Genomic DNA, 57,671 nt, shown 5'->3' on the forward strand with positions numbered 1-57,671 from the left:
GGGTATTAAATTCTATTGCTGGTGGCGGTAAAGTAGGGGCCATGTTAGTTGAAAGTAAAGACGTAGATAAAATAATGTTTACAGGCTCTACCAGTACAGCACGAAAAATCATTGAGGCATCAGGAAATAACATGGCCAGATTGACTCTGGAATGTGGAGGTAACGACCCAGCTATTATTTTGCCAGGAACAGATATGACTTCTAAAGCTGGAGATTTATTCTGGGGAGCTTTCATAAATCAAGGACAAACTTGTGCATGCGCTAAAAGACTTTACGTACATGAAAATGACTATGAAAACGTAATCAATATACTTAATGATGTCAGTGGGCAAATGGCTATGGGTAATGGTATGGATGAAGGTGTGTTGTTAGGACCTATTCAGAATAAAATGCAATTTGACAAAGTAGTTGATTTGGTGGAAGATGCCAAGGCAAATGGAGCACGTGTTATTCGTGGCGGAAAAGCCACAGGTGGCGCAGGCTATTTTTATCCTATTACGCTAATAGCTGATGTAGATAATGGTTCTCGTATTGTTGATGAAGAACAATTTGGACCAGTGTTACCAATTATTAAATATAAAACTGTTGAGGAAGCTATACAAAAAGCTAACGATACTCGAACTGGTTTGGGTGCCTCTGTATGGAGCGATAATATAGACGAAGCCACCAAAGTAGCCCAGCAAATAGAATCTGGTACGGTATGGATCAACCAACATGGTGCAATACACCCAATGGTTCCATTTGGAGGAGTTAAAGATTCTGGTTATGGAGTTGAGTTTGGTATTGAGGGTTTAAAATCGGTAACACAACCAAGGGTTATCAGCATTAAAAAATAATACAATCAATCTAACAGAAATATCTTTTAAATGTATAATCCAAAATTAGAGACCTTACCTCTAGAAGAATTACGAAAATTACAGAATCAGCGGCTGGCTGTGATGCTCAAGAGAATTTACGATAAAGTCCCTTTTTATAAGAATAAGTTCGATGCTATAGGGTTGAAACCAGAAGACATAAAAGGAGTTGAAGATTTACATAAACTACCTTTTACCAAAAAGAGTGATTTACGTGATCACTATCCTTTCGGTCTTTTTACCTGTAAAGAAGACCAATTAAGAAGAATACATTGCTCTAGTGGTACAACAGGAAAACCTATTGTAGTGGGATATACTAAAAACGACTTGGATGTTTTTGATGAAGTGGTGGCGCGATCTTTGGCTTGTGCTGGTGCTAAACCAGGAATGAAATTGCACAATGCGTATGGGTACGGTCTTTTTACTGGAGGTTTGGGTATGCACTCTGGTGCAACCAAATTTGGTATGTCTGTTATTCCTATTTCAGGAGGAATGACAGACAGGCAATTAGACCTTCTAGAAGATTTCAAATCTGAGGTCATTTGCTGTACACCGTCATATGCACAAACAATTGCCAATGAATGTGTAAAAAGAGGTATTGATGTTGCCTCAAGGTTTAACCTTAAATATGCTATTCTTGGTGCAGAACCTTGGACAGAAGCTATCCGTCAGGAAATAGAGCAAAAGCTACACTTAAAAGCAACTAACATCTATGGTTTAAGTGAAATTATAGGGCCCGGAGTTTCTCAAGAAGATTTTGAAGAACAGGGTACAGGAAGTTATATCTGGGAAGATCATTTTTTTCCAGAAATTGTAGATAAAGACACGGGCAAACCACTGCCTTATGGTGAGGAAGGTGTTTTAGTATTCACAACCCTTACTAAGGAAGCTTTCCCTGTTTTGCGTTATTGGACCAACGATATTTGCAGTCTCACGTATGACCATAGCCACAAAAGAACCCACATAAAAATGGGGGCTTTAAAAGGAAGGTCAGACGATATGTTGATTATTAGAGGTGTTAACCTATTCCACACTCAAGTAGAGAGTATCATAGAAAATATACCGCAACTCACACCAAATTATCAACTTATCGTAACCAAGCAGAATGCAATGGATTGCGTTGAAGTTAAAGTGGAAACTTCAAATTCCAATGACATTAATAACGTTGATTTATCAAAAGGTTTTATCAAAAAAATCAAAGATAATATAGGAATTTCAATGAAAGTCACCTTGGTAGCACCAGGTGGTGTTCCAAGAAGTGAAGGAGGAAAGCTCAAAAGAATTTTAGATTTAAGAACTAAATAATCACTAACAACTAAATCAATAATTATGAAGAACTTTTTAGTAACGGCCCTGATTTTCGTTTTCAGTATGGGAATGGTATCAGCGCAAAAAACGGTTGATGGCACCGTAAAAGACAATTTAGGAGAACCGCTACCGGGAGTTAGTGTGTTGATAAAGAACACAACAACAGGTACTACTACAGACTTTGATGGAAATTATGCCATTGAAGTAACTGAGGGCAATGTTCTTGAATTTTCTTATATAGGATATACAAGTAAGTCTATTACAGTAGGCGCTAATAACACCTACAATATATCTTTAGCAGAGAATGTACAGGTTCTGAATGAAATTGTATTAACCTCAAGGAAAAAGGCCGAGTACGCCAAAGACATTCCTATTAGTATCACTGCTATTGGTGGCGTTGAGCTTCAAAAAAGTGGTTCTTTTGAATTCACAGATTACGCGTCTAAAGTACCCAACCTCTCTTTTGGTAAAGGTGGGGGTGGTGGTGATCTTGCTGATGGCAGAACATCAAACTCCATTACCATTAGGGGTATCACGGGTAATGCAACAACAGCTTTTTATTTAGATGAGATTCCGTTACCAGAAACTATTGACCCTAAATTAGTAGACATCAAACAAGTTGAAGTTTTACGTGGTCCTCAAGGAACTTTATATGGCTCAAGTGCCATGGGAGGTGCATTGAAGGTACTAACAAACGAACCGAATACTAAGGGTTTTTATGCTAATGTAGGTACCGAACTGAGCACAGTAAAAGAAGGTGGAGTGAATTATGGTGGAGACGTTGTGTTTAATGTACCTCTAAAAGAAAATAAAGCAGCTTTAAGATTGGTAGGGTTTTACAATTTAAAGAGCGGTATATTCGATAAGACACCTAATAACTATACTCCTTTGAATGGTAATCATCCAGTACTAACTGACGTAAAGGAAGATGTTGATGAGGAAAGAAGTTATGGTTTTCATGCGAGTTTAAAGTTTACTCCGAATGAAAAATGGACTATTCTTCCAAAATTAATCTATCAGAAAACAGAAGCTGACGGTTATAACCTTGCCGATATTCAGCCAGGGAATTTTACTGCTATTAGGTCTGCCGATATCGATGAGGATTTTGAGGATTCCTTTACCTCTACATCGCTTACCATTAAGCACGACACAGGAAAAGGTGAGTTTGTTTCAGCAACATCTTATTTTGATAGATTTTTTAGTGAGACCGAAGATATTACAGAATTTTTCAACTTTGCTTTCGAGATTGATGGAGATGACCTGTCTTATCCTGTAGCCATAAAAAGAGATGGTGACTACAATAAGTTTATTCAGGAATTACGTTATATTTCTGATACGGAGTCTAAAGTTAATTTTGCTGCTGGTGTGTTTTACGCGAATGAGACCCTTGATGAGATAAGTATAAGCGAATCTCCTGGCTTAGGTCAGTTTATTGAAGCCGCCGAGGAGGGTGATACATCGTTAGATGATATTTATCGTACTGAAAATAAATCTACTATAACCGAAATTGCCATATTCTCTGAATTGTACATAGACTTAACAGATAAATTAATAGGTACGTTAGGCGTGCGTTATTTTAATGCAAAAAGTGAGAGAGAGCGAACCGCATTTCCTTCCTTGGTATCAAATTATGAGCTTTTAGATGGTGAATTGCCAGACATAAATAACGATGGTTTTAATCCAAAATTTGGGTTGAGCTATAAAATCGATGATAATAACTTAATTTATACCACAGTATCAAAAGGGTTTAGAATTGGCGGTGTGAATGCTAATTTGCCCTCATTTAGTGTTGATGAGGCTATTGAACTTTTTGGTACAACCGAAGTTCCGCAAACCTATAAGTCAGATAACTTATGGAGTTATGAACTAGGGGGTAAATTAGCCTCAAAGAACAGAAAGTTCGTATTGAATACCGCAGTATTCTATAACAACTGGAACGACTTGCAGCTTAGAAGTCTATTACCAGCATCAGGATACAGTTTCCTTACCAATGTAGGTGCTGCTAGAAGTGCAGGCTTTGAGTTCGATGCAACTGTATATCCGACAAAAGGACTTTCATTGGGTGCCAGTTTTGGTTATATAGATTCTAAAATAACAGATTTGGGTGAAAATGAAATTTTTAGTCAAGCTGAAGAAGGAGCCGAAATTTTACTAGTACCCTCTGTAACAGCAGCTGGTAATGCTGAATACTCTTGGGATGCATTTGGAGGCAATATGTTTATAAGAGCTGATATTCAACATTCAGGCGAGCGTTTTAGTAGTTTTGATAGAACGCCTGAACGTACCTTGGGTGCATACACAATCGTCAATTCCAGACTAGGTTTGCAATTAAACAAAGCAGATATATCACTGTTTGTCAATAACTTAACCAATGAAAATGCTAACTTTGGCGATGTTATTTCCTTAGGTGCTGAAGTACCTGGTCGAGTTCGTTATGCACAGAGTAGACCAATCACAATTGGCACCTCTTTTAGGGTTAAATTTTGATAGTTAATTATTACTAACCATTAAGTTTAAGTGTCAATCACATCCGTCAATTTTGATGGATGTGATTTTCTAAATAATACATAGCATGAAAAAAACAATCTTACCATTTCTATTTTTGTTCACTTTAATAGGGTGCGAACAAGAAAATAATGAAGCGATAAAAACTTCTACAGATACGACTACTACTGCTAAGATAGTGCAACACCCCCTTGATGCACTCACCGAAGCTGAAATCTTAGAAGTCAAGGAGATTTTAATGACTTCAAAGAAAATTTCAGAAACCACTCGATTTCCTGAAATAACTCTGTTAGAGCCTTCTAAAGAATCAGTTTATGCTTGGGGTCGTGGTAATGATATAACCAGAAAAGCTGCATTGATTATAAGAGATGATAAAAAAACATATGAAGCTATTGTTGATATTTCTAAAGAAGAGGTTCTGCAATGGGAAGAAATTAAAGATGTTCAACCTTCTTTAATGCTCGAAGAATGGATGCAAGCCGGAGAAATATGGAAGACTGACAAACGTGTAACAGACGCTTTAAAAGAGCGTGGTTATAAGATTGAAGATGTTGCTGGAGCACCTTTAACTACAGGTTTTTTTGGCACAGAAACTAGAGATCAAAGACTGTTAAAAGTTTGGTTGTTAGATATAAAGGACATTAAAAGGAATTTATTCGCAAAACCAATTAACGGCATCACTCCCGTAGTTGATATCAACAAAGGTGAAGTCATTGATGTACTTATCGATGATAATGTTGGTCGAAATGATACAACTTATGACTATGATGAAGCATCGGTCAATGCGTATAAATTAAAACCCGTAACCTTAAATTCACCAGAAGGTGATAATTTTTCATTTACGGATGATGGAAAAATTACTTGGGATAAATGGAAATTTCATTTGAGAATGGATAAACGATTTGGGGCGGTAGTTTCTCTTGCAGAATTTGATGGGCAATCTGTAGCCTATCAAATATCCGCCAACGAGATGTTCGTCCCTTATCAAGATGCTTCGGAAGATTGGAAATATCGCTCTTACATGGATATAGGTGAATATGGCTTTGGCTTGTTGTCTTCCGCATTACAGGAAGGAACGGATGTGCCAGATAATGCCACATTACTGAATGCTGTTATCCCTATGGATGATGGTACACCCTTGCTGTATGAAAAGATTATAGGCATTTTTGAACGGAACACGGGTAGACCATTATGGAGGCATGCTGAATTTTTAAATGAGACTCATGAAAGTAGGGCGGAAATAGAATTAGTTGTGCGTACCATTCCTGTTGTAGGAAACTATGATTATGTGGTGGACTATGTTTTTAGCTCAAAGGGAATATTAAACATTGAGGTTGGTGCAACCGGTATGGATGCTGTTAAGGCAGCCAAAGCGAAAACAATGAGTGACCCGACTGCGATGTCCGAAACAAGAGTGGGTAATCTTGTAGCACCGAATCTAATCGGAGTGTACCATGACCATTTTTTATCCTTCAGAATTGATTTGGATGTTGATGGCATTCAAAATTCTTTTGCTACCGATGAAATTGTTCCTGTAAAATACCCTAATAACACTCGAAAAAGTGGTTGGGAAGTTGTAGAGCATCCAGAATTAAAAGAAGGAGCCATTACAGAAAACAAAGAAGGTCATGATGGTTTCTGGAAAGTGGTAAATAAAAATTCGAAAAACAGTCTGGGTCAACATAAAAGCTATCAGATTTTAGGGCATAGCTATCTTTCGGTTCTAGACGATGAAGACTATCCGCAGAAAAGGGCAGCTTGGTCTAAACAGCAATTATGGGTAACTCCCTATGATAAATCTGAACTATATCCGTCCGGTAAATACCCTAATCAAAGTGATGGTTCTGATGGTATTTTAAAGTGGATAGCCCAAGATAGGTCTATTGATAATACCGATATTGTTTGTTGGTACACCATGGGCTTTCATCATATTACCTTGCCTGAAGATTGGCCGGTCTTGCCTACTTTTTGGCACTCGGTAACGCTAAGGCCCGCTAAGAGTTTTGACCGTAATCCCGCCATAGAAATTGGAAAGTAAGTTTAAGTATATAATCTTTGTTAGTTTGGCTTTTGTTTGTACGAGTTGCTCTTTTTTTTCAACTCGTTCAGACAAGAGTATTGCCTTATTGGATGAACCAGAACTACCTATTTTGTCGCCAAAGGTGGCAGGGGTGTATTTGCCTATTGACTCCTTTCAATTTACCAATCAGTATGCTGATACTATTTCACAAGAAGATGTGAAAGGTAAAGTATACGTCGCTGAATTCTTTTTTTCGAGCTGCCCATCTATTTGTCCGGTAGTTTCCAAACAATTAAAACGTGTTTTCAAAACCTATGAGATTGAATCGAATTTTATGATTCTTTCGCATACCATAGACCCCGAACATGACACAATTTTAAAACTAAAGGATTACTATGAGAATACATTAGAAATTGAAAGTGTCTCAAACTGGCACTTGCTAACCGGAAACCGAGATGCAATTTATAACCTAGCGAATTTTAGCTATGGCGCGGTTGTTTATAATGACGACAATAAGCTTAAGAACAACATAATGCATAGTGGCGCATTATTACTGGTAGACCGTGAAGGTTTCGTGCGAGGTATGTATGATGGAAAGGATAAAGAATCGGTTGACAGATTGATAGCCGATATTCGAAAGTTACTTTAATTCGCTATGGGTAAATAAATAGAAATATTTAAAAATATAAAGCTTGTAATTTTGTTTTCATATTGGACTGTTATCTGGCTGCAACCTAATAACGGTCCAAAAAACAATCAATAGAGAAAACTAATAATTTTCATCCACTCCACTAAATACAATATCCAATAGGGTTTTTTCTAGTTCGTCAAGACTAACATTACTAGTGTCCGCATAAATTTCCGAGTTATAAATCCAACGAAGAGAAGAAAGAATAGCGTTCAGGGTAATTTCTATATTAGCGGTTTTGAGCTCACCTGCTTTCATACCTCCTAAAATTACCTCTTTTAGTTTTTTCCGATAATCCAATCGAATCTTTACAAATTTAGACAGCGATGGTTCCTCTAAATGCTTCCAGTCATGTGTAATTAGCGCCGTAATATGCTGATTTTCTGTAGCGACTCTAATATGCATTTTAATAATTTCCTTGAGTTTAAAACGATAAGAATCTTCTGTACTTGTAACCTCTTGAATACCCTTATAAAACTTGTTCGCAATAGATAGCAATAAGATGCTAAGTATTTCTTGTTTCGATTTAATATGATTGTACAGACTTGGTGCTTTAACACCCAATTTTCTGGCTATGTCGTTCATGGAAGTGGCACTATAGCCCATCTCATTAAAAAGAACAGCAGCTTCTTCTACAATGATTTGTTTCTTACTTTTTCTATTCAAAATGGTTTCCGCGTTAAGGGTGCAAATTTACAGAAAATATTAAGCTAATACCTAATATAAAAATGCTGCAATACACTTTTTTCTATACCTTGACCAAGTAAATACTTTATAATTATTCCCAATTAATAAGCTAGGGTATTCTGCTATCATACTGGTAACATCTAAATAATAAATTTTATCGGTAGAAAAGCTAATGGTCCAGTTATATGAACTTTTTTCGGGACTACATTTGTCCTGATATCTTTTAAGCAGACCTATATTTACCAAACTTAACTTTACTATTATCTAGACTTTGGTAAACTTGACGCACCCTTTTAACGGATTGAAAATAAGAGTTTACCCTCAGCACATTCCCTTCCATTTCGCAGAAAAAGCTCAATTATAGGAAAAGAGCTTCACTACAATAAGTCTTGAACACAATCCTCAATTTTGACTTTTCATTTCGTTTCTTCTTTCCGCTGCGCTGGAAAGAAACACTACACTCCCAAGTAAAAATTCAGTTTTACGTTCGTTAACCACTGTGCAAGCTTTCTACTTTCTTGCTCAAAGGTTTAAAATTTAGCTTGAGACGGACTGCATAACCATTCGCATGCTCATTTTTATAAGCCCTTACGCAATCGAAATTTTAGATACAGTTACAGAAAAGGTAACAGCGAAGGCTCTATGGGAAGTAATTGGAATAGCTCAAAACCAACCTATATATTAGCTAGTAATAAAGATCTTTCTGCCAGATAAATACAATCTACCATCAAAAGAAAGAAAAGGAAAACGCTCTGGATATAATAAGTAGTTGGATAAATGCCATTTTGGCAACTAATTGACACCAAAGAGAACTATTAAATATGGCTTCGATTTTGTGGTAGTTCAATAAGAACGGGGTTAAATAAATATCATCGTTTTCTTTTGAACACTAAGGATTCATTAAAAAACAGGTATATGTCATGCTAAAAAAAGCGGTCGGATTATATTTTTTAATTCGCTTTTTAGTTTCAGGTAAAAAGTTCGAAATCCCAAAATGAAATGAAGGGATGGAGTAGCAAGAGGGTAACACGCTGGCGCGATGTTTCGTTTTGTTATTTTTCTCCATTAGCAATGAGAATAGGGGTTTCGGGAGTATTATCTCTTATGGGGATTTTAGCATTTGAGCCCGATTTTCAGAAAAAACGCTTACAGCCCAATAAAAAAGCATAAAATTTCAGAAAAAATGGATGAAGAATTAAAAAAAGAGCGATTTGAGAAGCTAGGAATAAAGACTTCGGTAGCGCTACGGTTTCGAAAATTCTGCAAGAAAATGTCAAAATCACAATCCATGACTTTGATGCTCATGTTGGACTTTTTTGAGGAGAATGGAATTTCTCCTGCAGAATCTATGGGATCGCGAATGGAAACCTTAGAAACAAGAATGGCAACGCTCATCAAAAAATGGATGAACGGAATGATCGCCATACTAAAGGATATCGAAAAATCTCAGACCAAGCCTACAGCTGCAATGTTGTATTCGCTTTTCGAACAAGCAGAACCAACAAAGAAGCCATTGCTTATAGAGAAAAAGTATAGCACGGAAAAAACGCAAGTGCGTTATCGGGAAAGAAATAGTTATAACGAAATGCCCGAGAACTGATGGAGAAAGTAAATTACATCATTCACCTAAATGCGGTCTTTGAAAAATTCAACGAGGACGATAGGGTCAAACAAGGGCACATTACCTTTTACCTGGCGTTCTTCCAGAAATGGAACAGGGAGTACTTTAAAAAGACCTTGACCATAAATAGGACAGCCATAATGGAAAGGGCAAAATTCAAATCAAAAACGACCTACCACAATTATCTGAAGGATTTGAACGACTGGGGATATCTAGTTTACTTTCCCTCCTTTCATCCGGCAAGGGGCTCAAGAATAAGGCTTCCCATTTTCGGGATAAGTAGTGGTACAACCTCTGGGACACTTTCACGTCAAAATTTGGCCAGCAGCGTACCGGAACCTGGCCAAAATCTGGTACCTTCTTATAAACATAAAACAAAAGAAAACTTAAATAAACAGGCCAAGCCAAAAAATGAATTATCTGTTTTAATTTTTTTTAAAGAAAATAATTGGTCTGAAATGGAGGGTAGAAAATTCTACGCCTATTATCATGCGAAAAAATGGAAATTACAAAGGGGTCTAGACAACAACAACTGGAAAGCGCAAGCCAAAAATTTCATTGAAAAGGGCAACGAACTCAAACAGAACCCGACCACGCCAATTTCTGGCTATCTGAAAAATCTTCAGAGTAGGGTAGAAAGAAATTTTGAAGACCCACTTTAGTTCATAGCTATGATTTTACAATTACAGATATTATTTACGGCATTTTACTGCGATTTGCTGGTTGAAAAATATAAAGTTATGTTAAAGGTTGCAAATTCGGTTGCACTCCAAATTCAATCTTTCGAAAGGCTTATAAATAGGCTGATGAACAAAAATAGCGACACTCCCGCCTCGAGTACTTGAAAAACCTAATAATCTTATAAATAGATTGTTAGGTTTTTTGTTTCCGTGTATCCTGTCTTTTTTCAAACATCTTCTTATTTAAACGAATTACGTACTTCCATCTTTATTGCATTGAGCCCATTGGAACAAATATTGATTTTACCAAGAATCCAACTTCTCAACCTTATGGTTAAGAGCGATCATTTTCTCATAATTACGTTCGGCTTTTTAGAAATGCAGGTTTTACTTTATAGTACGAATCTAAGGTGTCAGGTAAAATTCATGAAGATTATTTTGGAATTTTCGGCGCAATAAATACATGAATGTTATTTGTTGAAACAACATGAAAATTGGCGTTTAAACCTTAATTATAGCTCTTACAACTAAAACGAGTTGCAATAAAAAATGATAAAACTATATTCGCAAATATTTCTTTTATCAAGAGATTAGTTCAAGATAATAGATAGCAATTCCCAACTATAATTAGAAATTTACCGATGACCACAAAAATGATTGACTTTCTAAGAAAGTACGAAATATGGATTTTTTTAGCTCTCGCACCTTTACTTAATTTTGTAATCACTTACTTGAAAAGTAAAGGACTAATAGATTTCTTTCCTTATACCAATGGTCGCTTTTATGCACTGATGTTCTTATTGCTTTTTATTGTAAAAATCACAAAAGGAACAGAGGGAATAAAGAATTTGTTTAGACCTATGCTAATTTGGAAAGTGCACCCAAAATGGTATCTATTTGGACTACTATTCGCATTTACAATTGGTTTACTAACCTTATCAATTGTAGCTCTCTATAATGAAGATATGTCTATTCTTGATTTTGAGATCTATATACCTACCTTAAAATTTACTTTGTTTCTTTTGTCTTGGGCTTTTCTCGGTGAAGTAGTATGGATCGGATATGCATTTCGTGAACTTTCAAAAATTACTAAACCGTTTTACGCAACTCAGGTAATCGGCTTTGTTTGGTCTTTATGGTGGCTACCTTCCGTTCTTATTAATGTCGGAGTAATAGAAGATTTACCAGTATGGCCATTATTTTTAAATATGATGGGCGCTGCTGGTATGTGTGCTATTGTATACTCAAAAACCAAAAGTGGAATATGTGTATTGGTAATACAATCGATGTTAAATATGTCTCTTGTTTTGTTGCCGATTTCACCAGATGCGGGTGACAATACCTATACTACATTTGCGGTTCTTTATTTTGTGATCATGTTGATTTTCATGTATTTTATGCCGCCAAAAATAAATGAGGCAAGTAAAGAACTAAAAAGTGTGTACTAATTAGAATAGGTTTCTAACTATTCTACAGCGTTATAAGCACTTGCTTTTTTAGTCATTTTCACTGTAGCTTTTTTTAGTTTCGTTAGCCTTTAATTGCTTCATAATACTATTGGCTAAAAATTTCGCCAAGTTAACAGGAACGGCGTTGCCAATCATTTTGTAGCCTGCCGCTACTTTTTTGTAGTGGAAGGTGAAATCATTGGGGAATGTCTGTATTCTAGCACATTCTCGCACGCTTAGTCTTCTGTAAAGATTCTCCTTTCTTGGTACGAATACTCGAACATCTTTTTCAATAAGCTTCATTTTTGGTGCTTGCGGATGTATCGGCGCATGTCTACCACCTGCTTGTATGGTAAAAGATTGTTCGTCCCAATTGCGAACTCTATTTCTTGACATGTACATGGTCGAAAAGCCACCGATCATATATTCATGGTTAGCTATTTCGCACTTTTTACCATTAGTATTATTGAATTCTAGCGCAGGTATTGCCGTATCTTTTAAATCTGAAATAGCTGTTTCAAGTGTTATTTTAGGGAAGGTCTCTGTCGGGAATTCATATTTGAAATTCAGATCTTTTCTAATACCTATAAAGAACACGCGTTTTCGGTCTTGGGGTACATTATAGTCAGACGCATTCAGCATTTTAAATGAAAGGTCATACCCTATACCGGCATTTTTTAAAAGATTCTTAATGCCATCAAGTGCCTCGCTATGCTTGCCAATAAGCATTCCGCTTACGTTTTCGGCTAAGAAGAATTTGGGTTGTTTGGCTTCCAATATTCTAATAAAATCATAGAATAGCTGTCCTCTTTTATCTTGAATACCTCTAGCTGCACCGGCTGCACTCCAGCTTTGACATGGCGGTCCACCAATGATTCCGTCGCAATCGGGTACATCATCCGCAGGTACATCTACAATACTTCTATTGTCGAATGTGGTATTGGGGTGATTCTTTTTATACGTCTCCCAAATATCCTTATCATATTCGTTTGCCCATATCACATTGAATCCGGCTTGTTCAAAACCAAGATCAAGTCCGCCTGCTCCAGCAAAAAAGGATACTACATTCATTTTCTTATGCTATTCTTTAATTTAGTAGATGCTCTAAAAGGGTTTTTAGAAAACATCACATTAAGACAAAAATACATTTTAGAATTTCAAATTGCTTTTATAGCATAGTAAACTTATGAATCGATTTTCTAATGATGTAAGTCCGCTTCTACTTATTTCACCTGTATGGTTTCCTTCTTTTTAATAATTTCCTGTACATTTTTTTCGAATGCATTTACTGTATTTAGATCTTTAATGACAAGGTGCATAACTACTTCGCAATGAATTCCCTCATAACTTACATCGGGCATATTTTTAAATTTAGAAATGTTGACATTATCTAAAAAGATGAACTGTGTGGGTGTAAAATTATAAGAACAATAAATGAGCATGTCGTCTATAATAATAAATTTGGAATGCAGATGTTCATTGACAAAATACGATGTGTTTTTAGTAAGCATGAGCTCAATATAAAATTTTTGAAAATTGCCGATGTTCGCCGGTCTTCTAAATTTTACCGTTTCATATTTTTTCTTATCCTCAGTGCTTGGTGCAAATGTTTGTGACAAACAAGTAACAGATACACCCTTGTTGGCCATATCTAGCACAGCACCTAAAATACCACGTCTTGTTTCGTTTTTTTGAATTGTAGAATGATGTTTAGCATTGAATGTATAGTCGAAAGCGGCCAAATGTTGTGCGCAAATGATAATTCTAGTTCTAGCAGCTAAAATATATTCAGAGAGGGTAGTTTCTAATTGGTTAGCAGAATTATGATAAAACGGAGCAGTAATTTGTGTTTGATTCGAGCTGCTGAATTCTATTTTCTTATAGGTATTGCAAGTAGTATTCAATGCTCCTTTAAATGCTTTAATCGGTATGGCGTTGCGTATAAGGTCGATGAAAAATGCTTTGGCATTTGCTTCGTAATGTGGTTCGTTTTCAATACAGACCATAGATTCATATTTTACCAAATCTCTAACAGCCAAATTAGAAGAGCTTAAAACTAAAATATAACCATTCTTCTTTTTTAGATAGGCAGATTTTATGTGTAACGAATAGGGTAGCGACCCTCTAGAGAACTTATTTACAAAGGCACTGCGTACATAAAGATGGGAGAAGAAATACAAATTGAAATTTGGATATTTCTCTGTTCTGTACATCTCACCTAAGATTTCTCTTGCTAAAGCATATTTAGTGAATTTTTTAGTGCTTTGTTCTTTGGTATAAAGATGTTTTAGGTATTGTGGTTTTGAACCGTCATACCCTTCTAAGGGTATGGTAATGACATTTACAATAATACCGGTCTGCGATATTTCTTTAAGGTAATTATGTAAATGCTTATTGTTATATAGATACCAAGAAATGTTGATTTCTTCAATGTCATTTTTTTGCTCTTCTATCGTTTCTATAAATTTTTCAAGCAATAATGGAGAGCCGCCTTGCTCATAAAAATCAAATCGATTCTTATAATTATCAGGTTCATCAAAGAAAGTTTTAAATGGCATTTATGCTGATAATAATTAGGCTACCTAAATAGAGTTAGTTTTTTGACTGTGCTTAAAGATAGGCATCTGTTTGTTTTATGCGGCATACTTAAGAATAATTGAAATGGTTGAAATTATATTGTGAAATGGTTTTTACAGTATAAAAAGTGATTAATAAATTTTTAATAAAATAAAATGGGTGCATCAATTTTAATACTACTTTCGGCCTTTATTTTTCATAGGTTAATGCATTGATTGTTAGTGGTAAAAAAGGCTATACATCAAACTTATATATGGATCAATACATTATTTATTTAGGTTTTATTGTAGCAGCATATGCTGTGATCGCTAATGATGTAATACAAACATTAGGTACGTTCATTTCCTCTAACGCAAATGTTAAATGGTGGCTTTTATGGGGCTTTGCCGGCTCTATTTTGACCGTTACCTTGGTTTATGGCTGGTATATAAACGGTGGCGACGTTTCTTATGGCAGGTTGTCGAATATTCCGCTACCTAATCCAATGCCCTGGTGGTATTTATTGGCGCCGATCTCTTTAGTGGTAATTACCCGTTTTGGTATACCTGCAAGTACTACGTTTATGATTTTAAGTGTTTTTTCGTCGAGCCAATTGATAGAAAAAATGATACTTAAATCTGTATTCGGTTATTCACTGGCTTTCGTTGCCGCATTTGTGTTGTATTTGATTTTGACGAAAAAATTTGAATCTCCGGCTTCTATTCGATTAATGGATAAGAAAAAGCAGCGTCCTTATTGGCTAGTGGCACAATGGTTTTCAACAGGCTTTCTTTGGTCGCAGTGGTTAATACAAGATTTTGCCAATATTTTTGTATTTCTTCCAAGGTAATTGTCATTATATGAACTTGCATTTTCATTAGCGCTTATTCTGCTTATAATGGCGTATATATTTAATTCGAAAGGTGGTAAGATTCAGGGGATTGTGAATCAAAAATCGAATACTCAGCATATACGTTCGGCAACAATAATCGATGCTTGTTATGGTCTTTTGCTATTCTTTTTTACGACAGTAAATACCATACCAATGAGTACTACATGGGCATTTATAGGAATTTTGGCAGGTAGGGAGATTGCTATAAGCTACCGCCTAAAGAAAGGAGAATTAAAAAAAACCTATAAAATGTTGGTGAATGATTTTGCCAAAGTAAACATGGGTCTTTTTGTAAGTATTTTAATTGCTTACTTAATTCAGTTTATGAAAGGGTAACTTATTTTACACTGATCAATACCGCCTCGCAACTTTGTAAGTCGGAGTTCAAAACAATATTTTCAGATTTTTTACCATCAGATATTTCTACCGAAACCGTATTTGGTGGCGAATCGCCCAAATTATGGGCATAAAGGAATAGATCGTTAGATTTTTTAGGGTCAAGTTTTATTTTGAATTCCTTTTTCCAATAGGTCAAATAGTACTTTTTAACTACTTGTACACCGTTCAGATAGATAGATACAATATCGCCATCTTGTCTGCCATGGTCCCAAATTTTTACAATAAGATTCTCAGATTCGAATTCGAACTCTTTGGTATATGAAATTTTTCTGCCATCAAAGCTATCTCTTACTTCGGGCTTACTTTCTACTTGAACAACTTCAGTCTGTTTCGGTGTAGCTTGTTTTTTGGTTTTGCTTTTAGATTTCTTTTTAGCAACAACGGTGTTCATATTTGCCAGCTGCTGTTTTTTCTTTCTTTCGTCGGATGCTGCATTCGTAATAGAGAAGAACGGGGTTACCTTTTTGGCAATATTGAATTTGTCATCGGGGAATAGTTCTATGGCAACGACTTGATATCTATTGCCAGAGCCAATGTTTTTCGCCAATTCGATTCCGTCTTCAAAACCATCATTCTTAAAAGAACCAAGCTCTTGTACTACCATTTCATTACGTACCAGAAAAAAACGGATAGACTTGCTAGTATCAATTTTGACTGTATTCCACTCCAAAGTAATTTTATCCGGAATATTCCAGGCAGTATTTTCATTTGGGGAAACGATATTTATGGTAGCGATATCTTGCGCAAAACTAATAGTAGATACTAGTAATAGGGCAGATAATAATATGAAATGTATTTGACGCATATGTAATGTATTATCTCAAAGATAGTATGAAACCTGTATTGGTTTGACACCTTTAAAATCTACGAGATATATGTTAGTAAACGAAAATTTGTGCCAGTTTAATATAATAGTAGGTCTTTTTTAAAGTAGTGATGTTTAATCAGTCTCTTTTTGTAAGCTGTTTTTGCAAATTTTAAGTTTCTACAGCTTTTATTTTTTAATGTTAAAAAATGGAAATAATCCTAATAATTGGAAATAATCCATAATTTAGCTATTCTGATTTTTTAGAGGGATAGTTATGAGCAAGACCATACTTCATATAGATTTAGATACATTTTATGTATCCGTAGAGCGACTCAATAACCGGGAGCTGCATAATAAGCCTTTACTGGTGGGTGGTACGGGAGACCGCGGTGTAGTAGCGGCCTGTAGTTATGAAACTCGCGGATTCGGAGTGCATTCGGGTATGCCCATGAAAATGGCACGCGAACTTTGTCCCGATGCTGTTGTAATTCGGGGTAATGCCGGTGATTACAGTAAACACTCAGATGTGGTGACGGAAATCATAAAAGAGTACGTACCCGTATTCGAAAAATCAAGCATCGATGAGTTCTATGCAGACCTCACTGGTATGGATCGCTTTTTCGGCTGTTACCAGTATGCTTCTGAAATGCGAAAGAAGATTATTAAAGAAACGGGACTCCCCATTTCCTTCGGATTATCAGCCAATAAAATAGTCTCTAAAATAGCGACGAACGAGGCGAAACCAAATAATCAATTGAAGATAGATGAGGGACTGGAGAAACCTTTTTTAGCTCCGCTATCCATAAAAAAAATACCGATGGTGGGCGATAAAACCTATCAGACCCTACGGAATTTGGGTTTGCGACAAGTACGTACGGTTCAAGAAATGCCGATGGAGGTAATGCAACGGGTGTTGGGTGCTAATGGCGGAGTCATATGGAAACGTGCCAATGGTATTGATAATACACCTGTGATTCCGTTTTGCGAGCGAAAATCAATTTCTACAGAACGGACTTTTGATAAAGACACGATTGATGTAAACCGACTACGTGGTATTCTAATCGCCATGACCGAAAACCTGGCATATCAATTACGACGTGGAGATAAGCTAACCGCCTGTATTTCAGTAAAAATTCGATATTCAGATTTTAATACCTATTCAAAGCAAATGCGGATCCCCTATACCAGCGCAGACCATATTTTAATACCTAAAATTTTGGATCTGTTCAAGAACTTATATAACCGTAGGTTATTAGTAAGGTTGATTGGTATACGTTTCAGTCATTTAGTATCGGGTAATTACCAAATCAATTTATTCGATGATACCGAAGAAATACTAAGCCTTTACAATGCCTTAGATAACATTCGAAAACGCTACGGAGATAAAAGTGTCTTACGAGCATCGGGCATGGGGGCAAAAACAATCGGTAGAATGCATAACCCTTTCAACGGACTGCCGCCGGTAGTGCTTGCGCATCGGAAGATGTAGATGTTGGTTGATGGTTGTTGGTTGCTCGTTTCTCGTTGTTCGTTGTTGGGGTTTGTCTGGTCGAGCGCAGTCGAGGTCTATCGTTTGTTGAGAATGAAAAATGCTTAGGGTAATGCGCTGCACGCCGAGCGCCACACGCTAAGCGCAAAAAAAATCGCAAAGACGAAATGCGTTCACTGAGCGTAGCCGAAGTGAAATCTTGAGTGAGAAAATGGAAGTTAGAAAAGAGAATATAGAAAATAGAAAAGAGAGAAACGCATTGCGCCGCACGCCGCACGCCGAGCGCCACACGCGAAGCGCAAAAAAATAGCGTATAGCGCTTAGCGTCAAGCGAACAGCGCAAAAAAACTCGCAAAGGCCATACCCGTTCACTGAGCGTAGCCGAAGTGAAATCTCGAGTGAAAAAGTAGAAGTTAGAAAAGAAAATATAAAAAATAGAGAAGAGAAAAACGCATTGCGCCGCACGCCACACGCGAAGCGCAAAAAAAATAGCGTATAGCGTATAGCGTTAAGCGTACTGCGCAAAAAACGAACAACCGACAACCAACAACCATCAACTAAAAAGAGGAGGCACGACGAAGTGATTTGTTGAATCGGGTTGACAATGATTATCCTTAGTGCCCATTTTCGGCAGATTGCTTCGGTGAAAAAACCTCGCAAAGACGGTTAAATGTTGTCCGGTCGAGCGCAGTCGAGACCTATTGTTTATTGAGGAGAGAAAAGAAGTTAGAGTATAGAAAATAGAGAAGAGAAAAACGCATTGCGCCGCACGCGAAGCGCAAAAAAAAAGCGTACTGCGCAAAGCGTCAAGCGAACAGCGTCTAGCGCTCAGCGCAAAAAACGAACAACCAACAACGAACAACCATCAACCAAAATGTACCTAAACAACCACACATACTACAGCCTTCGCTACGGAACTTTCTCCGAGATTGAGCTTTTGCAATTAGCAAAATCCCATGGGGTGACGCAATTGGTATTGACAGATATTAATAATACATCGGCCTGTTTGAACTTTGTTCGTAAAGCACCCGAATATGATGTGCGACCCATTTTGGGTATCGATTTTAGAAACGGAGTGGAGCCTTGCTTTGTAGGTGTAGCAAAAAATAATGAGGGATTTCTAGAACTCAATAACTTTTTATCGCATCACATACATCAAGACAAGAAGATTCCCGATATCGCTCCAGATTTCAAAGATGTGTTTGTTATTTATCCCTTTGAGAAAGTTTTACAAAGTGAAAAAAAAGTCTTTGCAGCACATGAATTTATTGGGGTTTCTGTTAATGAGCTAAAACGACTCCGGTTTTCGAAATTATTAGAGCAGCGCGATAAAATCGTATTGCTGCAGCCGGTCACGTTTAGAAACAAGCGCGACTTTAATGCCCACCGATTGTTGCGTGCTATTGATAACAACACTTTACTGAGTATGTTGTCGGTTAACGAGCAAGCGCGCGATGATGAACAGATGTATGCGATACCTAACTTGGCGGCGCATTTTTCTGAACATAGTTTTATACTAGAAAATACCCAGCAGTTGATGGATGCTTGTTCCATTCATTTTGATTTTTCGGTAGGGCGAGAACCTCAGAATTTGAGCAAGTACTTAGGTAGTAAAGTAGAAGATGAGGTTTTTCTAGAACAGTTATGTCAAGAGGGATTGCCCAAGCGATACCCAGAAATTGATCAGCCTGTTTTAGACCGTTTAGAGAAAGAGCTCTACCTCATTAAAAAAATGGGATTCGTATCTTATTTTCTTATCAATTGGGATATTGTCACCTATGCCCGAAAGCAGAATTTCTTTTACGTAGGTCGGGGTAGTGGTGCTAATAGTATTGTGGCATACCTGCTTTTTATTACCGACGTGGATCCGATGGAGCTCGACCTGTATTTTGAACGGTTTATTAATCTGTATCGTGTTAATCCGCCCGATTTTGATATTGATTTCTCACATCGCGACAGACCGGTTATGACGGAGTATATTTTTAATCGTTTCGAAAATGTGGCACTGTTGGGTACCTATGTTACTTTTCAATCAAGGGGAGTAATTCGGGAGCTAGGTAAAGTATTCGGTCTGCCGAAAGATGAAATAGATTTACTGTGCGATGGTAATATTCAGGCAAGCAGGTTAGATACTATATCGACTTTGGTATTGAAATACACACAGCTGCTTCATGGTATGCCCAATTACTTAAGTATACATGCAGGCGGAATTTTAATTACCGAGAAACCTATTCACTGGTTTTCGGCAACGAATATGCCTCCAAAAGGATTCCCCACCACGCAGTTCGATATGATTATCGCCGAAGATGTCGGTATTTTTAAATTCGATATTCTTGCCCAACGCGGACTATCGAAAATAAAAGAGACACTTGATATTTTAGAGCGCGACCGCCCCGAGGAATTTGCCAAGTTTGATATTCATGATATCAAGGCATTTAAGAGAGACCCTAAAATCAATAATTTGGTCAAAACAGCGCAGTGTATGGGTTGTTTTTATGTGGAATCTCCCGCCATGCGGATGTTATTAAAGAAGCTTGAAGTCGATACCTATTTGGGTTTGGTAGCCGCAAGTTCTATTATTCGCCCGGGAGTATCTAAAAGCGGAATGATGCGCGAGTATATTCTTCGCCATCGTAACAAGGGCAGGGCAGAGGAGCTGGCGCATCCGGTGATGTTAGAAATTATGCCAGAGACGTACGGGGTAATGGTCTACCAAGAAGATGTTATAAAAGTAGCCCACCATTTTGCTGATCTAGATTTAGGGGAAGCAGATGTATTACGACGCGGAATGAGTGGTAAGTTTCGTTCGCGAGAGGAGTTTCAGAAGGTGCAAGACAAGTTTATGGACAACTGCCGTAAAAAAGGCTATGCCGAGAAACTCATTCAAGAAATTTGGGATCAAGTAGCGAGTTTCGCGGGCTATGCTTTTGCAAAAGGGCATTCGGCATCGTATGCGGTAGAAAGTTACCAGAGTTTGTTTTTGCGTGCCTATTATCCGTTAGAATATATGGTGGCGGTGCTTAATAATGGCGGCGGATTTTATAAGCCCGAGTTCTACGTGCACGAAGCTCGCATGCTGGGTGCAACAATACATCCGCCTTGTGTTAATAGAAGCAATGCAGGTAATTGTATTTATGGTAAGGATTTGTATTTAGGATTAGGCTATTTGCGGGAATTAGAACAACGGGTGATGGAGCGTATTTTAAAAGAACGCTTCGTAAAAGGTAATTTTATGTCGTTGGAAGATTTTTTGGACAGACTGATGATCTCCATAGAACAAGTCAGTATTTTAATACGTATTGATGCCTTCCGGTTTACGGATACCAATAAACACGAACTCCTTTGGAAAGCACATTTATTCTTGAACAAGACCAAGAAAATAGACCACCCAAAACTGTTCGCCCCAAAACAGCAGCATTTTGAGATTCCGTCTTTGTACAGTACTAATCTAGAAGTTGCTTTTACGCAATTAGAGTTGTTAGGGTTTAGTTTATGTAGTCCGTTTGAACTATTGGAGGAGGTGCCATTAAATACTTCTGGAAGTAAAGATTTCGAAAAGTATCTGAATAAAAATATCGATATCTACGGATATCTGATTACTATAAAGCGAGCAAAAACCCACACTGGTAAAGCAATGTTTTTTGCTACGCTGTTAGATCAACAAGGGCAAGTTTTCGATACGGTATTATTCCCTCCAGTAGCCGCAAAATATATGTTTAGAGGAAGAGGAATATATCGATTCTACGGCAAAGTAGTCAGTGAATTCGGTTTCTTGAGCATAGAAGTTATTAAATTAATAAAACAAGACTTCATTCAAGATCCCAGGTATGCCGATATGAAAACGAGTGCTAAGGTTTTTGACCAAAAGAAGACTGGAGAAGAGAAAATAGAAGTTAGAAAATAGAGGAAGCGCTACTCGCTATTCGCAATGCGCCACACGCTCAGCGCAGATTAAGCGTATAGCGTGAGGCGTTCAGCGCTTGGCGTAATTACTATCAACCGACAACCGACAACCAACAACCAACAACCATCCTCAAAAAGCCTCTAATACATAACCGAATATCCAGTATAGTATAAGGAATACAAAAACGGTTCCAATACAACCACATTTACCTCCGCCAATTTTCTTTGCGCCGTACCACGCACCAATAATTTGAATTAGTTTTTTCATGATGGCAATTTACGAGATTACTTGGTTGCTATTGATTTAAAAATTAGCTTGAAAAGTAGTTTAATTAATTTGAAGACTTTTGCCGAAGGTGGAGTTTATTGTTACTCTTATTTTATAGCTTATTATATTTTTTAAACCACTCAATAAAAATCCCAACCCCGGTTTTAATATCTATAGAACTTTTATATCCCAACTCTTGTAAATGTTTAGTGTCTGCCCAAGTTCTAGGTACATCTCCTGCTTGCATTGGCAAATAATCTTTTTCGGCTATAATTCCTAAACTGTTCTCAATAGCTTTGATGAAGTCTAATAAATTTTGGGGCTTTCCATTACCAATATTTAAAATGTGGTAAAATAGATTATCCTCATTTACTTTGGGTTTATGATTGATCAAAATTTCAATGCCATTGATAATATCATCTATGTAAGTGAAATCGCGACTCATATCTCCATTGTTGAAAATTTTAATTGCTTTTCCTTTTGTGATTGCATCTGCAAAAAGTATTGGAGCCATATCTGGTCGACCCCATGGTCCATAAACAGTGAAAAAACGTAAGCCTGTTGTGGGTAAATTATATAGATGGCTATAGGTATGGGCCATTAGCTCATTACTTTTCTTAGTAGCGGCATATAAAGAAACAGGTTTGTCAACGCTGTCATCTTCTGAAAAAGGAACTTTTGAATTTGTGCCATAAACAGAAGAGCTAGAAGCATACAAAAAGTGCTCAATCTTATAATTTCTGCAACATTCTAAAAGATTTACAAAACCTACTAAATTAGATTGTACATACGCATGGGGATTTTCGATAGAGTAGCGAACACCTGCCTGAGCAGCTAAATGAACTATGTAATTAAATTTTTCTCGTTCAAAAAGATGTTCCAGTTTTGTTAAATCTGTAATATCCATTTTAGTAAAACGATAATTACCATACTTCTGGCTTAATGTCAATTGTCCATTTTCAGAAATGAGATGGCGTTTAATTCCAGAATCTTCTAGTCTGGCATATTTTAAATTAATATCGTAGTAATCATTTATGTTATCTAGACCAATTACCTCATGTCCAGTTTTAATTAGTTTTTCAACCAAATGATAACCAATAAATCCTGCAGCTCCGGTTACTAAAATTTTCATATGAATTCTCCTTTATAAAATTTTTATTTGAAATCTAAAATTGGGTTATAAAGATACTGTATTCAAAAAAGAAGGTATGTTTTATAGCTTATAATAGGATAACCAGTACTTTATTAAAGTTTAAAGTCAAATAATTGCAAAGCTTACAGAATCTTGTTTTAACAATAAAATTGATTTGTTTTAAAAAATATAAGTTTATCATTCTAATTGGCACCATTTTTTTTTATTTCTTGAACAAGAGTTCTTTTTTATAAAGCATACACTTTTAATAAAATGATAGTATCAATAATGCATATAAAATGGCATGGTTTTAGTAAAGCAATAGGTAGCAATATATAGGGTTTAACATCGTTATTATATCATGTGCTTGACAAGAACCAAGTATCTATTAACATAATTGTAAAGTAACTAACCAGTCCCCTCTTATATGTCAGAAAGCAATGTAACTCTTACTAATTCACCAAAGTGGTTTGTTTTGGTCGTTAAGACAAAGCGAGAGTTGCAGGTTGCTGAAATTTTAGAGCGACATGGTTTTGAAATTTACTGCCCTCTTAAGAAAGAAATTAGGCAATGGAGCGATCGAAAAAAGGTTTTAGAAGTTCCCATATTTCAAAATTATTTGTTCGTAAGACTTAAAGAATCAGATAGAGATACGGTTTTTATAACTTCCCATATAAAAAATTACCTGTACTGGTTAGGGAAAGCTGCAATAGTACGTGATGTTGAAATAGCCATTATCAAAGAATGGATAACTAATGACAACATTTGCAATATCAAATCTTCGCATCTACAAAAAGGAAAAGTGATCACTATTGAAAAAGGTGCTTTCAAAGATAAAGAGGCTACCATACATGAAGTTCGTAAAAATGAACTCAAACTTGTTTTAAATGGTTTGGGTATTGTTTTGTTGGCTAAAATTAGAGATGTAGCATAAGCTATTTAAGTTCACTATTGTCGTAAACTGTAATCTTGGCTTAGACCATATTTTTTTTTGACAAGTTATTTAGTAAGCATTTTTTTTAACAGTCTTGACGATTGACATTTTGTTTATGTAGTTAGTCTTAATTACCTCACTTAACTTTTTTATTCCTTTCAAATTACTTTTATTTGCACTACCATAACTATTAATTTGCTTTAATCGAGGTGTTTGTAAGATTTTTCATCTAAACATGTACAAAGGCTATTGCAAATACATTAAACACTAATCTAATTTAATTTTCGCGCTATCTTAAAGTGCGAAATTTTTCATGTGGATTTAAAGGCGGAGCCGTTTAATATCTTCAAGTAGAAATTAACCAGAAGTATGGAGTTTGTTTCCTAAATTCATTCTGATTCTTTCAAATTACCCAAGTGATTATAATTTTAATAGCGGGCGTTAAATTCTAGAAATAGTTTTTAATCTTATTTGATATTGAATTAAGTTTACATGTAGTACACTATTACATCATCAAGTAAAATAACTTATTCGTCGAATGTTGTTGGCGCAAATAGTAATTTTATCCAATTTTGCCGAGCAAGCACTAAAAACTCATAGTAATCATATTTATTTGGTTCCCTTTTTTTATAAATGAAATACCGTAATTCCGACTTTATAATTCCGATTTCTATATTCTTACATTTATGTATCATAAATGGGGTATTATTCATTTTAACTCCAGAGACATATTTGAATGTATTTAATATTGCGTACTATAATATTAGCTGGCTGTTTATTGCATTTATTTTAAACTATTATACTACTGAACGAAAAGAGCAATTTTTTACTAGGTTCCATAAAATCATTCAAATTCTTTTTGTCTACTTCCTTTCCTACTTTGCATTGTTTGCAATAAGAGATGAAAGTATACCGTCTATTAGATATCAATATTTAGTTTATACAATTTTAGCCATTTGTCTTATTTGGTACAGAGTATTGTTCTTTTGGGTACGAGGTAAGTTTAGGGTAATAGGTCGAAATAGCGTTAAGGTAGTTGTGCTAGGTAGAGATAGAAATTTAAAGAAAATCAGGAAAGTTTTCGATAACCCTACATTTGGTTATCATTACATGGGTTATTTTTCAGACAGAGAATCAAAGAGTCCAACATATTTAGGTCAAATTAATGACTCATTTGGCTATATTTTAAATTATGATGTAGATATCATTTATTGTGTAGCTTCTAATTTTAGCGAAGAAGAATTAAAGAACTTCGTAGATTTTGCAGACAATAATCTCATTCGATTTAAAGTAATTTTAAATGATATGGATGTATTTAATCGTGCCATGTCGGTTGAAACATATAATACAACTCCAGTTCTAAATTTACGAAATGTGCCATTAGATACCGAGTATGCGCGCATTATAAAACGTGCTTTTGATATTGTTTTTTCTGGGTTGGTTATTCTTCTAATACTTTCATGGTTAACACCAATTTTATATGTTTTAATAAAACTAGATTCTCCAGGAGACTTTTATTTTAAACAATTAAGACATGGTTATAAAAGACAAACTTTTTGGTGTTATAAATATCGTTCAATGACGGTCAATAAAGATTCTGATTCCCAAATGGCGAAAAAGGGCGATATGCGGGTTACAAAAATTGGTAAGTTTATACGTAAAACGAGTATTGATGAACTTCCACAATTCATCAATGTTTTTAAAGGCGATATGAGTATTGTCGGTCCAAGACCCCATATGGTAGTACATACTACTGATTACGAAAAGTCAATTGATAAATATTTAGTACGTCATTTTGTGAAACCGGGTATTACTGGTTTGGCTCAAATAAAGGGTTATAGAGGTGAAATTATTAAACCATCAGATATTAAAAACCGTACGCGTTTAGATATTTTTTATGTAGAAAGATGGTCTATGGAATTAGATATGCATATATTATTTTATACGGTTTACAATATAATTAAAGGCGAGGACAAGGCTTATTAGTATTTTTGTAAAGCTGTTTAAATTGAATGCTCTCAATTGATATATTGATTAAAAGAATATGTTATGAAAAATATAAAAAGTAATAATTTGGACTTTAGAAAATTATCGCTAAGACACATAGTCGGTTTTCTATGTGTGGTGCTATTTGCATCTTGTGGTAATATGAAAAAATCTACCTATTTCTACGAAGCACCAGATTCTATTTATAATTCTTCACAGTTTGAAAATTTAGAAGATACATTGAATGAGAATGATCTTTTAAGTATATCGGTGAGTAGTGTAAACAAAGAAGCCGCAGATATGTTCAATACCTCGAACCAGGTTGGTGCAAGTACAGCTACAGTTAGTGGTGTTTTAGGTCAAGCCTCTGGTTATTTGGTCGATAAAACGGGTAATATTCGGTTTCCTATTTTAGGAGAGATAAAAGTGGAAGGCAAAACTAAACAAGAGGTTCGTGATCATATTACCACAATGTTAACGGAGCAAAAATTGTTGCTAAATCCTGTTGTAGATGTTCGTTTACTGAATTTTAGAGTATCTGTACTTGGTGAAGTTTTAAGACCTAATGTGTTTACGGTACCAAGCGAAAAAATTTCAGTTTTAGAGGCTTTAGGGTTAGCGGGTGATATCACTATTTACGGTAATAAAGAAAGAGTTTCACTGATTCGTGAAGTAGATGGTAATAAAATATTACATCATTTAGATTTAACCTCTAGTGAAATATTAAGTTCGCAGTATTTTTACTTAAAATCCAACGATGTCATTTATGTAGAGCCAAGACCATCTAAGGTTGCCGAAGCTAGCGTATTAAGACCATGGATACCTGTTGCCCTAAGCATAGTTTCTTTAGGGATAATTACAATTGTCAATTTTAGATAGTATTAGATTACGGCAAGTTTTAAAATGTGCTCTGGCAGCTTTAAAATAAGATATTCATATAAAAATTAGTTTAACCTCTTTATTTCAAATGGCAAATAATAGACAGCAAAATCTATTTCATATAATTCTTCAAAAATTCTTGCCTTTCTGGCCATTATTCGTGGTTTTGGGGGTTGTTGGTGTATTGTTGGCTAAGCTTTTTCTTTTAAGAACGGAAGCACATTACCAAAGTTCTGCTGGATTGATTGTAAATGATGAAAAAAAAGGCGTGGATCAATCGCAATTAATGGAGTCTTTTAATGTGTTTGAGTCCAAAAAAATTGTTGAAAATGAAATAGAGGTCATAAAATCTAAAGATGTTGTAGAAGATGTCGTAAATACACTGGGCTTATATTCCAAAATATATACTTCTGGTTTTTTTAAGGATAGGGTGTATTATGAAGATGCTCCTATTAAGATAGTTTTAATGGATCCATCAGACGTGAATATAAATGCGGATATTGATGAGGTTGAGTTTTCTGTAGATTATGAAAAGGGTCTAGTATATATTGACGGAGAAGGTACCCCTTTCGATACTTGGGTAGGTAATCCTTTTGGAGGTAGTGTACTTAAGTTTCTCCCAAATGGAAATGTAAAGTATAGTTTAGACAAGATTTTTAAATTTCAATTAATTCCAACTAGAATTAGAATAAATCAAATTGTAAGTAACCTCTATGTTGGTGCAGCAAGCAAAACTGCTACGGTAGTAAGAATATTGTATACCGACCCTATTCCAAATAGGGGTAATGATATCGTCAATCAACTTATAGATTCCTATAAAAAAGCAACAATTAACTCTCAGAATTCACTGGCTTCTAATACGTTGAGTTTTATTGACGAGCGTATGGAAACTGTTGGGGTTGAACTACAGGCAGTTGAAAAAGATTTAGAGAAATATCGTTCTAAAGAGGGTGTTATTAATTTAGGGGAGCAAGGCAATTTATATTTGCAGAATGTGGGCGATTATGATCGTCGTATAGGGGAGATTAATTTGCAGCTTTCAGTTCTTGATAAAGTAGAAAAGTATGTGGTATCTAAGAGTAATAATACCGGTATTGTACCTTCTACATTAGGGGTTAATGATCCTATACTTGGTCAATTATTACAGAAATTGTATGATGCTGAAATAGAATATGGGCAGTTAAGTAAAACAACGGCAGAGAATAATCCCTTGTTAACTGTTGTCAGAAATAAAATAGATAATATACGGCCTAGTATATTAGAAAATGTGAGAAGTCAAAAATCTAATCTAAACGCAAGTAGAGAAAGTTTAACAACGAATAGTGGTAAGTATAACGAAGCATTGAATGTATTACCCGAACAAGAACGTATGTTCTTAGAGATTAATAGACGAAAAAAGAGTATTGAAGATTTATATGATTTTTTGGTTCAAAAGCGAGAAGAAACAGCACTGTCTTTTGCACCTACGTTGGGTAATGTAAGAGTTATAGAAAAAGCAGAGGCATCTATAAGACCAGTTTCGCCGAAAAAGTCTGTCGTATATCTTATTGGTTTATTGTTTCCTATTGGTTTAGGTCTTGCCTATGTTGCAGGTAGAGAACTTTTAAATACAAAAATACTTTTTCGATCAGATTTAGAAATAGATGATAATATACCTGTTGTCGGGGAGGTGGCTTATCTAGACAAACCTAAAGAAGAGTTGTTGGTAACACAACATAAAGATTTATTTATAGTTGATCAATTTCGTCGTATACTGACCGATATGCAAATGTATGACGGTGGTAAAACGATACAAACCGTAATGGTTACTTCGAGCATTGCAGGCGAAGGTAAAAGTTATGTGAGTTCTAATTTGGCATTAACGTTAGCATTGTCAGGTAAGAAGACTGCCTTGATTGATTTAGATTTAAGAAAGGCTGGCGTTTCTCAGTTATTTCATTTAGAAAATGAGATTGGTATGAGTCAAGTATTGGGCGATGGTATTACGTTGGATGTTGGCGTGCAAAAGACTGATAATTTAACCGTATTTCCTTCGGGTGATAAGACATTGAATTCTTCTAACTTACTAGTGAATGATAATTTTAAAACTTTTATTTCTAAAATTAAGAAAGAATTTGATGCCGTAATTATAGATACACCACCAACAACATTGGTTACCGATGCTAATTTAATAGCGTCTTATACAGATAAAACGGTTATTGTGGTGCGCCATGATCATACACCTAAATTTGTATTGCAACATATCGATGAAACTATACGTAGAAAAGGTTTTGAAAATTGTGCTCTTATTTTTAATGGTGTTAAAATGAGGGGTATTATTAAGCAAGGGTATGGTTATGGGTATGGATATGAAATTTCTGCATCAGATAAAGAAAAAAAACTTATTACCAAAGTTTTAGAAAAGTTCGGAGTTAAAAAGAATAATTAAATATGCTACTTTACGTATTAGCACTCTTAACATTCTTAATATTTACGGTTTTATTTTATCGCAAGCCTAAGGTAGAAACCTATGTTCTTTTTGTAATATATGCTCTTCCATTTTTAGACCTTAAAATAATACCAGTATACTTGGGTTATTTGAGAGTATTTGATGCAATTACCTTGGTTGGATTTATTTTTTTATTCAAAGAATTTATATTTTTTTCTAGACCGTTAAAATACTCTGGTTATTTTATTCTTGGTTTACTTTTTTTTATACTGAGTGTTATTAGTGGGTTAAATGCCGAATTCGGTTTTAGTAATTATTTTTTCTATTACCCTATTATTACAGTTTTTATTTTTTTGCGTTTTTTATTCATTTCTTTTGAAAATAACTTCGATCATTGGAAGATTATAAACGCTTTTAAAACGGCCTATATTTTTGCGCTATTCTTTATGACCTTGCAATTTATGTTTGGTCTTAAATTTACGCTTACTCCAGATATTGGTGTAAATGTTTTTAATGAAGATACAGGTGTAACAAGATATCAAGGTATTTTTGGTGATAGTCAACTAAACGGGCAATTTTTGGCAATGGGATCTTTTATGTTTTTACTATTTCAACAAAATATCTCATTACAAAAGAAATATTTGAATTACTGTGGTTTTACATTGGGTGTAGTATATCTAATTCTAGCAGGCAGTAGATCAGCTGTAGGAGGCTTTTTAGTAGGTTTATTACTTCTCTTCCTTCTTAGCAATTTACGTGTTAAAGTTTATGGATTGGTTTTAGGCTTTATTGCAATTGCAAGCCTTTTCTTATTTGCACCTGATAACGCTATATTTTCTAGGTCAGGTAATTTGAGCAACGATCTTGATTTTAGACAGTCTATTTGGGAAGAAACTATAATTATAATTGAAAACCACCCTTTTCTTGGGGTTGGTTTGGGAAATTTTCAGGAATTTACTTCTAAATATAATCAAGATCTGTATTTAGAAATTGCCCCAGGTGAGTTTTTGTTCTTTACACAACCTGAAAACGGATATTTGAAAATCTTAGCAGAACATGGCATCATTGCTTTTGCCCTATTTTCTCTTTTTTTTATAATTCCGTTCTTAAATGTTACAAAGGGAATATTTTTTAGTTCCGTTAATAAAAAAACATATTTTTTAATTGCAGCTTTATGTAGTTGGTTAGTAGCCTTTAATACAGTGTACACCCTAACTGATTATCGTATTCTTTTATTGATCGCATTAATTTTATTTTTTACTATAGTGGTTTTTTCTAAAGAAGATAGAATACTTAATGAAACACTATAATGAGAAACATTTATTAGAGACTTTGTAAGCTTGTTATGCAATCTGTAGTATTTATGAAAATTGCCATTTTATGAATTTTAAAATTTTAATAGGAATACCTCCCAAAAATCATGTAAACCTGGCTATGGACGAAGTAGATGGGCTAAAAAGTTTGGGTAATAATTGTGAGACTATAATTTACACCCGAAATAATTCTAGCTTAAGTGTTTTAAACAAACTTATTGGAGTTATTTCTAATGCTTTTGAATTAGCTAAACATCTTAGACAGTTTCAGCCTGATTTTTTATACCTAAATTCAAGATTTGAGCCAGTAGGGTCTACCCGAGATTTTATTACATTGGTTATTTTTAAATATTTTGTTAGAAATAGTTTCAAAATTGGTATTAAATCTCATGGTTCTAATTTTGATATTTTTAAAAAGAAGTCCATATTTTATAGAAAACTGGTTTTACATTTTTTAATCAAAAACGTAGATATTTGGTGGTTTCTATCTCAAGATGAAAAATTAACGATTGAAAAGTTCAATAAAGTAATGTTTGATAAAACATTTGTTACACCCAATATAATAGATAGAAAAAGATCAGTATCATCACCATTATTTTTGGAAAAATATAATTTACCAACCGATAAATTCACATTTCTATTTGTAGGGCGTATGGTAAAAGAGAAAGGTGTCTTCAATATTATTAAAAGTATTCCTCTTTTCCATAAGCGCGATAATTGCATTTTTGTCTTTGTAGGAGATGGAAATGAATTTAATGAGATTAAGTTACTTGCCAAGCAAGTTAACGTTGAGAAGTATGTACGCTTCTTAGGTTATTTGCCGGAAGCAGAATGTGATCAATTTTATGCAAATACCGATGCCCTAGTATTTCCATCGCATGACGAAGGGTTCGCTATGGCCTTATTTAAATCTGTAGCCTGTGGTATGCCTATAATTACGACTCAAATTAGGGCAGCGAAAGATTATTTAAAAGAACCTGATAATTGCCTTTGGGTTGATGGCAAGTCTTCAATTAGTATCGGACAAGCTTTGAGTAAACTCTATGATAATCAAGAAATGCGTCAAACTATGCAAATAAACAATAAGATTTTAGGACAAAAATTTTCTCGCGAAATAATTATGAAAGAGATGGAAAATAAAATAAGGGAAGTGATTCAATAATATTGTTAGCACGAGTTTGGTTTTCATAGCCTCTTATTAATAAGCAATAGTAATTCATTTAGTAAAATATAAATAAAATAAACATTATGATATATAGAAGTAAAGCCCCTCTTAGAATAGGTCTTGCTGGCGGAGGAACGGATGTAAGTCCATATTCTGACCAATTTGGCGGTGCAATACTTAATGCAACTATCAGTCTTTTTGCTTATGCAACTATAGTTCCAAATACTAGCGGCGAGATATTATTTCATTCTCAAGATAGAAATGAAATTGAGCGAGTACCATCAAATATTAAGATAGAATATAATGGTACTCTTGATTTATTGAAAGGGGTTTATAATCGTATAGTTAAAGATTATAGCTTAAAACCTTTGTCTTTTGAGTTGCATACATTTGTTGATGCACCAGCAGGTTCTGGTTTAGGATCATCTTCAACCTTGGTAGTTGCAATTGTCGGGGCATTTGCTGAATGGTTAAAACTCCCATTAGACGAGTACGATATAGCTAGACTTGCATTTGATATTGAAAGGGTAGATATGAATATGTCAGGCGGAAAACAAGATCAATACGCTGCTACTTTCGGAGGGTTTAATTTTATGGAATTTGAAAAGGATAATCGAGTAATTGTTAATCCATTAAAAATCAAAAGTAGAAACATATACGAACTTGAAAATAATCTGATTTTATATTATTTAGGTACTAGTAGGCTTTCATCTAAAATTATTGATGGACAAATAAAGAACGTAAATAGTAAAAATGCCAAGTCTATAGAGGCTATGCACCAACTTAAAAATCAAGCGATTCAAATGAAAAGAGCATTGCTTTTAAGTGAGATAGATGAAATGGGTAATATTCTTCATTCTGGTTGGGAGCAAAAGAAGAAAATGTCCTCAGGAATAACAAATCCAATTATTGATGAACTATATGATAAAGCGATGGAAAGTGGTTCGACTGGAGGAAAAATATCAGGTGCTGGTGGTGGTGGATTTATGTTTTTTTATTGCCCCGCAAACACCAAATACCAAGTTATAAGAGCATTAAAACCTTTTCAAGGTGAAATAAGAACAATTAAATTCGTAGATGAAGGTCTAGTAACTTGGACAGTCTAAAAAATAAGAAATATGGAGAATATTAAAAATACAATTATTGAATCTATTCAAGTTAAACAACTTATCGCTTCCGATGATAAATTAATTCAAAGAATCAATGAGGTTGCTGAATTATGTATAGCATGTTATAAGAATGGTGGTAAAACTCTTTTTTGCGGTAATGGTGGTAGTGCGGCTGATGCACAGCATTTGGCAGCGGAACTAAGCGGTAGATTCTATTATGACAGAGAACCTTTAGATTCCGAAGCTTTACATGTAAATACATCTTACGTTACAGCAGTGGGTAACGATTATTCATATGATGAAATCTATGCAAGATCTATTAAAGGTCAAGGAAAAAAAGGAGATGTACTAATTGGTATTTCTACTTCTGGCAATTCGAAAAATATTGTTAGGGCATTTGAGGTGGCTAAAGATCTTGGAATGTTTACTGTTGCACTTACTGGGGAGACTGGTGGCGCAATGAAAGAGAAGGCAGATTTCTTGTTAAATGTGCCATCTAAAATAACTCCAAGAATACAAGAAAGTCATATTCTTATTGGTCATATATTATGTGAAATTATTGAAGCTAAACTTTTTCCTCAAGTATGATTAAAGAAGCAATTATTTTAGCCGGTGGTTTTGGTACTCGATTACAAAAAGTTGTTTCAGAAGTTCCTAAGCCTATGGCAGATATATCAGGAAAACCTTTTCTACATTATCTCTTGACATATCTTCAGAGAAATGGAATTCAACGAATTGTTTTCTCAATTGGCTATAAAGCAGATATTATAAGTGACTATTTTAAAGATTCATATTTAGATATGAGGATTGATTACGCTAGAGAAGAATTTCCTTTAGGTACGGGTGGCGGCCTCAAATATGCACTAACTTATACAGAATCTAAAGATGTTCTTGTAGTGAACGGAGATTCGTTTTACGACATTGATCTTCAAAAATTGTACAAAGTGCACGAAGAAAAAAAGCCAAGTGTTTCGTTTTCTTTGAAAAAACTTTACAATGAGAATAGATATGGTGGTGTTGAAATTAATGAAGATCTTAAAATCACTAATTTTTTAGACAAAACATACAATGGTGAAATTTACATTAATGCTGGGGTATACTTAATTAATAAAGAATATTTTAGTAATGCTGTAGATTCACTTGGAGATAAGTTTTCTTTAGAAACAGAATATTTTTTAGCAAAATTTAAAGAAGAAATTTTTATTGGTGTTCCTTATTCAGGAAAGTACTTTTTAGATATAGGTATTCCAGAAGATTATTTAAAGGCCCAGAAGGAAATCGTAAAGCTTATTGAAAAGGAAACTAAAAGGAAAAACCTCTTTCTAGATAGAGATGGTGTTATCAATAACAAAATTGAAAATGGATATGTTCTTAATTGGGAACAATTTCATTTTAAGAAAGACTTTATAGATTTTATTCAAAAGCATAATAATAAATTTTCACTTAAAATTGTTGTTACTAATCAACGATGTGTTGGGCGTGGTTTGATAAGTGCTGATCAACTTAAAAGTATTCACAGTAAAATGATAGAACAACTTAAGGATAAGGACGTGACGATTGACAAAGTTTATTTTTGTTCTGATATTGATGATTCATCACCCTGTAGAAAACCCAATGCTGGTATGCTTTTAGCAGCTGAAAAAGATTTTTCAGAGTTAAAGCTTGATCACAGTACTTGGTTCATTGGAGATTCACTTTCAGATATGCAGGCCGGTAAAAAGGCTGGTGTATGTACAATTTTGGTTTCCAAAGATATTTATAAATTAAAAAAAATAGAGCTAGCCGATTTTATTGTAGAATCTTTGGATGAATTGGATGAAATATTAAAAGTCAAACAATAAAATAAAATCACCTTAATAAAACTTCTAGAATTCTAATTTATTTTATGAAAAAGATAATTACTCATTTTACTCATGTTGCTTATTTAGATACCGCAATTGAACATATAAAAACAGCCTCAAATAACGGATATGACCTACATGTTCTTATAGCATTAACTCCACAGGGTCTAAAAAGTAATATTTTAAATTTGGAAATTGATATCGATTCATACCCTCCATTGGTTTCTTTTGAGAGTATAAAAAATGATTGGAATTTGGGTTATTTAGAGCCATATTTTGAAAAATGTAAATCAGTTCATTTTGTTGTTTATTCACCGAAACTAAGTTTAAATTCTATATCGAATAAAATCAAGAAATTTATAAATGGGATATCTCCTGATTTTATACATTTAGATGGTTTTGTTTCTCGCCAATACCCCTTGATATTATTTCTGTTGAAACATAGAAATAAATTGATTTTGAATGTACATGATCCTAAAATGCATAGTGGTGAATTTGAAATAAAAAGATATATAATTACCAAATTTCTACTTAAACTGGTCACTAAATTTGTAGTCTTTGCAAATGATAGTAAGGAGGTTTTGGGAGAGCAGCTATCAAAAAATAAAAAAATATTTTTATTACGTCTTCGCCCTAGTTCAATATATAAAGAACTTAGTAAAATAACAGATTTCATTGTTGAGCCTACTAAAATTTCATTTGTTGGAAGGTTGTCTAAATATAAAGGAATTGACCTGTTTATAGAGGCAATTAATGGCGTTCATAAGACAAATCCAAGTCAAGAATTTATAATTGCAGGGAAACCGTTCAAAGATTTCGAAATAAATTATGATATCATCAAAAACAAAAATAAGGTATCAATTATGGAGAAATTTCTTAGCAATGAGGAAATAACAGAAATTATAATGAATTCTAAACTTATAGTTTGCCCATATATCGATGCCACCCAAAGTGGTGTCATATTAATTGCACATGGTTTAAATAGACCTGTTTTAGTTACACCAGTGGGTGGTTTACCTGATTATATAATTGAAGGTAAAAATGGTCTTGTCGCTGAAAATGTTTCTGCCGAGTCATTAACAAAATCAATTAATGGTTTTATAGATAATAATTTATTTGAAAGTATGAAAAAAGATTTCCATAGTGAAAAATCAATAAATAGCTTGGTAAAGCATTACGTTGCTGTCTTAGATATAATTTATTCTTAAATCACATCTAAGAGAATGTAATCAAATAACTAATTCCATTTTGTTATTTACCAAAATTTATTTACCCATAACTTAAAATTTAAATGCAGAAGTTGAAAATTAAATGGCTGCCTAACATAAAGTCAAAGATTCTTAAAAATAGTTTGTGGGGAGTAATGGGAAGTTTAACTCAAAACATACTTTTGAGCCTTTTTTATGTATTAGTTGCACGTTATTATTCTGTCGAAGATTTTTCAGAATACTTAATAGCAAATAGTTTGTACCAGATGATTTTGGCTTTTTCTGCCATGGGTCTTGGACACTGGTTTATTAGAGAGATTGTGAATGTTGATGACAAAAGTGAGCTAGCCAGCAAATTTTTGAAGATGCAAGCCTATTTCGGGTTCTTTTTCTTGATAATCAATATTATTCTTGCATTGGTACTTTATGAAAACCCTACGGTGCAAAAACTTTCAATATTATTTGCAATCAACATCATTTTTGATAATATTATTTATTCAATTAAGAATATTAATATTGCTCAATTTGCTCAAAAGAAAACGGTAAAAGTCCTATTTATTGAAGCCTTTGCTAAATTTGGGATTGCGTGTATGTTATTTATTTATCCGTTTAACATTGTTGTTCTTACCATATTATTAGTTGTTACGCGATTTATAACATTAAATCTATTTCTGAAAATAGGCTCAGCAGATGGTATAAACTTAAATGGCTTTTGGAAAGCAGACGTGCCAATAAGTTTTGTGAAGAATATATTATATAAGTATTGGCCCTTTGCAGTTATCGGTAGTGCATATGTTGTGTATTGGAAATCGGCAACATTGATTATATCTAAAATGTTGCCATTATCTTCGGTTGCTTATTACGAAAACTCTTTTAAAATATTTTCATTAGCTCAACTAATACCAGTGGTAATAAGTTCAACATTACTTCCAAAGTTTGTAGAGCTTTCAAAAAATAAAGACTATGAAGGTATTAAGGCGCTATACCAGAAAATGTTTATATTATTTACACTTTACGGTTTAGGTGCCTATACATTTACCTATTCTTTTGCAGATGAGATTTTACCCTTAATATTTGGAAAAAAATATGATACTTCAGCTATTTATACTAAAGAGATGTTTTTAACCATGCTTGTATTTCCTACATCGTTATTGCAAGCAAACATTCTTATTACTTTAAAGTTAGAAAAGCTAGATATGTGGTTTAATGTCAATAGTATTATTATAAACACGGTACTATGTCTAATTGGTCTGTCAATATGGTCATCTTTATCAGTGGTTAATTACTCTATTTTTATTTCTTTTGTAATATTTCATTTTAGTCAAGATGTTGTGCTTTTAAAAAATAAGCTTACGTCTATTAAACATGTTCTTTTATTTTTTGTAATTATTAGTAGTATTGTAGTAGGTTATATATCGATATCTCAATTTATATCACCCTATGTGTTATTTGCTTCGCTATGGGTTCCAGTTGGTGTTTTAGGGGTGTTCATGTTTTATAAAAAACATTCAATTTTTAGTCTTAAATGAAATTGAATGTTAGCATTATATTTCTTCAAATTGTTTAAATAGAGTAGAGTATTTTACAACACAAAAAATACACTAAAAAAGGTCTTTCAAATATGAAAAGTAGAAATTACGGTATAGATTTTTTAAAGTTTGTCGCGGCAATAATGATAACTAATAGTCATTATGTGCCTTTATATGAAGGTCATAATATCAGTTTTGCAACTTTGGGTGTTCAAGGTAATGCGCTCTTCTTTTTTGTTTCTGGATTTTTTCTGATTAATATAGAGAACAAAGAAGGGAAATATACACCTTTTGACTATTGGATTAAGAAAAAAATTGTGAGGTTATGGCCGACACTAATTGTATTCTATGTCTTTGTGAATTTAATATTTTCAGTAGAAATTAATTGGTATGATTTTTTATTTGCTGGAGATTATTGGTTTGTAAGATGTTTTGTAATCAGTTTTTCTATTATTTATTTTATAATAAAATATTTAAAACAATACACAAAGCAAATTTTAGTTTTGTCTGTTTTAATTACTTCCTTAATTATAATTTTTTCACCTAAAGAAGCTAGAAGTATTTATCACGAATTTCATTATATTATTTATTTCAGTTCAATGCTTCTGGGTGTGAATGTAGGTTTATATAAGAAACAGATTAAGATTGAAAATCTGTTTTCCGATTTAGTTTTATGTGGTACATCATTTTTGCTATATTTTATTATCATGTTTTTTGGAAAAGGAAAAACTGATAATTTTTATTATGTTCAGTTATTGGCTGTTATTCCATTATTGTTTTTTCTATATTATTCATATAAGGCAGTAAGTTATCAATGGTGCGCTAAATTATCGAATCACAAAATATGGTCAGTAGTTTTCATTATTTCTTCATTAACATATGAAATTTATATTGTCCAATTTAACATAATCACTAATGTGTTTAATAAATATTATCCTTTAAATACCGTAATTGTATTTGGAATAATAATCTTTTCAGCTTATATATTAAGAATATTGACCAATTTCTTTTTATGGTTATTTTCAAGCAAAGAATGGAAAATAGATCAGATTTTCCGGTTATAATTAGGAGAAGAAATATGTTGTTTTCGACTGTTTTAATGGAATTAGAATTTTCACCCTTTTTAGTTAGTGTAAGCTTAAAATATTTGAATTATAAATTTAATAAAAAATGTACAAAGTAAAACTTTCCATTGCTAAAGACAATGAAGGGTGTAGTCGACAAACACCTTCTGGATTAGCGCAATGGGGTAATTATCAATTTTATATTAACCAAGAAATCAAAAATCCAGATTTTTGGGCGGTGTATAGTAAAGGCGAACGTAAAACAGAAACCTGTGAAGTTGCTCCTGAGAACACCTTATTTGTTACAGGTGAGCCAGAAAGTGTATATCATTATTCGAAAGGTTTTGTGAATCAGTTTGGTAAAATAGTAGTTTGCCAAGACAATTTAGATCATAAAAGTCAAACGCATTACCAACCTGCTCAACCTTGGCATATAGGTAAGATTGAGAATGAAAAGGGGGAAATTAGTTTTTCAAAAGACTATGATACTTTTAAGAATGAAGAACCGCCAGTTAAATCTAAATTGATTTCGGTAATATCTAGTAATAAAGCATTTACCAAAGGTCATCAAGAAAGAATAGATTTTGTACATAAATTAAAAGAACATTTTGGTGATAAAATTGATTTATTCGGTAGGGGATTTAATGATTTTGATGATAAGTGGAATGTAATTGCACCTTATAAATATCATGTAGTAATAGAAAATTCTTCGTACCCAGATTATTGGACAGAGAAGTTAGCTGATAGCTATTTAGGCAATACGTATCCGATTTATTATGGTTGTACCAATTTGGAGAAATATTTCGATAAAGACGCTTATTCATTAATCGATATTAATGATTTTGAAAGTTCGGTCAAAATCATAGAAGATATTCTTGAAAAGGAATATTGTGAGCAAAGAATAGCTCAAATTCAAGAAGCAAAAGAATTGGTGCTGGATAAGTACAATTTATTTGCACTGCTTGCATCTCAATTTGATGCTATGGATCCCAATGCTACAAAAAAGCAGGTCACCTTAAAGCATGATACCGCTTTCGTTGATTTTGCGAAAATCAAGATTATGGTGATATCTAGAATAGTTAATAAACTTAAAATGAAATTTAAATAATGGCAACATTTAGTAAGAAGGAGCGCGTTATTGCGGCTATTTTATCTGCTACTCCTGGTTTAAAAGCCTTTTTGAAGAGTATTTATATTTCAATTAACGCTAAACTTCATAAAAAGGATTACATTATTAAGTTAATGGAACAACCCGTTCAGATTACACTTATTGATCCGTTAATTAGCTTTGATACTACATCTGAAACATTTGGTGGGTATTATGATATAGCAACAGTGAATAATATGGGTCAGGTTCTTTCGCATCTGAGTTCTGATGCATCCGTTAATTTGCCCTCAGATTCTGTACCGGTAGATATCACGATTACAAATATTCATGATGGTACAACAAAGAAAATAGCACAATCAAAAGCGTATAATTGGCAACAAGGCACGCGACTGCATTGGTTAAATGAAGAGCTATTTGTTTTTAATGATTTTAATGAAGATTTAAAAAGGTACGAATCTAAACTGTTTTCCGCCAAAGAGAATTCATTGATCAAAACTTTTGATTATCCTGTACAAGCGGTCTACAAAGACCAGTATTTTCTTTCTATAAATTATCAACGGTTATTAAGTATGCGACCAGATTATGGGTATCGCAGCTTACCACCATTACAGCAATCTGAATTGACCAACCTAAAAAATGATGGTATTTGGAAAATAGATTACGCTTCTGGTATTGCAAAGATGTTGCACACTATAGAAGATGTTGTCAATGTAGAAGCAAAAGATATTTTTAAAGATTGTACCCATAAATTGAATCATTTGATCATACAGCCAAATGGAAAAGGATTTATGTTTATACATCGGTATTTTCAAGGAAAAAGAAGATTTGATAGGTTAATGTATTCAGATTTTGAAACTATTAAAGTCGTAATAGATGAAGAATATGTAAGCCATTGCTATTGGCTAGATAATGAGACTATTTTAGGTTATTTAAAAGCAAATGGAGAAAATGGATATTATTACTTAGGTCTAAATGGAGTTGCAACATTATGTCCAGAAATGACCCAACTTCAATTAGGTGATGGCCATCCTAGCTGTTTTGGAGATTGGATAGTTTTTGATTCGTATCCCGACAAAAGTAGAATGCAAAAACTGTTTCTTTTCAATAGAAAAACAAAAGAAATACATTGTTTGGCAGAATTGTTTCAAAGTACGAAATACAAAAATGAAACGCGTTGCGATTTGCATCCTAGATTCTCAACTAGTGGTGAATATATTAGTTTTGATACCGTTTATCAAGGAAAAAGAAGACAACAAATAATTGATATCAAATCAATTTTATCAATTTAATTTTTTAGAAATATAATAAATGACTGATCGATCCCTCTCAGTAATCATGTCTGTATACCATAAAGAAAAGCCAGAATATTTAGAACTGGCAATGAATAGTATTTGGACAGTTCAAAATTTAAAACCAACTCAAATCATACTCATTGAAGATGGTGAATTAACTGATGAACTTTATAGCGTTATTGAAAAATGGAAAAACGTTTTAAATCAAACCTTAGTAATTTTTAAGAATAAAATTAATATTGGGCTTACCAAATCTTTAAATATTGGTATTGATAACGCAACTGGTCGATACATAGCACGTATGGACAGTGATGATGTATCGGTGTCTGGTCGTTTTATAAAACAAATTGAATACTTGGAAAAAAATTCTGAGTATTCTGTAGTTGGCTCTTTGGCTCAAGAGATTGATGAGTTGGGTAATTATACCAATATTAGAACCTACCCATTTACAGATGAAGAAGTTAGAGATTACATCTGTAAAGCATGCCCTTTACAACATGCAGGTGTTATGATGAAAAGGGAAATTTTTGATAGTGGAATACGGTACAATGAAGACTACCGTTTAACACAAGATTTGGCGCTTTGGTTTACGATTTTAAATGCTGGTTATAAAATCGGTAATATTCCTGAATGTTTAATTCAATTTAGAATAACAGAGAATTCTTTTGTCTCTAGAGATAAAACTAAAGGGCTACACGAGTTTAAAATCTATATGAAGGGTATAGGTAAGTTAAAGGGTATTACGTGGCGCTATGTGTATCCGTTAAGTCGTTTAGTAATGCGCTATATGCCACCAAAATTGATTAAAGGAATCTATGACAGTCCATTAAGGAAAAAGATTTTGAAATAGTAACTACTTGGTAGGTTTGTGTTACTAATTTTATATATTATTTGAATTCTTTTACAAATAAATCTAGATTTTAGTGGAATTGACTAGGTTAATTTCTACAGAAAATAGGTTTGTTGATAGCTCTTATTAATTCCTTAATAAGATTCAATTTTTTAGTAAATTTTTGTAAATTAAGGCTAGTTGATTGTTGATGTGGTCAACATTGAAAATAGTTGTAACCAGCTTATCGGTTTCATTGATGATACGTTTACGAATTTCTGCATCATTGATAAGATGATTAAGTTGAGTGGATAATGTTTTAAAATCCCCAACAGGGTAAATCATCCCATTTACACCATGTTCCACAATATCAGGAATACCTCCAACCGGTGTAACTATACTAGGTAAGTGGTAAGCCCATGCATCTAAAAGACCCATAGGAAAACCTTCCCCATCGCTTGCTAAGCAATAAATTGAGGCCTTTTGAAAAGCCATTTCTTTTTCTGAATCTTTTACCCAGCCTAAAAATTCAACTTGTTGGTCAATACCTTTTGTTTTAACTAAATTTTTAGCAATATCAATTTCGCCATTGCCAGCAAATACTAATTTCCATTTAGGATTGTCAGCAGCAATTAATGAAAATGCATTTATGATAGTTTTATATCCCTTTCTAGGAATTATAGAACCTGCAACAAGTATATTTTCTCGATGTAAGTTTCTATTTTGATTAACACTTGGACAAGGATTATATAAGACATCCACTCTATCATGTATTTCTAATGCCTCTTGTAACCATCGTTTCCATTGTTGCGATAACACGAGAATTAAGTCAGCTTTAGCAAATAATCTTTTATATAGTTTTTGATTTTTAATTTCAAATAAGAATTTTTCATTTGAGGGGTGAAAATGCATTATTAATTTTTTTTTCAACCATTTAGTAGGGTAAATGAATAATTGTTTGCGCTTTGCTGAACTACTTGTGGCTATATGTATGTGGACTATGTTATAGAATGGTAATAAGAAGAAAAATGTAATTAATGCAGTAAGTAAATACCAAATTTTTTGAAAATTAGAGCCATCTCTATGGGTTTCTATCCATTTGCAATTACTCTCTTTCCATTGCGGACTATTTTCATGAGCTTTAATAACAGAGGTTATGCCCCCGCGAGTTAATCTTGATGTTGCGATTACTAATACTTTGATTTTTTTATTATTCATTTAAGAAAAATCCAAATGGTTTGCTTTGTAAATTTTAGCCATAAATCAATTTATGAACTTATTTTGACCAATAGTTTCTGGTTCCAAAAAAATAAGTTTAATACTTAATTATTTTTAGTTTTTTTCTATAAATTATTTAATTGCTTTCCAGTTTAAAGCAATGTTAAGATATCTAAAATTATAAATTTAAATATATATAATAGTTTTAAGATTTTTTTCGGGCTGCTATTAGTACCTCTCTACTAAAACGCTCATCTTTAGAGTATAATTTTTTTTCATGTTTCAGTATTTCGTCAATAGTAAATCTAAACTTTAATACTTTAGCAGGGATACCACCTATTATAGAGTATGGTGGGCAGGATTTGGTTACAACTGCACCAGCAGCAACTATACTGCCTCTGCCAATTGTGACACCTGCTAGGATAGTTACGTTTATGCCCAGCCACGAATCACCTTCAATTACAACATCCTTATCGTCCTCAGGTCGTTTTTCATAGTTACCGTCAAACATAAAGTACCCTACTTTATCAATTCTATGATTGCCTGTAATAATTTTTAAATATGGAGCAATATCTACTTTTTTACCAATATACAATTTAGCCTCAGTTGAGTAAATAACTGCATATCTGGCTATTTTGAGATCACCCTTAAAATAAAAATTCTCAATTCCTTTAAATACAGAGGTTGATGGTTTGATCATTACATTTTTACCGCAATTTCCCATTCCTTTTTTAATAAAATATCCCCAAAATTTATCTCGGATAAATTCGTGTAATACTTCTGTTTTTATAATTAATGATTTTAATTTCATAGAATTACCCTTTGTAAATAATATTTTTTTTAGTTGAATTAATAATTATGAAAGTAAAATTACCAACGATTTAGACTAAAATTGGTATAAGGTCTTATAAATAGTTTTTAATTAGCGTCTCCATATATTATAAAAAATTTACATTAATTTATTTTTAATATAAGCTTATAATTCCTTTCCAGTCTAGGTCCTGTTCTTTAAATATTTGCGAAAATAGACGAGAACTACATCTAAGAATATATGCTGCAATTAAAATCGCTAAAAACGTTCCTATTATATTTAGAGGAAAGTAATTATTAAACCTATCTGTAAATAATGATACTTGTACTAAATAAATTTCTAAACAAAGACCTCCAATAATTTTTATAAAAGCACCACCAATATTATTTTGGTAAACTTTTTTCAAAACAGAGCCATTTGCTACTTTATAAAAATAATAGGTTAACCCTATAAGAGGAGCTAACGAAAGCATTTGAAGTATGTTTATAATTTCGAATTTCTTTGCGCCAATAGCAATTAAATAGTAAAGAACGCAACACCCAATCAGTTTTAGAAAGTCAGATTTGAAGTTATAAATTAACTGTTTTTTACTTGCACCCATGATAGCCCCCATTAACATAAATAAAAAATAGAAGCCATATTTAAAGTATGTTATGCCATACATGTCATAATCTGATGGCTTATCTATGATGATATACCAAACTATAAAAATCAACAAAGAAATACCCCAAGAAAGCATGAGGTTATTTCTCATGAATTTATTGATAAAGTAAATGATAACATAATAAATCATAATACATGAAATAAACCATTCTCCGCTATATAGAATTAAATAAATAATATTTTCATCTTCACCTAAAAAAAGAGTGCATAAAATAGCCCATGCGAAGATTGTTGGATATATTCTGTTAATACGTTTCTTATACCAGTTGTCAAACCTGCCCATAGGTTTCAAAAATAAAAGGAAACCTGAGGCGAAAAAGAAAAGGGAATTACCTATTGAACCACCGGTAGCAAGAAATTTGTATGGGTAAAGAAGATCAAAATGAGAATTGGTAATTAGCAGTGCTGCTATACATTTTATGACATCTATTCCAATATCACGTTTATTGTTGTTCATAATTTTATTGCCTTTTAAAAAACAAAACAGTGAGTTGATTTTGTTCATGTCGAACCATCATTATTCTCAAAGTAAATCATTCTAGAAATATATTTTTTTAACTAAATTTATAAATAAGTAATTTTTATTTCTTTAATATGAACTGGCATTTTCATTTATACCTATAGCGCCAGAGGATAAAATATTTAAAGGGTTAGCTGGATCAGATACATTTATAAATGCATCTAAGTTTAATAGAGCGTCAAAAGTAATTGGAGATCCGTTAATTTCAGTTAATTCATTGAAGCTATAACCATTAGGTTCTATTCTGGTTGATGCTAATTCATGTATATAATCTGACGTTGTATTATCCTGTTTTATAAGCAAAGAACATTCTAAGGCAGTAGGATTAGTTAAATCTAAAACTCCAATTATTAAGGCAGAAGTTCCTTTTCTTCGTTCTTGAAATTGAGCAAAACCATTCACAGTTTGATTATTAGAAAAAAGATGGTACGTAATTTTTTTTCCTGTAAATTCATTTGGTCCAAGGTCTTTATAAGCAAAAACAATATTTTGGTTGGTGTTTTTTCCTTCAAGCGATAAATATCCTTCGAATTCTGATAATTCAACATAATTAATGGCATTACCATCGTCTAATTTTGAAACGGTGGTAATACTTTTACCAGTCTCATTGTCAATGTTATTTAAAGTTAAAGCTATGCCGCCACCTAAATTCGCGGTATTTCGCCTTAGGCGTATATTTAAATCAACGCCTGGTACTGTATTATTTAATGAAACCGAAATAGTAGTAGAACCATTTGTGTTCTCTGTGAAAATTACATTTCCAGTTAAATCAGAAAATTGCGTTTTTACAAAAGTATATTGTTTTTCTAGACCTGTTGGTATCGGTGGCGAAGCGTCATCTGAACTGCAGCTTACTAATGCTATATTAAATAGTATAAAAAATATTAATTTGTAGGGAAAACTTAATTTAGACATATGTTTGTGAATTAGTATTCAATAGGTGCTTAATTCTTTGGCTAGCTGAGGTGTTATAGCCTCTAATAAAGAACCAAATATTTAAGTCAAGAAAGATAGTAATTTAAAAAAACACACCATACAATTTATTACACACTTCATTGGCTTAATAGGTTATTTCATCGAATAATTTAACAAAGATGCCTTTCTCTAAATAACCTGCTAATGTTTTATTCGATTCATATGAAAAATTGATTTAAGATAAATTTCAGGTATCGATTTTGAGTTTAAATAGTAATTTAGGTCAGGTAAGATATATGAGAAAGCACAATACCTTTTTGTATCTTCTATATATCAACTTAAATGTTTCTTCAAATGTTTTTTGTATCTAGAGTTTAAAACGCTGAAATGTAACCACAACAAGCTTTATGAGGTGAATTAATTTTTAATGTAATGAAACATTGTATTTTTTATAAAGGTTTTGCATGTTCAAGGCTCTATGCCTAAGATTGTGGGTTAGAAGATAACAGAAATTGTTCTTATACAGATGAATTGTAGGTGGATACTACTGTTGATGACAATTCAACAAAGAATAATTTGTTTAGAAGTCATCTATTTATTTGCAATTTTCAACTTAATTGCATTTCGATTGTATTCTTCATTTGAAGACTTAATTTTTTTCAGAAAGGCCCATTTTTTTCCAAGTAAAAGTTTGAATTTGAGATATAATTTGTCTCCATCTGAAATTCCTATTCTTGGTATTGCCATAGTATTATCTGATTTCTTTAAATTAGAAATTGTAGAAGAAAACCCCAGTTTAATATTGTTTTGTTTTAAAAATTGCATTTCTCTAGTTCCAAAATCTATATTTGAAATACCATTTGGGTATGCGAAATTTGTAATTTTATGTTTCAGAATTTGTTCCAAATTTTGAATGGATTCTGATATCTCTAGGTAACTAGCTTGGTCAGTTTCATTAGCTAAGATAGGATGGTTTTGTGTATGCGCTCCTATTGTTATTAATTCATTACGGTCAATTTCTAAAAGTTCTTCTAAATTGATGTTAAATTTTTTTACAGAACAAACCTCATTTTCTTTTTTATATTCATTAATTATAGACCAAATTTTTTCAATTTTACAATTTTTTAAAATTGTTTGGACCTTATAATTTTGAAAAAGTTCATTATCGCATTCTAATTGTTGGGCAATAATTTTTGTTAATAAAACAAAATCAAAATCTTCGATTTCTTGAAACCAAAAGTTTTTTTCTTCCATAATAATTTTAGGAGATATGAATATCGTAGCTGGTATTTTATGTTTCTTTAGTATAGGAAACATTACATCGTAGAATAACCTATCGCCATCATCAATAGTTATGTGGCAGGCATTTTTTAAATTTTTATGTTCCACATAATATTCATAAAGCTTATCAGCATCTATCAAATTATACTTCCCTTTTAAATAAATGATGGTTTTTTCAAACCAAACTTTATCTTGGACATCATGAAAATTAATAACTCTATTCATTGATGAGAGTTTTTTTTATTCGCGACATATCCTTTATAAATTCCAATTTCATCCATTTAAAAAATTCTTCTTTTTTTTGATTGCATCGATTGATGTTTACATGAAAATTAATTCAAAGGCTATAGTACTCCAAATTGAAATTAAATAAAATACTTTTTAATTAATGAAAATAAAATTTTTTATTATAAATAAAGAATTTAACTGGAAGATGATAACATAAAAAATAAAAACTCCTTTTGTATTGTTATTCTTTTTTGGGCATACCTTTGTAGCATTTATTTGTCTTTTATCGAAATATTTTTTTTAGAAATGCGAAGTAGAATACCTTGTTTCTATTTACCTAATTAATGCCGAACAGAGTTTATTTTTAATACTATGTATAGATTTATTTTATATTTTGTACTTATTATTTTTGGACTCAGCTTTAGTTTTGGTCAAATTAAAATAGGCGATAACCCACAAAATCTTGATGTTTCTTCCTTGCTAGAACTAGAGAGTTCTTCAAAGGTATTGGTGATAACTAGAGTATCTAATGCTGAAATGCAGCTCTTGCGCCCTCTACGAGGTGGCTTAGTCTTTAATACAGATGAAAATTGTGTTTTCTTTTATAATGGAAGCGTTTGGTCGAGTCTTTGCTCAACTGGTGATTCAAATTCTAATGAGCCAATTTCCCTAACCGAAAATGGTGATGGTAGGTATACCTTTTTAGGCACAAACCAACTACCGGTTATTTTTAATGGTGCCGATGATACGGTATCTGTTTTAGAAGATAATTTTGATGGTACGTACACCTATACTAATGAGTTAGGTGAAGAGACGCTAATTACCATTACTGGAGGTACATTAGCAGATAATGGAGATGGTGCTTATATTTTTACAAATAGTGACGGTACTACGGTGACGTTTAATATTTCAACTATTCAAGAAACTACTTCTACTTTAGAAGATAATTTAAATAGTACGTACACTTACACTAATGAGTTAGGTGAAGAGACCCTAATTACAATTACTGGAGGTACATTAGCGGATAATGGAGATGGTGCTTATATTTTTACAAACAATGACGGTACTACGGTGACGTTTAATACCTCTACTACGCAAGAAACAACATCTACTTTAGAAGATAACCTAAATGGTACGTATACTTATACAAATGAATTGGGTTTAGAAACTCTTATTGATACTAACCCAACCATTGAAGAATTTACGGGTATTACCGGTTCAGTGCTTTTTGCCGGTACTGATGGTAAAGTTGATGAAAATAATGCCAACATCTATTGGGATAATACTAATGCACGGTTAGGCATAAAAACAAATGTTCCTAATTCAACAGTGAGCGTTAATGGGTCACTATCAACGCCTATACGATTTACAGGGGGTGATGTGGGGTTAAACGAAACTGACCATACCATTTTTATAAATGGTTCAGGCAGTAGTACATTATTTATGCCTCCTGCCAATGGTGCTACGGGTAGAATGTATATCATTAAAAAAAATCCGAGTATCACTTTGTCAGTGGCAGGTGGTTATATAGATTCTAATAGTTTGATTCGAACAGATGTCTCAGTTAATGTGCTTTGGTTACAAAGTAATGGTTTTAATTGGGAGCAGGTAAATTAGCGAATACAGTTATTAGCTGCTCGAACATGTGGTTACCAATTAATCATTCTCTTACGACCAATAATTTTTCTGATTTGCCTAAATAGTAATTAATATCAGCTTTGAACAAAAATTCATAAACCCAATTCTAATTTCTGTTAACAGAAATTAGAGATGGGTTATCTTTTTTACGAATAGAATTCCCATAAATGAAATGGTTAAATTATTTTTGATTAAAATTAGAAATACATGGCTTCAGGTTTTTTTGCAATTTTAGATGATGTAGCGGCACTTTTAGATGATGTTGCTGCAATGAGTAAAATAGCCACTAAGAAGACGGCTGGTATTTTAGGTGATGACTTAGCCGTTAATGCAGAAAAAGCATCAGGCTTCGTCTCTCAAAGAGAATTACCGGTATTGTGGGCGATAACGAAAGGGTCGTTGTTGAATAAAATTATTATTCTACCTATCGCATTTTTATTAAGTGCCTTTTTACCCTGGGCAGTTACCGTAGTATTAGTACTTGGTGGCATTTACCTTGCTTTCGAAGGTGCTGAAAAAATTCATGAATTCTTTGTTCCTCATGAGCATGAGCATTTAGCTGCTGAAGCGAAGCCGATGACTAAAGAAGAGATTCTGGAATTGGAGAAAACAAAGGTAAAATCTGCTATAGTAACCGATTTTATATTATCCATTGAAATAGTAATCATTGCTTTAGGTGCTGTGATAAAAGAGCCTTTAGTTACACAAATTGCAGTAGTATCTGTTGTGGCACTGTTAGCTACTGTAGGGGTTTATGGCATTGTAGCCCTAATTGTACGTATGGACGAATTTGGTACGCGATTAATTAACCTGAATGAAGAAGAGAATAGTATCTCTGATAAAATAGGTCGATTCTTTGTTAATGCATTACCAAAAGTAATTAAAGCTTTATCTGTAATTGGGACTATAGCGTTATTGCTAGTTTCGGGCGGAATATTTGTCCATAATATTGATTTCTTTCATCACTTTCTTCCGAATGTTCCTGCTATGTTGGTAGAATTTGTTGTCGGACTTATAGTTGGCTTTGTGGCGCTATTACTGTTTAATGGTATAAAAAAGCTATTTAAAAAGAAGTAATCAATACGCTCTAGCTTCCCCTTTAATGGCATTGTAAATTGTTAGAAATACAATTTTAGCATCTAAGGCAAGCGACCATTTTTCCATATAAAAAATATCATAACGTACCCTATTAACAATATCGGATCGATCGAGAATTTCACCTCTACAGCCTTGAATTTGTGCTAAACCTGTAATACCTGGCTTTATAAAGTGTCGTACCAAATATCTATCTACCGAATTTTCATATTCTTGGGTATGTACCACCATATGTGGTCGAGGGCCAACAACACTCATGTCGCCCTTTAACACGTTGAAAAATTGAGGTAGTTCGTCTATGCTGGTTTTTCTTAAGATTTTACCTAGCCTTGTTACCCTAACATCGTTTTTGGTCGCCATTTGTGTATCGCTAGTAGTGCTCTTGGCCATGGACCTAAACTTGTAGCACCAAAACACCTCTCTATTGACCCCATGGCGTTGCTGTTTGAAAAACAAGGGTCCTTTAGAATCAATTTTCATTAATATATACACTAGTGGTGTTAACCACGACAGCACAAATACAATAGCAAAGCTTGATATTAGAACGTCGAAAATACGTTTAATGAAATTCGAATAATCTAAATCTAAGGGTGATGCCCTTAAGTTTAAAATAGGAACGGCACCATATAACTCTATTGACATAGCGCTAGAGAATAATTCTTTATTATCTGGAATGATCTTTATTCGTTTAAGACTATTATCTGCAATTTTCATTACATACTGTATTTCTGCCTTAGATAGTTTAGAAGCCATACAGTACACTTCTTCAACATTGTTTTCAAAAATATAATTGAAAGAGCTTTCAATATCGCCTAAACAAGATTTGTTGTCAGATTTGGCATTATCAAAATAACCCATGTAAGAATACCCATATTGTGGATTATCAAAAATGCGTTTAAGTTTTGGTAAATTTCTATCTCTACCAATGACAACTACTCTGGTAGTATTGTATCCTCTTTTCCGATATATATTTCGAGCCAAATAGAATAACACTCTAAATAGGGTCAGTAAGGCGCAAATTTGAAGATATGCAAGAAATAAGTAAGGGGTCGAATAAGAATTTAATCCGAAGAAAACAAAGGACGTAAAGTAAACCAAACCATAAATGATAAAAAGCTTCAAGAAACTTTTTAGATTGGTCAAAAAGCCATCGCGTCTCGCAGTAGGATAAAAATTTAAGCTGTAGGTAGTTATTAACCACGCTATATTATAGTATACTACACTGAATATATTTAAGTATGTTTCAGGAGTATATACATACAGCGTAAGGTTGATAATCAAAATATGGACTATCAACGAGATGGGTATAATAAAAAGCGATTTCTTCATTTTAGCTTTTAAAATGGTTGGTTAAAGAGCTAATGATAGGTTATTACATTAGCCAATAGTTTGCAACTATTGGCTAGTTGTAAATTTTGGGGTTGATAGAAATCTAATATTTTAAAGAATGGTTAATTCTTTTTGGTATACCAAGAATATACTTGTTGTACACCTTGTTCTAATGAGATAGTATGTTTCCAGCCAAGGTCATGTAATTTGCTTGGGTCTGTTAACTTTTTCATTGTTCCGTCTGGCTTTTCAGTATTAAAATATAGTTCGCCTTTAAAATCAATAGTTTGCTGTATTAACAAAGCCAAATCTTTAATCGAAATATCAATACCTGTGCCTATATTAATGTGCGTATTTCTAACCTCTTTGTTGTCTTGTGCGTAACAATCTTTAAAATCGCGTTGCTCCATCAAGAAAACACAGGCATCTGCCATGTCTTCGCTCCAAAGAAATTCTCTCATCGGGTTTCCTGTGCCCCATATTTCTAGGTGAACAGTATTATTTTTCATCTTAATACCATACTTATCTAATGCGGTAAGAATATCTTCTTTAGATGAACTTCCAGTAACGCCTTCAATAGGTAAGGCGTTTAAATCTGAAGCGATAACGTCCCAATTGTTATTCTCTAATGCTTTACCTAAATGCATTTTTCTAATTAATGCAGGTAATACATGCGATTTTTCTAAATCGAAATTATCATTAGGTCCGTACAGATTCGTTGGCATTACAGAAATGAAATTGGTGCCGTACTGCAAATTGTAACTCTCGCACATTTTAATACCCGCTATTTTAGCAATAGCATAAGGTTCGTTTGTGTACTCTAAGGTATCTGTCAGTAAATAGTCCTCTTTCATTGGTTGCGGACAATTTTTAGGATAAATACAAGTACTCCCTAAAAAGAGTAATTTCTTAACCCCATGAAGATAACTTTGGTGGATTACATTATTCTGAATCATTAGATTCTCATAAATGAAATCTGCCCTGTACGTATTGTTTGCGACAATACCACCAACTTTCGCAGCAGCAAGGATGACGTATGCTGGTTTCTCAGTTTCAAAAAACTCAGCAACCCTTGTTGGGTTGGTCAAATCTAATTCTTTATGTGTTTTAAAGATTAGATTTGAGTAGCCCTTACTTTCAAGATTTTTAACGATTGCACTGCCAACAAGACCTCGGTGACCTGCGATATATATTTTAGCTTCTTTATTTAACATTTGGTATAATTTACCTACTAATTAGATATATAAATAATTTTTAAATCTTACTCAAAATAATTATAAGTAACGTAGCCACCATCTTTTAAGTACTGATCTTTTTGCATCAATTTAAGATCATTTGTCATCATGTCTTTTACTAACCCCTGTAAATCATATTCCGGAATCCAACCTAATTTAGTATTTGCTTTTGTAGCATCACCAATTAACAATTCAACTTCTGTTGGTCTGAAGTATTTAGGATCAACGGCAAGAATTTCTTTTCCGATTTCTACTTGAATATCAGGATTTGAGCATGATTTCACATATCCTTTCTCTTCAACACCTTCACCTTTAAATTCTAGTTCAATACCCATTTCTGCAAATGCCATTCTTACGAATTCACGAACAGGAGTAGTTTTACCAGTTGCAATTACCCAATCTTCCGCTTCATCAGCTTGAAGAATCATCCACATCATACGAACATAATCTTTGGCATGGCCCCAATCTCGTTGCGCATCTAGGTTACCTAAGTAAATTTTGTCTTGTAAGCCTAAACCAATTCTTGCAGCAGCTCTAGTAATTTTTCTAGTAACAAAAGTTTCTCCTCTAATTGGAGACTCGTGGTTAAACAAAATACCATTACATGCAAACATGTTATATGCTTCTCTGTAGTTTACCGTAATCCAATATGCATACATTTTTGCAACGGCATATGGGCTACGCGGGTAAAACGGAGTAGTTTCTGACTGTGGTACTTCTTGTACTTTACCGTACAACTCTGAAGTAGATGCCTGGTAAATACGTGTTTTTTCAGTTAAACCTAACAAACGAACAGCGTCTAGTATTCTTAAAGTACCTAAACCATCTGCATTACCAGTATATTCTGGAACTTCAAACGATACTTGAACGTGGCTCATTGCCGCTAGGTTATAAATCTCATCTGGTTGAATTTCTTGTATTAATCTAATAAGATTAGTACTATCTGTCATATCACCATAATGAAGTACAAAATTTCTATTCTCAATATGTGGGTCTTGATAAAGATGATCAATTCTGTCTGTATTAAACATAGACGCTCTTCTTTTAAGACCGTGTACTTGATACCCTTTCTTTAATAAAAACTCACTCAAATAGGCGCCGTCCTGACCTGTGACTCCGGTAATTAATGCTACTTTCATACTCTTGTAAAATGGATTTATAAATGTTTTTTTTAATTTAAATTTCTATTTTTAATCAGATTATAGTTTTCGACTATAATCTAATTAATAGCGTAATAATTTACATAAATTAAACGATTGTTTCTTGAATAGTATAACTAGATTAACAAGGCAAAAGTTCAATTTTACCATTAACTAGATAACTATAATAAAAGTTTCAGAAGTCGTTTAAGATGAAGTATACATATTCTTCATCTGATAACTATAGTTAATGGCTGTGTGACAAATTTAGGATATTATTTGGGCATTACAGATCAATGCAAACAAACCTTAGACCAATTAATGATATAATCGTTAAACTGTGTTTTTGATTCATTTTCATAATAGTAATGGTGCGTTATAGAGTGGAAATCTTAATAAAAACCGAGCTATGCTATCAATGATTTAGATAATCATTGGTCGGGATTATGAACAGGTCTTAATTTTTCATGTCGTAGTAAATGGTTGATATCAGTTACAAAGAAATCATCTTGTAGCTATTGCCCTACTTGACATTGTGGTATTTTTTGAGTTTAGCTTAATAACTATATTAATGGATTATTTATGGCAGAAAGGAATATGAATTTGCAGGTAAATATGTGTTGGAAGATTGGATTATACAGCACTTGCTTAAATAAGATAAGACATACCTGAGCAATCATTTTGTAGTTGTCAAATTGTCGTAAATTTTGTTAAATTTTAATAAATTTCGCACAAAAGTGGTGCGGTTATTAATATTTAGCTTAAGTTTATTTCATCAAAGTTTAATATATTTTTCTAGTGTATTAGAAATGTGATTTGGACTTTGATTTATAATTTTTACTGTTTTGCCCCGTTATTTTATCAACTTAAACCACCATACGATGATATCTAACATTTTAAACGGGAAGCTAACATCTTCTTATCAGAAGAAAAAGTTAGTTTCTCTTGAAGATTGCTACATGCACCTTAAGCCTTATTTTAGGTTAAAGAAAAGTACAAAGAGTAACGAGACCGATAATGTATCGGTTCGTAAAAAATCGAAGAGTGCAAAAGTTCAAAATGCATTCAACTCCATTGAGCAAAATCAAATTTTGTATGCCAAAATTATGACCGAAAGGTTGTTGAAAGTTTAGGCGATTATAAGACAACTATGTTTTCTATTTTAAACGAATAGTGCTCAATTGATATGTATACGAAGTGCAGTGGTGAATTTTAAAATTCTCCACTGCACTTTTTGTTTTAAAATTAAATATTATGGCTTACCGAGCGCTACATTTTATGCGAATTGATACTCGTAAATAAGCTCAAAAACTTCCATAATATTTCTGCTTTTTCATCCGATGTAAACACACATCTAATATTCACTACACATCAGCGAAACTAAATTTCTATTCTACCGATTAATAATATATTTATCGCACAATGGTATCATTGTAAATTTTAATCACAGCCATAATGATGTTCGTTTAATTAATTCGACATCTTTAATTTGTTTTTAAATAAGTAGTAAATACTTGATTAAAAGGAATAAAGAAACTTTAAATTATAAGATCTTTGTGACTGTTGGTTCCCCAAAATTTTGAATTGCATTAACCTAATATTAGTAAAGAAGCTTGGAAGTACTGACACATTTTAACCCTTTTGAAGGTCCAGAGATAAAACATATTCTGTACACTACAGATGCGCAAGAAGAGATTTGGTATTCTTGTTATTTTGGTGGTGACGATGCGAATAAAGCATATAACCTTTCGTTAACCATTGAATTTGAAGGTGATTTAGATATTGCCGCCTTACAATGGTCTGTTGACATGTTAATTAGTAGGCATGAAGCTTTACGTTCTGTATTTAGTCCCGATGGAAAATTCATTAATGTATTTGCTTCCATAATCGCAAACTTAGATTTACAAGATTATTCAAGTCTGTCGGCCGAGGAGAAGGCAGCTGCCATAAAAAACTATACCAAGAACATTACTGGTAAAGCGTTTGACCTAACCACAGAACCATTAATTCGATTCGCCGTTCTTAGAACTGAACGGGATAAATTTCAGTTTATAATCACCACGCATCATATTGTTTGTGATGGTTGGTCTTTAGGTATCATCATGCAAGAATTGGGAGCCTTGTATTCTGCAAAGGTCAAAAATGTATCTCATAATCTTCCTGATGCTGTACCGTATACGGAATATGTGGCGCATCAAAATGAAATAAAAGTAAGTCCCGAATTCAATCAAACAGAACAATATTGGTTGACTGTTTTTCAAAACGATATTCCGAAAACTAATCTTCCGACAGATTTTAAACAAATAACGAAGAGAACCTATAACGGTGCACGTATTAACCAGTTATTAGATAAAAGTGTAGTAAAGGGTATTAAGCAAACCGGAATTAAAGGTAATTCTAGTTTGGTATTGACCTTAATGGCTGCTTTTGAAATATTACTGTATAAAATTACCGATCAAGAAGGTATTGTGCTTGGGTTGCCTGTTGCAGGGCAATCATCTATGGGTGCAAAGCATCTTGTAGGGCATTGTGTGAAGTTGTTGCCGATGAAAAGTAATCTAGACATTGACTACAGTTTTATAGACTATTTAAAGAAAAGAAAATCTGCCAATTTTGATGCTTTCGAAAATCAAGAATTGTCTTTTGGTAGTTTATTGAAGAAGCTTAACATTCCTCGAACTCCGGGTAGAGTGCCATTGGTACCGGTAGTTTTTAATGTGGATATGGATTTGGATGATGGTGTTACTTTTGAGGGACTTTCGTATCAATACCATAGTAATGAAAGGGAGTATGAAACTTTCGAATTATTCTTGAATGCCAATGGGTCAAGAGATAATATAGTTTTAGAATGGTCATATAATACCAACTTATTCAAAGAAAGTACCATACATGCTATGGGCGAATCTTTCAATGCGATTTTAAATACATTGATTGAGCAGCCTACTGCTAAACTATCTGAAATACTAAACAGATCGAACGAAGATAGTATTGTAACGGGAGTATCATTAGAATACCCAAATACAACACTTCATGAGTTAGTATATAAGCAGGCGACAAGTACGCCAACAGCAATTGCATTAGAATTTAAAAACGAAAAAGTTACCTATGCAGAGTTGCAAAGAAAAATTAATAGTACCGCTGTTTACTTGTGGGAAAAAGGGATAAGACCAGGAGATACAGTTGCTATTTCATTAGAAAGGTCACCTGAGTTAATTGCAACTTTATTTGCAATTCTTCAATGCGGTGCTAGATATGTGCCGATAGATACCGGCTACCCTGATAATCGTACCTTATTGATGATTTCAGATGCTAAATCGACGTTCTTTATTTGCGATACATCAAAACAGGCGCTAGAACATGGTGTTAAAACGATTTTCATTGAAGAGTTACGTATCAAAGCCAACGAAACTAGTGAAACTATAATTGATGTAAATGTACTTTCTGATGCAGGCGCATACATTATTTACACTTCTGGATCTACAGGTAAGCCAAAGGGAGTTCAGGTAACGCATAATAATGTGATAAACCTGTTGTTTTCAATGGGTAATGAGCCAGGTATTACACCAAATGATAAAATATTCGCAACCACCACTATTTCTTTTGATGCGATGGTGATGGAGATCTTCTTACCATTGGTTCATGGTGCCAGTGTGGTA

45 protein-coding genes (2 of these 45 running past the window's edge) are annotated in these 57,671 nt (G+C 33.4%); 31 read left to right on the forward strand and 14 right to left on the reverse strand.

Translation table 11 applies throughout. The features are described from left to right. The 5 genes from ACPF9A_RS12050 to ACPF9A_RS12070 form a co-directional block, all read left to right on the forward strand. Positions 1–836: the 3' portion of an aldehyde dehydrogenase family protein gene (locus ACPF9A_RS12050; RefSeq protein ID WP_423997203.1), read on the forward strand. 577 nt of this gene lie to the left of the window's left edge; only the last 836 of its 1,413 coding nucleotides appear in the window; its start codon lies off the left edge, out of view; its stop codon occupies positions 834–836. Positions 837–866: 30 nt separating this feature from the next. Then, entirely contained in the window at positions 867–2,159 is a 1,293-nt protein-coding gene (locus ACPF9A_RS12055) for a phenylacetate--CoA ligase family protein (protein WP_158975399.1), read from the forward strand. Positions 2,160–2,183: 24 nt separating this feature from the next. Beyond that, positions 2,184–4,649, forward strand: coding sequence for a TonB-dependent receptor (locus tag ACPF9A_RS12060; RefSeq protein ID WP_423997205.1), 2,466 nt, complete (start codon positions 2,184–2,186; stop codon positions 4,647–4,649). 85 nt (positions 4,650–4,734) lie between these two features. Then, positions 4,735–6,705 carry a tyramine oxidase gene (locus ACPF9A_RS12065; protein WP_158975401.1) on the forward strand — a complete coding sequence of 657 codons (1,971 nt, stop codon included), beginning with the start codon at positions 4,735–4,737 and terminating at the stop codon, positions 6,703–6,705. A gap of 88 nt (positions 6,706–6,793) precedes the next feature. After that, entirely contained in the window at positions 6,794–7,336 is a 543-nt protein-coding gene (locus tag ACPF9A_RS12070) for an SCO family protein (RefSeq protein ID WP_423997208.1), read from the forward strand. Between the two features lie 120 nt (positions 7,337–7,456). On the opposite strand, the gene ACPF9A_RS12075 is transcribed toward ACPF9A_RS12070, so the two are convergent. Then, positions 7,457–8,041 carry a TetR/AcrR family transcriptional regulator gene (locus ACPF9A_RS12075; RefSeq protein WP_423997210.1) on the reverse strand — a complete coding sequence of 195 codons (585 nt, stop codon included), beginning with the start codon at positions 8,039–8,041 and terminating at the stop codon, positions 7,457–7,459. A gap of 1,204 nt (positions 8,042–9,245) precedes the next feature. On the opposite strand from ACPF9A_RS12075, the gene ACPF9A_RS12080 reads away from it, so the two are divergent. From ACPF9A_RS12080 to ACPF9A_RS12090, 3 genes are all read left to right on the forward strand, one after another. Next, the gene (locus tag ACPF9A_RS12080) at positions 9,246–9,662 is read left to right on the forward strand and encodes a BfmA/BtgA family mobilization protein (protein WP_423997212.1); all 417 of its coding nucleotides are present in this window, start codon (positions 9,246–9,248) and stop codon (positions 9,660–9,662) included. Then, the gene (locus tag ACPF9A_RS12085) at positions 9,662–10,345 is read left to right on the forward strand and encodes a hypothetical protein (protein WP_423997214.1); all 684 of its coding nucleotides are present in this window, start codon (positions 9,662–9,664) and stop codon (positions 10,343–10,345) included. The genes ACPF9A_RS12080 and ACPF9A_RS12085 overlap by 1 nt, the downstream gene beginning before the upstream one ends. Positions 10,346–11,004: 659 nt before the next feature. Beyond that, complete coding sequence (locus ACPF9A_RS12090; protein ID WP_423997216.1) at positions 11,005–11,811, forward strand: type II CAAX prenyl endopeptidase Rce1 family protein; 807 nt, start codon at positions 11,005–11,007, stop codon at positions 11,809–11,811. Positions 11,812–11,859: 48 nt separating this feature from the next. Here the strand turns inward: ACPF9A_RS12090 and ACPF9A_RS12095 are convergent, their stop codons facing one another. Together ACPF9A_RS12095 and ACPF9A_RS12100 are read right to left on the reverse strand one after the other, a co-directional pair. Next, complete coding sequence (locus ACPF9A_RS12095) at positions 11,860–12,882, reverse strand: DNA cytosine methyltransferase (protein WP_423997218.1); 1,023 nt, start codon at positions 12,880–12,882, stop codon at positions 11,860–11,862. Positions 12,883–13,034: 152 nt separating this feature from the next. Further along, positions 13,035–14,369, reverse strand: coding sequence for a hypothetical protein (locus ACPF9A_RS12100; RefSeq protein ID WP_423997220.1), 1,335 nt, complete (start codon positions 14,367–14,369; stop codon positions 13,035–13,037). 272 nt (positions 14,370–14,641) lie between these two features. Here ACPF9A_RS12100 and ACPF9A_RS12105 point away from each other — a divergent pair, with 272 nt between their 5' ends. After that, positions 14,642–15,217, forward strand: coding sequence for a hypothetical protein (locus ACPF9A_RS12105; protein ID WP_423997222.1), 576 nt, complete (start codon positions 14,642–14,644; stop codon positions 15,215–15,217). Between the two features lie 48 nt (positions 15,218–15,265). After that, positions 15,266–15,595, forward strand: a complete 330-nt coding sequence (locus tag ACPF9A_RS12110; protein WP_423997224.1) for a hypothetical protein — start codon at positions 15,266–15,268, stop codon at positions 15,593–15,595. A 1-nt stretch (position 15,596) separates the two neighbouring features. Here ACPF9A_RS12110 and ACPF9A_RS12115 read toward each other — a convergent pair whose 3' ends face one another. Continuing rightward, entirely contained in the window at positions 15,597–16,463 is an 867-nt protein-coding gene (locus ACPF9A_RS12115) for a hypothetical protein (protein ID WP_423997226.1), read from the reverse strand. 277 nt (positions 16,464–16,740) lie between these two features. On the opposite strand from ACPF9A_RS12115, the gene dinB reads away from it, so the two are divergent. After that, the gene (gene dinB, locus ACPF9A_RS12120) at positions 16,741–17,955 is read left to right on the forward strand and encodes a DNA polymerase IV (protein ID WP_423997228.1); all 1,215 of its coding nucleotides are present in this window, start codon (positions 16,741–16,743) and stop codon (positions 17,953–17,955) included. Between the two features lie 874 nt (positions 17,956–18,829). Next, positions 18,830–21,859: a DNA polymerase III subunit alpha gene (locus ACPF9A_RS12125; protein ID WP_423997230.1), complete on the forward strand. Its 3,030-nt coding sequence runs from the start codon at positions 18,830–18,832 to the stop codon at positions 21,857–21,859. Between the two features lie 129 nt (positions 21,860–21,988). Here ACPF9A_RS12125 and ACPF9A_RS12130 read toward each other — a convergent pair whose 3' ends face one another. Continuing rightward, the gene (locus ACPF9A_RS12130; protein WP_027065147.1) at positions 21,989–22,126 is read right to left on the reverse strand and encodes a hypothetical protein; all 138 of its coding nucleotides are present in this window, start codon (positions 22,124–22,126) and stop codon (positions 21,989–21,991) included. 112 nt (positions 22,127–22,238) lie between these two features. Next, positions 22,239–23,258 (reverse strand): NAD-dependent epimerase/dehydratase family protein, encoded by a 1,020-nt coding sequence (locus tag ACPF9A_RS12135; protein WP_423997233.1) that lies wholly within the window; start codon positions 23,256–23,258, stop codon positions 22,239–22,241. A 427-nt stretch (positions 23,259–23,685) separates the two neighbouring features. On the opposite strand from ACPF9A_RS12135, the gene ACPF9A_RS12140 reads away from it, so the two are divergent. The 15 genes from ACPF9A_RS12140 to ACPF9A_RS12210 all read left to right on the forward strand — a co-directional run bounded on the left by ACPF9A_RS12140 (position 23,686) and on the right by ACPF9A_RS12210 (position 41,964). Further along, on the forward strand, positions 23,686–24,192 hold the full coding sequence (locus ACPF9A_RS12140; protein WP_423997235.1) for a UpxY family transcription antiterminator: 507 nt from the start codon (positions 23,686–23,688) through the stop codon (positions 24,190–24,192). 633 nt (positions 24,193–24,825) lie between these two features. Continuing rightward, positions 24,826–26,178: an exopolysaccharide biosynthesis polyprenyl glycosylphosphotransferase gene (locus ACPF9A_RS12145; protein WP_423997237.1), complete on the forward strand. Its 1,353-nt coding sequence runs from the start codon at positions 24,826–24,828 to the stop codon at positions 26,176–26,178. A 63-nt stretch (positions 26,179–26,241) separates the two neighbouring features. Continuing rightward, entirely contained in the window at positions 26,242–27,057 is an 816-nt protein-coding gene (locus tag ACPF9A_RS12150) for a polysaccharide biosynthesis/export family protein (RefSeq protein WP_423997239.1), read from the forward strand. A gap of 88 nt (positions 27,058–27,145) precedes the next feature. Then, entirely contained in the window at positions 27,146–29,485 is a 2,340-nt protein-coding gene (locus ACPF9A_RS12155; RefSeq protein WP_423997241.1) for a GumC family protein, read from the forward strand. Between the two features lie 2 nt (positions 29,486–29,487). Beyond that, positions 29,488–30,795 (forward strand): O-antigen ligase family protein, encoded by a 1,308-nt coding sequence (locus tag ACPF9A_RS12160; protein WP_423997243.1) that lies wholly within the window; start codon positions 29,488–29,490, stop codon positions 30,793–30,795. 70 nt (positions 30,796–30,865) lie between these two features. Further along, complete coding sequence (locus ACPF9A_RS12165; RefSeq protein WP_423997245.1) at positions 30,866–31,960, forward strand: glycosyltransferase family 4 protein; 1,095 nt, start codon at positions 30,866–30,868, stop codon at positions 31,958–31,960. An 86-nt stretch (positions 31,961–32,046) separates the two neighbouring features. Next, positions 32,047–33,069, forward strand: coding sequence for a hypothetical protein (locus ACPF9A_RS12170; protein WP_423997246.1), 1,023 nt, complete (start codon positions 32,047–32,049; stop codon positions 33,067–33,069). Between the two features lie 12 nt (positions 33,070–33,081). Next, positions 33,082–33,660, forward strand: a complete 579-nt coding sequence (locus ACPF9A_RS12175) for a D-sedoheptulose-7-phosphate isomerase (RefSeq protein WP_423997248.1) — start codon at positions 33,082–33,084, stop codon at positions 33,658–33,660. Beyond that, entirely contained in the window at positions 33,657–34,913 is a 1,257-nt protein-coding gene (locus ACPF9A_RS12180; protein WP_423997250.1) for an HAD-IIIA family hydrolase, read from the forward strand. The genes ACPF9A_RS12175 and ACPF9A_RS12180 overlap by 4 nt, the downstream gene beginning before the upstream one ends. Before the next feature lie 44 nt (positions 34,914–34,957). Beyond that, positions 34,958–36,121, forward strand: coding sequence for a glycosyltransferase family 4 protein (locus ACPF9A_RS12185; RefSeq protein WP_423997252.1), 1,164 nt, complete (start codon positions 34,958–34,960; stop codon positions 36,119–36,121). An 83-nt stretch (positions 36,122–36,204) separates the two neighbouring features. Next, complete coding sequence (locus ACPF9A_RS12190; RefSeq protein ID WP_423997254.1) at positions 36,205–37,650, forward strand: oligosaccharide flippase family protein; 1,446 nt, start codon at positions 36,205–36,207, stop codon at positions 37,648–37,650. A gap of 92 nt (positions 37,651–37,742) precedes the next feature. Continuing rightward, on the forward strand, positions 37,743–38,714 hold the full coding sequence (locus ACPF9A_RS12195; RefSeq protein WP_423997256.1) for an acyltransferase family protein: 972 nt from the start codon (positions 37,743–37,745) through the stop codon (positions 38,712–38,714). A gap of 106 nt (positions 38,715–38,820) precedes the next feature. After that, positions 38,821–39,822, forward strand: coding sequence for a glycosyltransferase family 10 domain-containing protein (locus ACPF9A_RS12200; protein ID WP_423997258.1), 1,002 nt, complete (start codon positions 38,821–38,823; stop codon positions 39,820–39,822). After that, the gene (locus ACPF9A_RS12205; protein ID WP_423997260.1) at positions 39,822–41,111 is read left to right on the forward strand and encodes a hypothetical protein; all 1,290 of its coding nucleotides are present in this window, start codon (positions 39,822–39,824) and stop codon (positions 41,109–41,111) included. The genes ACPF9A_RS12200 and ACPF9A_RS12205 overlap by 1 nt, the downstream gene beginning before the upstream one ends. A 19-nt stretch (positions 41,112–41,130) precedes the next feature. Further along, positions 41,131–41,964, forward strand: coding sequence for a glycosyltransferase (locus ACPF9A_RS12210; RefSeq protein WP_423997261.1), 834 nt, complete (start codon positions 41,131–41,133; stop codon positions 41,962–41,964). Between the two features lie 144 nt (positions 41,965–42,108). Here ACPF9A_RS12210 and ACPF9A_RS12215 read toward each other — a convergent pair whose 3' ends face one another. From ACPF9A_RS12215 to ACPF9A_RS12235, 5 genes are all read right to left on the reverse strand, one after another. Then, complete coding sequence (locus tag ACPF9A_RS12215) at positions 42,109–43,161, reverse strand: glycosyltransferase family 4 protein (RefSeq protein WP_423997263.1); 1,053 nt, start codon at positions 43,159–43,161, stop codon at positions 42,109–42,111. Positions 43,162–43,366: 205 nt separating this feature from the next. Next, entirely contained in the window at positions 43,367–43,972 is a 606-nt protein-coding gene (locus ACPF9A_RS12220) for a DapH/DapD/GlmU-related protein (RefSeq protein WP_423997265.1), read from the reverse strand. Positions 43,973–44,126: 154 nt separating this feature from the next. Beyond that, the gene (locus ACPF9A_RS12225) at positions 44,127–45,092 is read right to left on the reverse strand and encodes an acyltransferase family protein (RefSeq protein WP_423997267.1); all 966 of its coding nucleotides are present in this window, start codon (positions 45,090–45,092) and stop codon (positions 44,127–44,129) included. A 132-nt stretch (positions 45,093–45,224) separates the two neighbouring features. Then, a complete protein-coding gene (locus ACPF9A_RS12230; protein ID WP_423997269.1) occupies positions 45,225–46,070 on the reverse strand; it encodes a hypothetical protein in 846 nt (281 codons plus the stop codon). A gap of 591 nt (positions 46,071–46,661) precedes the next feature. Further along, entirely contained in the window at positions 46,662–47,576 is a 915-nt protein-coding gene (locus ACPF9A_RS12235) for a polysaccharide deacetylase family protein (protein WP_423997271.1), read from the reverse strand. Between the two features lie 375 nt (positions 47,577–47,951). Between ACPF9A_RS12235 and ACPF9A_RS12240 the strand changes: the two genes are divergently transcribed. Both ACPF9A_RS12240 and ACPF9A_RS12245 read left to right on the forward strand, forming a co-directional pair. Further along, the gene (locus tag ACPF9A_RS12240; RefSeq protein WP_423997273.1) at positions 47,952–49,196 is read left to right on the forward strand and encodes a hypothetical protein; all 1,245 of its coding nucleotides are present in this window, start codon (positions 47,952–47,954) and stop codon (positions 49,194–49,196) included. Positions 49,197–49,424: 228 nt separating this feature from the next. Beyond that, positions 49,425–50,294 carry a DUF808 domain-containing protein gene (locus ACPF9A_RS12245; protein WP_423997275.1) on the forward strand — a complete coding sequence of 290 codons (870 nt, stop codon included), beginning with the start codon at positions 49,425–49,427 and terminating at the stop codon, positions 50,292–50,294. Here ACPF9A_RS12245 and ACPF9A_RS12250 read toward each other — a convergent pair whose 3' ends face one another. From ACPF9A_RS12250 to gmd, 3 genes are all read right to left on the reverse strand, one after another. Continuing rightward, complete coding sequence (locus ACPF9A_RS12250) at positions 50,295–51,641, reverse strand: undecaprenyl-phosphate glucose phosphotransferase (RefSeq protein WP_423997277.1); 1,347 nt, start codon at positions 51,639–51,641, stop codon at positions 50,295–50,297. 122 nt (positions 51,642–51,763) lie between these two features. After that, a complete protein-coding gene (locus tag ACPF9A_RS12255) occupies positions 51,764–52,855 on the reverse strand; it encodes a GDP-L-fucose synthase family protein (protein WP_423997279.1) in 1,092 nt (363 codons plus the stop codon). Positions 52,856–52,902: 47 nt separating this feature from the next. Then, positions 52,903–54,015: a GDP-mannose 4,6-dehydratase gene (gmd, locus tag ACPF9A_RS12260; protein ID WP_423997281.1), complete on the reverse strand. Its 1,113-nt coding sequence runs from the start codon at positions 54,013–54,015 to the stop codon at positions 52,903–52,905. Positions 54,016–54,896: 881 nt separating this feature from the next. Between gmd and ACPF9A_RS12265 the strand changes: the two genes are divergently transcribed. Beyond that, positions 54,897–55,148: a hypothetical protein gene (locus ACPF9A_RS12265; RefSeq protein ID WP_423997283.1), complete on the forward strand. Its 252-nt coding sequence runs from the start codon at positions 54,897–54,899 to the stop codon at positions 55,146–55,148. 480 nt (positions 55,149–55,628) lie between these two features. Beyond that, positions 55,629–57,671 carry the 5' portion of a non-ribosomal peptide synthetase gene (locus tag ACPF9A_RS12270; protein ID WP_423997285.1) on the forward strand. The gene runs 1,911 nt beyond the window's last position, so only the first 2,043 of its 3,954 coding nucleotides appear in the window; the start codon lies at positions 55,629–55,631; its stop codon lies off the right edge, out of view.

The organism is Maribacter sp. IgM3_T14_3 (assembly GCF_049603095.1).
Classification (GTDB): domain Bacteria; phylum Bacteroidota; class Bacteroidia; order Flavobacteriales; family Flavobacteriaceae; genus Maribacter.

Excerpts from the sequence above, each read along its gene's own strand:
- ACPF9A_RS12055 (WP_158975399.1), top strand. The coding sequence starts at position 867 with ATGTATAATCCAAAATTAGAGACCTTACCTCTAGAAGAATTACGAAAA.
- ACPF9A_RS12060 (WP_423997205.1), top strand. The coding sequence starts at position 2,184 with ATGAAGAACTTTTTAGTAACGGCCCTGATTTTCGTTTTCAGTATGGGA.
- ACPF9A_RS12065 (WP_158975401.1), top strand. The coding sequence starts at position 4,735 with ATGAAAAAAACAATCTTACCATTTCTATTTTTGTTCACTTTAATAGGG.
- ACPF9A_RS12080 (WP_423997212.1), top strand. The coding sequence starts at position 9,246 with ATGGATGAAGAATTAAAAAAAGAGCGATTTGAGAAGCTAGGAATAAAG.
- ACPF9A_RS12085 (WP_423997214.1), top strand. The coding sequence starts at position 9,662 with ATGGAGAAAGTAAATTACATCATTCACCTAAATGCGGTCTTTGAAAAA.
- ACPF9A_RS12090 (WP_423997216.1), top strand. The coding sequence starts at position 11,005 with ATGACCACAAAAATGATTGACTTTCTAAGAAAGTACGAAATATGGATT.
- ACPF9A_RS12095 (WP_423997218.1), bottom strand. The coding sequence starts at position 12,882 with ATGAATGTAGTATCCTTTTTTGCTGGAGCAGGCGGACTTGATCTTGGT.
- ACPF9A_RS12100 (WP_423997220.1), bottom strand. The coding sequence starts at position 14,369 with ATGCCATTTAAAACTTTCTTTGATGAACCTGATAATTATAAGAATCGA.
- ACPF9A_RS12105 (WP_423997222.1), top strand. The coding sequence starts at position 14,642 with ATGGATCAATACATTATTTATTTAGGTTTTATTGTAGCAGCATATGCT.
- ACPF9A_RS12110 (WP_423997224.1), top strand. The coding sequence starts at position 15,266 with ATGGCGTATATATTTAATTCGAAAGGTGGTAAGATTCAGGGGATTGTG.
- ACPF9A_RS12115 (WP_423997226.1), bottom strand. The coding sequence starts at position 16,463 with ATGCGTCAAATACATTTCATATTATTATCTGCCCTATTACTAGTATCT.
- dinB (WP_423997228.1), top strand. The coding sequence starts at position 16,741 with ATGAGCAAGACCATACTTCATATAGATTTAGATACATTTTATGTATCC.
- ACPF9A_RS12125 (WP_423997230.1), top strand. The coding sequence starts at position 18,830 with ATGTACCTAAACAACCACACATACTACAGCCTTCGCTACGGAACTTTC.
- ACPF9A_RS12130 (WP_027065147.1), bottom strand. The coding sequence starts at position 22,126 with ATGAAAAAACTAATTCAAATTATTGGTGCGTGGTACGGCGCAAAGAAA.
- ACPF9A_RS12135 (WP_423997233.1), bottom strand. The coding sequence starts at position 23,258 with ATGAAAATTTTAGTAACCGGAGCTGCAGGATTTATTGGTTATCATTTG.
- ACPF9A_RS12140 (WP_423997235.1), top strand. The coding sequence starts at position 23,686 with ATGTCAGAAAGCAATGTAACTCTTACTAATTCACCAAAGTGGTTTGTT.
- ACPF9A_RS12145 (WP_423997237.1), top strand. The coding sequence starts at position 24,826 with ATGAAATACCGTAATTCCGACTTTATAATTCCGATTTCTATATTCTTA.
- ACPF9A_RS12150 (WP_423997239.1), top strand. The coding sequence starts at position 26,242 with ATGAAAAATATAAAAAGTAATAATTTGGACTTTAGAAAATTATCGCTA.
- ACPF9A_RS12155 (WP_423997241.1), top strand. The coding sequence starts at position 27,146 with ATGGCAAATAATAGACAGCAAAATCTATTTCATATAATTCTTCAAAAA.
- ACPF9A_RS12160 (WP_423997243.1), top strand. The coding sequence starts at position 29,488 with ATGCTACTTTACGTATTAGCACTCTTAACATTCTTAATATTTACGGTT.
- ACPF9A_RS12165 (WP_423997245.1), top strand. The coding sequence starts at position 30,866 with ATGAATTTTAAAATTTTAATAGGAATACCTCCCAAAAATCATGTAAAC.
- ACPF9A_RS12170 (WP_423997246.1), top strand. The coding sequence starts at position 32,047 with ATGATATATAGAAGTAAAGCCCCTCTTAGAATAGGTCTTGCTGGCGGA.
- ACPF9A_RS12175 (WP_423997248.1), top strand. The coding sequence starts at position 33,082 with ATGGAGAATATTAAAAATACAATTATTGAATCTATTCAAGTTAAACAA.
- ACPF9A_RS12180 (WP_423997250.1), top strand. The coding sequence starts at position 33,657 with ATGATTAAAGAAGCAATTATTTTAGCCGGTGGTTTTGGTACTCGATTA.
- ACPF9A_RS12185 (WP_423997252.1), top strand. The coding sequence starts at position 34,958 with ATGAAAAAGATAATTACTCATTTTACTCATGTTGCTTATTTAGATACC.
- ACPF9A_RS12190 (WP_423997254.1), top strand. The coding sequence starts at position 36,205 with ATGCAGAAGTTGAAAATTAAATGGCTGCCTAACATAAAGTCAAAGATT.
- ACPF9A_RS12195 (WP_423997256.1), top strand. The coding sequence starts at position 37,743 with ATGAAAAGTAGAAATTACGGTATAGATTTTTTAAAGTTTGTCGCGGCA.
- ACPF9A_RS12200 (WP_423997258.1), top strand. The coding sequence starts at position 38,821 with ATGTACAAAGTAAAACTTTCCATTGCTAAAGACAATGAAGGGTGTAGT.
- ACPF9A_RS12205 (WP_423997260.1), top strand. The coding sequence starts at position 39,822 with ATGGCAACATTTAGTAAGAAGGAGCGCGTTATTGCGGCTATTTTATCT.
- ACPF9A_RS12210 (WP_423997261.1), top strand. The coding sequence starts at position 41,131 with ATGACTGATCGATCCCTCTCAGTAATCATGTCTGTATACCATAAAGAA.
- ACPF9A_RS12215 (WP_423997263.1), bottom strand. The coding sequence starts at position 43,161 with ATGAATAATAAAAAAATCAAAGTATTAGTAATCGCAACATCAAGATTA.
- ACPF9A_RS12220 (WP_423997265.1), bottom strand. The coding sequence starts at position 43,972 with ATGAAATTAAAATCATTAATTATAAAAACAGAAGTATTACACGAATTT.
- ACPF9A_RS12225 (WP_423997267.1), bottom strand. The coding sequence starts at position 45,092 with ATGAACAACAATAAACGTGATATTGGAATAGATGTCATAAAATGTATA.
- ACPF9A_RS12230 (WP_423997269.1), bottom strand. The coding sequence starts at position 46,070 with ATGTCTAAATTAAGTTTTCCCTACAAATTAATATTTTTTATACTATTT.
- ACPF9A_RS12235 (WP_423997271.1), bottom strand. The coding sequence starts at position 47,576 with ATGAATAGAGTTATTAATTTTCATGATGTCCAAGATAAAGTTTGGTTT.
- ACPF9A_RS12240 (WP_423997273.1), top strand. The coding sequence starts at position 47,952 with ATGTATAGATTTATTTTATATTTTGTACTTATTATTTTTGGACTCAGC.
- ACPF9A_RS12245 (WP_423997275.1), top strand. The coding sequence starts at position 49,425 with ATGGCTTCAGGTTTTTTTGCAATTTTAGATGATGTAGCGGCACTTTTA.
- ACPF9A_RS12250 (WP_423997277.1), bottom strand. The coding sequence starts at position 51,641 with ATGAAGAAATCGCTTTTTATTATACCCATCTCGTTGATAGTCCATATT.
- ACPF9A_RS12255 (WP_423997279.1), bottom strand. The coding sequence starts at position 52,855 with ATGTTAAATAAAGAAGCTAAAATATATATCGCAGGTCACCGAGGTCTT.
- gmd (WP_423997281.1), bottom strand. The coding sequence starts at position 54,015 with ATGAAAGTAGCATTAATTACCGGAGTCACAGGTCAGGACGGCGCCTAT.
- ACPF9A_RS12265 (WP_423997283.1), top strand. The coding sequence starts at position 54,897 with ATGATATCTAACATTTTAAACGGGAAGCTAACATCTTCTTATCAGAAG.